The sequence below is a fragment of the Methanospirillum stamsii genome (assembly GCF_003173335.1).
GTDB classification, from domain to species: domain Archaea; phylum Halobacteriota; class Methanomicrobia; order Methanomicrobiales; family Methanospirillaceae; genus Methanospirillum; species Methanospirillum stamsii.
Genome location: NZ_QGMZ01000022.1, coordinates 1 through 45,707, shown reverse-complemented (window position 1 = coordinate 45,707; position 45,707 = coordinate 1). Strand labels below are relative to the sequence as shown.

Sequence of the window (45,707 nt, the reverse complement as noted above, 5' to 3'; positions counted from 1 at the left end):
TTAAGCGAAGACCGACCTTCATAAATTATTCGGTTTTTTTAGGGGGGGAGCGGAATGGGAAATCAATATAAATATCGAGTCTTTTTTCAGTATCTGAAAAGGAAACTTGTGTTACAGACCAAGGTTCTTTCAATCCTAGAACCAATTGAATGGCATCTTTTTCTAGAGGATATCCCGTCATAAAGTTATTTTTATCTTTATTGTAAATCTGTTTAACTTAATCTCTCGCGAAGGTGGGATGCTCGCCCATCCCACCGAGCCTATCATTGCCTGGGGGTTGGGTTCAAGGGAGGGGGGCGGAGCACCCCCACCCTTGATTTTCCCCTTATGGTTTTGTAATTACCCACTCAAAGTAGCGATGAGCCAAGACTCCCATCGAATCCTTGAAAGATGAACAGAATTCCTTGCTTCCCCTTCCTTCACTTGAGTATTCAAATGTACTGACTAAACCAGCAAAAATATCCAAATACTCGTTTGTGTCCTTTGATCGCAATTATTACTCTGTCCCTGATAGTTATCGTCAAAAACGCATTCTGCTGAAGATTTATCAGGACCGAATCGATCTTGTATCCGGTCCAGAGCTGATTGCCTCACACAAAAGATTACATGGAAAAGGACAGTATTCTCTCAATATTTGTCACTTCCTGAAGACATTTGAACGAAAACCAGGATCACTCATGCACTCCAAGGTAATTCAACAAGCTCCTGATACTCTTCAGAATCTTTATAAGTCCCATTACCTGGACAGGCCATTAGATTTTATTCAGATACTGAGCCTGACGGAAGAATGCTCTTTGGATGAGTTAATTGCTGTAATAGAGAAGTTACAGAAGATTCATGTTTCACCTGAATGTGCCACCATTCGAATGGTTTTGAATAAAGACGTCGTTCAGGCTGTTGAATCGTTAGAGGTATATGATTTGATAAATGTACAGGAACCGGATCTGACCGTATATGATTGTGTGGTGGAGTGTGTAGCATGATACATGAACTGGAAGAAATGTGCAAACAACTCCATATTGCCGGTGTTTACCAGTCGGTTCAGGAACAATGTGGATCAGATCCGGAGATAATTTCGGTTCTGATGAAAGCTTGTCAGTTTGAATTGAATATCAGGATGACCAATCGGCATATCCGAACCATCAAACAAGCGGGATTTCCTACCCAGAAAAGATTCGAAGAGTTGTCAGTACAGGATTTACCAGATGATGGGAGAATGTTTCTGCCGGATCTGAAATCGCTGGATTTTATTCAGGAAACGAAAAATGTGGTCTTTATTGGAAATTCAGGAACTGGAAAGACACACTTAGCTATTGCAACTGGGGTATGTGCCTGTGAGCATAATTTCAAAGTGAACTTTAAAACTGCTGCAGGTCTGGTAAATGAGCTACTGGAAGCAAAAAAAGCAGGAAGATTTACGTTATTGATGAGGCAGCTTAAAAGGATTGATCTTCTAATCCTCGATGAACTTGGGTACATAACCTTTGATCTGGAAGGTACTGAGTTATTATTTCAGATATTGGCTGCACGATATGAGGTACTTAGTACGGTTATTACCACCAATTTACCTTTTTCTGAATGGATTAAAGTGTTTCATGATAAAACTCTGACTGTTGCTCTTCTTGACAGGATTACTCACCAGGCAATGATAGTCAATATGAATGGTCACAGTTACCGAAGAAGGGCAAAGAATACCTGAACTGATATTTTCTCTTTGCGAAGGTGGGATGCTTGTCCATCCCACCGAGCCTATCCTAATCAGGGGTGGGTTGAAGGGAGGGGGCGAAGCCACCACCCTTCTGGCTCTTTCTTTTAAGGAAGGAATTTATACTTGAGTGATGACTTTCCACTTAGGGCTGGTCAAAATTGAAGTGGAAGTCCTGGTCAATTTTAGAGTAGCAAAAACACTCTCGAAGAGTGGGTCCGTTTTCCATCTGTGCAGTTATGTTAGATCATGACCGATGATTTCATGAGAATAATAAAGATGTAAATGTTTTCCCGTTTTCGATTTCAATGAGATGACTCCGTTCAATTAGTTTAACATCATTTATTAAAGCTAATTCCCTTGCAGGATTAGTATAACTCCGATTCGTAATTACCACCCCTTTTTTTGCATTGTATACTTTTAATGCTCCTACTATCTCCTGAACAGCCTTATTACTAACATTGGTTCCCTTTTTGTATCTTTTACACTGAATAATGAAGGTATCATTATTTTTAGAAATAATGATATCAGCCCCGTGATCTCTTGATCCTTTTGTAACGGTCACGGAAAAGCCTTCTTCATTTAATTTTTTACCCAACAACTCCTCAAATTCATGCCCTGAAGTATTATCTAAATATTTAATAAATGGTTCTTGTTTTAATAACCCTGCAGCGAATTTATCTAAATCCTCTTTTTCTTGTTTGACTTTTTCTCTTGAATTATAGTTCTGAATTAGTAAGTCAATGTTATCTCGAAAATTATGTTTATCGCCTAATATTTTTTTTAGGAATTTTTTATTCTGTGTTGTTTCCTCAAATGTTAAAAAAATTTTTAAGATGTCATCTATGGTTTTAGTTTGAGAAAAGGCATCACAAAATATATCAAAATCCGACTCTCGGATTAATGTAGCAAGTATGTCATCATCAAAATCATATCCTTTAGTTGATAATAATTTCTTTAATGTTTTAAAACATTCTTCATTACGTTTATAGGATTGATATTTCTTCTTAAAGCCCTTAATAAATTCATAGGAATCGGACTTTTTGATTTTATCTTGTAATTTTTTTTGATATTCTATATGTTGGTGATATTCAATTTCTGCAGGACTAAAAATTGGACATATCCCACACCATTGTTTATTATTATGAATTTTAATTTTAGATTTTTCCCAGCGTTTCCCACAATATTCACAAACAGTATAGCTAATTTTGGAATTATCTCGATTTTGATTATTAGTTTTTCCCTTACTCCTAATTGGAAGAATACAGTTACCACACCATTTTTCTCCAATGTGATATATTATACCATTTCGGGTGGTACTGTTACCGCAAAAATGACAATCATATGTATAGATTGTTGAATTATAATCCTGTTTTACCCGACCTTTATCCTTGATTGTATCGTAGATTTTGCCTTCGTCAGAACTCGGAGTTGTTTTTATGCAGAAGTGATTATGTCTTTCTATATGAGCATTACAAAACCATCCTTTACAATATTGACAAACATTGGCCCTATCATTTGAGACTGACTTTCCACATTGATAACAATTTTGATTAAACTGTATTTCAGAGTGATTTTTAATGTTACTTTTATTCGAAGCTTTTCTAGGAGATATAGGGTGTATTTGATTTCTAAGTTTGATGAATTCATCTTCGGTAATTTCTCTTTTTGTAAATTTAACCACTAACTCAGATAATGGATCATCAAATTGAAAAGACATAATTTATATGTTTAAAAAATATGTTTGAAATTAGATATAAATTAGTATCTCGCCCCTGCTCTAGTGCTCCTCACCCTCTCACCAGATAAACACCAAAAGGGAGGGGGAGACCCGTTAGATCAGGGATGTCTGTGGCTCGGCTTACACCCCGTAATGATGCATGGCTAAAGAAATTCGAACCATTTGGTTCCCGACATTTCAGGCAGACTCGGGGCTCAGGTTATTCCCCGATAAACTGATCTTTGAGTGCTTCAATTCCATAGAGTTTAAAAACCTCCCGGTCAATATCCATTCCGGTCAGATCTACGTAGTTGATGAACATCCGGGAGTCAATCGGTTCGCAGATCATGAGTTTTATTACTGATTCGTTCATATCCTGTAGAATCAAATGTGAAATACGGGAATATCGGGAGATATGGGTGAAAACATGCTTTTTATATCAACCCTTATGGAAAGTTGGGTTAATTGTCTAGTTACTGCTGCATGAGTCATCTGTCTTCTCCGTTCGTTGATGAAGAGCAAGGCATTATCAGTGAACTCTCCTGTTTTTCACTTTTCCACTTGATGAGATGTTTCTTTCTCATGACCAGACAGATATATCGAGGTTACATCTTTTGAATCTCACATTCACGACTATGCTGATATTATTCATTTTGAGGTGACCCCATCGCATCTCTCCGATCTCTCCAACACGAAACCCCCCCCTTCGTACATGGTCGTGAGTAAGGTTCTATCCCGGGGTGTCATGCAGACTAAGATGAGTGCCTAGATCTCGTAACCGGTGAGGAGTTCAGATGTTTTATGGGATGGAAGTTTCTTTGGTATTTTTATCGAGCGAACTTTTTTCTCAGGCATGGTGATTACTTCACTGTCAAACAGCCAAAGTACAAACTGTTTCAGAATTATGCCGAGATCTATCCAGGTGTTTCGGGAAAATGGAGTGCCACATCTCGAAGGGGCATTATTGATCCGGTCAACACTAGTATACAAAGATGGGATCGTGAGATCACAATATTGAGGGATAAAACGCCGGATCGTGACCAGGCTTGATACGATCTTTAAGGAGTGTTTGGGAGAAATGCCAGCAGATATCCGTTTCTCTGCTTCGAAAGCGGTTATAAGAAATAGATCGACTGATAAGATTCTATTTTATATGAGAGTGTTATTGATAGACCGATTTTAATACTCAGGTTTTAAACCACTGAATCGATCATTATCTGAGAGTAGTATCGCTTCTGGCATGGTCAGAAGTTTGAATTAGTCCATAAAAAGGGTACAGACAATTGGACTAATAGTTTATATGCTGATATGGGGATTCGAACCCCAGTCGTCGGCGTGAAAGGCCGACATGATTGGCCGGACTACACTATATCAGCAGGTGCCTCTAAAGGTCTACTCTATAACATAAAAAGGTTTGGATAAGTCCACCTAAACAATAGGTGTTCCTTCTTTCTGGACAACAATTTTGAACTGTTCCATACATTGACGCGTAATAGGTCCTGGTTTTCCTGTCCCAATATCACGTCCATCAATCCAGGTAATTGGAGCGATTTCAGCGGCTGTTCCTGTAACAAATACTTCATCAGCGGAATAAAGATCATAATATCCCATGTTACGTTCAAGAACAGTGATTCCCAGAGAATTGGCAATTTCTAATGCCACCATCCGGGTAATACCCCGCAGATTATTCAAAGTTGGTGGAGTAATAATAACTCCATTCTTAATTACAAAGATATTATCTCCGGACCCTTCACAAACATATCCATTGGTATCAAAGAAAATTGCTTCATCTCCGCCTTTATAATTCGCTTCTATCTTTGCCATTATATTATTCAGATAATTAAGACTTTTCACATTTGGCGGAAGAGCTTCTGCCGGATTTCTCCGGACTGATACGGTGATTGCCTTCAAACCTTTTTCATAAAGATCACCATACATAGCGCCCCATTCCGTAGCGATAATAAAAACACTGGATTTTGCACATTTCCGGGGGTCAAGTCCAAGATCGCCGACACCTCTACTGATAATTGGCCGGATATATGCATCCTTCAGATTATTTTTCTTACAGGTTTCGATGATAGCTTTAGCCATCTCGTCCTTTGTAATAGAAGCCTTAAGATCGATTGTTTTTGCAGAATCATAGAGGCGGTCAAGATGTTCATCCAACCTGAATATTCTTCCTGAATATGCCCGGATACCTTCAAAAACACCATCACCATAGAGAAAACCATGGTCAAAAACCGATACTTTTGCCTCCTCTTTGGGATAATATTTCCCATCGATATAAATCTGCATAGAAAGGTATCTGATTCCTTTTCTCAAAAGGATTATCTTTCTTATCAGGGAGTATATAAAGAAATAATTCTTTCTTTTTTATATAATACTATCATCTGCACAAGCAGATAAAAAAGAAAAAAGAAAATTTCGGGAAGGTACTGGATGAAGATGAGTATATGATCCGACAACATTGTTCATGATTAGTCCATCATGTTTGTCATCTATACCAAATCCCCTTTCCAGATCATACGCATAAGATACCCCATTATCCGGATAGACCGTAGAGTAATGAAACGCATGCCCAAGGACCGGGGATTTTTTTTCACTCCCAAACGGACAGGCAGAAGTTGTGTTTCCTTTTACATAGGTGACAATGCGTTTTTTTGGAATTGTACAGGTTGCAGGGAGCACACCAGCCATTTGAAAAGTATCTCCAGTATGAAGACCTGAAAATTCATTGAGTACTTTAATCTGACGACAAAGGTACATAAGACCCCCGCATTCTGCAAGAATTGGAATATTTCCATCACATACCCTCTTTAAATCTTCCATCATTGAAGAATTTTCAGATAATTCTTTTCCAAAATACTCGGGATAACCACCGCCCAGGATATACCCATCTGCATCTGGTAAAGAACCATTCACCGGAGAAAAAAATGAAAGAGAAAAACCTCTTGATTCAATCAGGGAGAATAAATCAGCATAATAAAAATTAAAAGCTTCATCCCGGGCAATAGCTATATTATATCCATTTTTGGTAGAAATCCCCTGAAAAAGTTCAGGAACCGATGTCGGATTAGTTATTTCAGAAGAAAGAGAAAGGAGAGTATCGAGATCCAGATAACTACAAATCATTTTTACAATGGAATCGACCCTATCCAGGAATGGTTTATCTTTCAACCCTTCTTCAAAAGGAACAAGACCAAGATGCCGCATGGTAAGATCCAGATTATCTACCCGGGGAATCGCTCCGATAACAGGAATATTACAATAATGCTGAATTGCTTCGGTTGCTTTTCTGACATGTTTTTCTCCTCTGACATTATTGAGAATAACACCGGCAATCTTTACCTCCGGATCAAATTTCATGAACCCCATCAGAAGAGCTGCAGCACTCCGGGTAATACTCCGTGCATCAATAACGACAATGACCGGGACATTCAGAAACTTGGCAATTGATGCTGTACTACCAATATCGTCAACACTTTCAGCACCCTCGAAAAGTCCCCTGACCCCTTCTATAATGGCGATATCTGCCCCGATGCATGCATGATTAAAAACAGCCATCAATTCTTCCCGGTTCATCACAAATGAGTCCAAGTTCCGGCAGGGCCGTCCGGTAACTCCGGTAAGATATGACGGATCAATATAATCCATTCCAACTTTAAAAGTCTGAACATTACGGTTTTTTGATAATGCTGCTGCTATTGCAAGTGTAATACTGGTTTTACCTGATCCCGAACGATCACCGGAAATCAGGAATGTCTTCATGTTAAACTCCTCAAGACGGCACCAAACTCTGATTCTACAATATTGCGGACACCGAGTGTCTTTGGGTGCAGATCAATTTCCACAACAACATGTTCATGACCCAGGCTCTTGAGTGGAGCTACCTGCCTGGGACCGTTCGTTATGGAAAAACATTCTATCCCATCAGTATATTCCGGAGGAATTGCATGAGGAACTCCACTAATCAAAGCAAAATCCGGATTTTGGGATTGCATCCAGGCCCCAAGTTTTTCGCCAAGGGCACCATATTCATCAAGAGCACCTTGTTTAATAAATGGAAGATTCTTTTCAGCCAGGTCTGCTGCAATTCTTTCCGAATCCCGCCGAACCTTTGGAAGACCCCGGAGTTCAAGGTTCGCTGAATAAGTGATATCTGCATCAGGTGAACTCTCAAATAATGCAAGCAGGGCATCACTGAACATATAAGCGGTTTCTTTTTTTGCATTCAAAATTGCAACACCCTTCTTTCCGTCTTCAATTAATTCCTTCAATCTTGAAGCAACCAGATGTTTTAAGTCACCTCTTGAAGGTTCAATATATTCCTTTATTGCAGCTCCTCTCAGTCTTTCTACCTGATTGGCCGCTTTTAAAAGTTCCTGTTGACGTGACAATTCATCAGTTGATATCCATCCGATCTCTGCAGCTGGCTTGAGTGCTGCAATTACTCCGTCAATATTTTCGGTAAAGCCTGCATGGATATCAACAGCAATGGTTTCAGTACTGATTCCGGAATTATCAACAGCTGCCTGCAAATCTTCTCCGATGATCATTGAAACACAAGTACCAATTATGGCCATCCGGTCAGGAGAGAATTTTTCTTCTGCATACTGGATAACCTCCTCAAGTCTTGCCTGACCTCCAAATACAAATTCATTATCTGCAAGAGAGGTCGTAAGAACTCTCATCCCATCTTCCTCCAGAAGACGGGCATGCTTAAAAGAGCATCCGGACGGTCCATGCAAAACCGCTACATCAACTTCAAGATCACGAGCAGTATATAAGGCAGCAACAATCGAACTTGGACGTGGTTGTACGTATTTCATCATTTCCACCGTTTCACAGAAAACAGGATAAGGGGATTATTCAGAGTTTTTGCATTTACATATGCTTCTTCTGGTGTTTCAAAGATTGAAAAACCAATACTCTGCTTATTACATATCATTCTGATGGTATCGCATTTAATCCGCTTGTCGCCGGGAATAAGCATAACATCATGAGGTTTAATCTCTAATATTGCGGAAATTATCTCACTTGTATCAAAATTTTCACATACGGATTGAGATTCCTGTCCAATAATAAGAGTAATTGGAACATCTCCAGCAATTTCTTTACCATAACGATAGGCATCACAGGAGGTATCATAACAGGTCCCACTATTGGAATTGTCAATAATCGTAAATCCATGATCGGATTGAGTATCCAACCTGCCAGATATAGCTGTAAAAAAGGAAAGAGCAGCAGGATCAATACCCATAAGCAGAGCCGCTCCAGCGGCCAGCATTAAGGGAGTTTTATATCCGGAGAGTAATAAAAGAGGATTCGAAAAAGTCCCCTTGATGTTCTGATATTGATATGAAGCCGTTTTTCCGTGAATTTCAACAAGATCTGATACAGAGATACATCCATCATGAAGAAGTTCTATTTCCGGAGGAACAAGAACAACAGAGAAAAGATGTGATGATTCTTTTTTGAGATCTAATGCACTTCTTTTTCCCCCGGCTACCGGATAATCATCTCCGGAAGTGAGAATTCCTAAGGATCCTATACCACAAAAACCAAGAGAAATTTCTGCAATCATCCAGCCATCTGCTGGTTTAAAAGAATACGCTGAGAGAACTGATGCGGGAGTAATAGAGAATCTATCCAATTTTTGTTTATCCGGGTAGGAATAAAGACCAGAAGAAGTCTGAAGAACTCCAGGGCCGGAGAGTAAAAATGCCAGAGCAGTAGCGGTTGTAGATTTTCCTCGTTTTCCGGTAATTTCAATAATTTGAGGAATGTTACTATGAGGGAAAACTGAGCGAACCATTTCATGATGAGAAATTACCGGAGAAGTAATATTTCTAAGGAGATGATAATCCGGGTCAAGATGAACTGGCGTAGTAACCAGATCATACTTCCGGGTAAGAGCCAGTTCTTCAGTAATTCCTTCAGCATGGCGATACACATCAACCATGTCAACATCATGTCCGGAAAGAATGAGGTGATCAGCAATCACCTTCCCTCCATGAATAGTATCAAGAACAAGAATTCGCATTAGATCGTATCAAGAGCCGCCTTCGCATTTTCCATCATAAGATCTGCGAGAAGCGGATTTGGTCCGATTGGATCTGCATAAACAAGTGGAATTTCTTTGTTTGCAAGAGAGAATATTCCTCTCTTCTGACCTTGTGAAAGACCTAATATCCCGGGAATATCTTCGTCAATGTGCACACCACGTGCGAGAAAGAGAGGAACTACTGCGATACTGTTGATATCATCATTTTTAAACATATCAAGTGATGCTTTAATTGTTGGCTCATTAAATTCCATAAATCCGCAACGAACAATATAATCCGGATGTTTTTCTGCGATAATCGCTGCGGTTTTGGTAATCAGGGATTGGTTGTACTCCTTTTTACTTCCATGTCCAACAAGAAGGATTCCAGTCTTTGACATTCTCAGTAGGTATTACTGCACGTCATAAAATAGTTATCAAATGTTATAATATTCCAATGAGTTGTATACTTTCAACCTGTAGATGACAAACACACCTCTTTCAATAGAGAACAATACCGCCCCCCTTAGAGAACCTTATACCAATAGACGATCGATGATTATGGACAAGGGATATAATGGAAACGGATTTTAAAATCAGTATCGGAGACAAATCAATAAAATCGCCTGTTGCAATAGCCTGTATGGCTGGTATTACCGATGGGGCATATATTAGAGATCGATCTGATTATATCGGTCTTGGTATTATCGGAGGATATGCAATAGATAAAAAAACCCTGAACGCTGCCAAAATCATTTCAGATCAGGGGAGAGATGAGTTTCTCCCACGCAATCTTATAGAAAACCTTAAAGAACAGATAGCGCTTATTCAGGGGACAGGAGTTGTTCCGGTAATAAACCTCAGGGCATCTGAAGCCGCATCTCTTGCATCTCTTGCACAGGAACTTGGCAACTCTGTTATCTATGAAATAGATGCACATTGCAGACAACAGCCGATGATTGAAGCAAATAGTGGTGAATATCTCCTTCATCATCCTGAAATACTCATTGCTTATGTCCAGACACTTAAGATCGCCGGGGTTATTGTATCGGTTAAAATTCGCGCAGGAATTGCCGCTGATGATATTGAATTATCACGTCTGCTCTGGAAAGCCGGAGCAGATATTTTGCATATTGATCTGATGGATTTCGGGCATCAGTATCTTAAAAAAATCAGAGATGCCACTCCGATTTTCATTATTGCAAATAACGAAATAAATTCATACGAAAAAGCCAAAGAGATGTTTGCCCACGGAGCAGATATGGTTTCACTTGCACGGAAATCCGACCCTGCAACACTTTCATCATTAGTTACTTCCATGGAGCAATATACAAAAGAACACGGTTGGTATAATGCTCCAAAACAATTATGTCGTGGAGGAGATATCAGATCACTTGCCTTTTGTTGCATGCCGGTTAAACCCTGCCCTCTGCTCCCAACTCTTGAAAAATACAAAATTTCACCCCAGGAATTTGTCAACATGAAAATGGAAGCCGTCGCCGGAACACCACTTGAACAGGGAGCAAATACCTGTTTTGGAAGTCTTGCATATTGTTGTAAGGATTCAACTCCATGTATGTTCAGGGATGCAGCACTTAAGCAGGCAGGAGTTAAAAAATCAACATATATGGATTTAAAAAGAGAAATTTCTCAGAAACTTCTGAAAAAAATTTTTAAATGAAACCAGAAATTTCTCTTACCGAATATGCCCAGATGGCGATGGCCTTTGAGGTCTGTGCCTGGGATAAACCAGGCAATGTTGACCGGTGTCATGACTTCCCTGATACCAAACTGGAACATTTTTTTACTTCGGTGATTTTTTGCAGACCAGCGCTTGAAAGAGCAGAAAAAAATGATGGGTCTGTCGGGGAACTTATTCGTCTCGCAACTATTCTGACTGGAAGACATAAAGGGGGTAATACCCATTTCGGAGCATTCATTTTACTAATTCCCTTACTGATGGGGAGAAACATTCCCGGTGCATATGAGATAGTGAGAAAGACCACTCTTGATGATGCATTAGATTTTTATGACGCCTTTGCTCATACAGCGGTTCGTGTCAGAGAGAATGATGAACTCGATATCAATGATCCGAAGGCAAAGGAAGAACTAAAAAATAGGAACATGACCTTCTTTGATGTGATGGCATATTCAGCCCCACACGACCTGGTTGCAGATGAGATAGTAAACGGATTTGTCCTGACCAGGTACACCGCAGATCTGCTAAAAATATTTTCTGATAAGAATCCCATTTCAAAAGTATTTCTCCAATTACTATCAGAGTATCCGGATACCTTTATTGCAAAAAAATACGGTCTGGATGCCTCAGTAACTGTTCAGAAAAAGGCACAACTAGTAATAAATGGGAAGATGAGTCCTCGGGAACTTGATCTATTCTGCCTTGAATGCGGGTACAATCCAGGATCTCTCGCAGATATTATGATCTCCGGACTCTATATTGCCTTAGGGGAAGGATGGGAATGGGATCGTTAAACTATCCGGAGAATGCCATTTTTTACGAAGGAATTAACGAAGTTATCGTAAATACCGAACGAAACGCCGCTCCAATGGGAATCATCCGTAAAAATGATACTTTATCCATGATTGTGTTCAGAACCAGTCACACCGCGGAGCATATTTTAAAAGATGGCTGGATTGTAATTCACATCACTCATGATCCAATTCTGTTTGTGAAAACTGCTTTTGAAGATCTCTCAGATGAATCATATATTCACGAAATATGTGATGAAATCCGAATCTGCAGATTGAAAGAATGCCTGAACTGGATTGCATGTAAAGTTCATGTGGTAAATATTACGCAGGAAAAGATCTTCGTGATGGTCTATCCCTTTCATACAGAAATAACTCCGGTTCTTCCATTCCCTGTTCATCGTGGACTTAATAATATTATTGAAGCAACAGTCCATGGTACCCGTTTCATCATGAACAGAGATCCGAAACTAGCAGATCTCATTCGATATCATGGCTCCCTTATCGTTCGCTGTGGTGGATCCAGGGAAAAAAAGGCGTTATCCCTATTGTATAATTATGTAAATGCAATAGTGCCTGGTTCTTTTGAGTAACCAGATACATCATGGATATGAGATCTTTCTGATTACTCCTGTTTCATGTGTCCGGTACCCTCCTAATTTATCCAGTAACTGCCTGAATTTTTCTGACTGAATCATCGAAATCACTTTTTGTATCCGGAAATCTGATTCAAAACTCTCTGCCTTCATAACCAGTTCATATCTTTCGGTACCTACCGGAACAAATGAGAGATTATATGCTTTGGCTGCCGAATGGACTGCCATCCCCATTTCAGCATCTCCGGATAAAATTGCAAGACATACTGCCAGATGAGTTGTCATCTCCCGGTGATATCCATCAATTAATTCCGGATTTAACCCTTTTTCTTTTAGCATATAATCAAGAAGTATACGTGTTCCGGATCCTTTTTGCCGGTTAACAAACCGGTGAGTTGTAATATCATCAAATGAAAGATCATTTTTTGATACTATCCCCTGTTCCCGTTCTGCAACACAGATGAGAACCAGTTCTTCTCCCGGAAGATATTTTTTCAGATATGCGATATTATAATCGCCATCATCCATAAGAAGATGCATGGGCGCCAGGTGACAATCACCCCGTTTTAATGCAAGAATCCCGCCCATACTTCCAACATGTACAGACGCCGGAAAGATACCACTATCACGGAGTTCATCAGAGAGATAATCTATAACCGGATCATGGCTACCAGTGATGAGAATGGTTTTTTCAGCTTCACTTATCGGTGTAGTAATAGTAACCGGAACATCTTTTCCGGCTTCAAACCCCTCAACTGATGAAGGAATGGTGATATAGCCATTAGATCTGACTAAACTCATCTGCACGCCGGAACCTCTCGATAACGGAAGTGCCACCCAGTTATCACTGATTTTTCCAATAGTTACCAGAACAAATTCATCAATGCCTATTTCTGAGTGAAGAGATCCGGCAAGTCGGGCTGTAACCTTTTGATGCTCTGAAACACAAAGACCATACCAGGAAAGAATGGGAATTACAATTTCACGGAGAATGGTGTGACAAGCGACAGGATAACCCGGCATCCCAATGATTGGTTTACCAGATATCTCACCGAGAATTACCGGTTTAGCAGGTTTAATCGCGATTCCGTGAACAAAAACTTCACCGAGGTTTTCAATGACACTGTTTGTATAATCCTTCGTTCCTTTCGAAGAACCTGCTGATATTATGACCAGATCATGATTCGATACTGCGCTCGATATTGTTTCTGCAATGGTTTCAGGATCATCAGGAATGACAGGAAATAAAGTAATTTCTACTCCACAATTACGAAGTTCTGCTGACACCATCAGCATATTACTCTCAATGAACTGTCCGGGTTTTGGAATTGTTCCAAGAGAGATTATCTCACTACCAGTAGGAATAAGAGCAATCCGGAGAGAGAGGACATCCACTTCCAGTATTCCATATGATGCCATGGCACCAATATCACCTGATCGAATAACATGACCGCCAGGAAGAACCATCTCTCCCTGAGCAATGTCTTCACCAACTGGACGAATATGTTGCCAGGGATATGCTGGACTCCTAATAAGAATACCTGCGTCATCTTCTTCAGTATCTTCAATCATAATAACCGCATCATATTCAGATGGAACCGGGTTTCCAGTATTTACCTGTTGAAAATTATGAAGAAGAACTGGCCTCTGTTCTGTTGCCTCAATAGTATCTGAAGATTTTACTGCAATACCATCCATTGCTGAAAGATGACCAAGAGGAAATGAAAGAGGAGCATGGATAGCATGAGCAGTGACTTTTCCAATTGAATCTGAAACAGGAATAGTAACTACTTTTGGAATAAAGGAGAATCTCTTTTTCAAAAGAGTTAATGCATCAGACAGGGATGTTAATTTCAGGTATCGTTTACTCATTTTTACTTCCAGCTTTGTACAAAAACCCGGGTATTTTTATCATATCCTTCAAGATCTGCCGGAATCCGAAGAAGGCCGTCACTTTTGATAAGAGTATTTGTAAGTCCCGATTTTCCAAAAACAGGAGTGACTTTATCATTTTCAAGAAAAACACGAATATAATCTTCACGACCTTTTGCTGATGGAACCGGAGATGTCAGTATACCGGACATAAGAGGAGGTGAACTTTTTTCTCCGGTCATTGCAAAAATTACATCTTTTACAAGAGCCGTTAGAACTACATATGCAGAAGCGGGATGTCCCGGAAGACCAATCACGGGTTTATTATTAATTTTACCTATTATTGTTGGTTTTCCAGGTGACAGAGCAATTCCATGTACCAGAAGTTCTCCCTTTGATGAAATAATATCCGCACACATGTCCCGTTCTCCTTTTGAACTTCCTCCGGAAATAAGAATAATATCAGACTTTTCCAATGCATCAACGAGAGCTTGTTCCAGTAGTTCTCTTTCATCAGGGATGGTCCCTATAATAATTGGAATGCCACCACATTCTGTTACAAAACCTGCACAAAGATATGTATTCACATCCCGTATCTGACCGGACCCGGGTATTTCAGAAATTTTGATCAATTCATTTCCGGTTGAGATTATTGCCACCCGAGGTTTTTGTGCAACCAGAACATCAGTAACTCCACACGCTGCCAAAACACCCATTTCCCGTGATGTTATTCGTGTTCCTGAAAAAAGAGCAGATTTTTCTACTGAGAAATCTTCTCCTCTATGAACAATATTATCTCCCACAGCAACCGGTTTTGTCACCAGAATATCATCGCCCATGGCTTCTGCATATTCGATCATAACGACAGCATCAGCCCCGGCTGGTAGATATGCCCCGGTAGGGATGTACATACAAGTACCTGATGTTACTACCTTTGATGGCTCAACGCCCATCTCTACCTTTCCGGTTAGATGTAACATCGCAGGGATGCTCTCACCTGCACCGATAGTGTCAGATGCTAAAACAGCAAAACCGTCCACTGTTGAACGGTCAAATCCGGGGATATCTATTTCGGAGGTAATATCTGTTCTGAGAATCCTCCCGCCAGATTCTAAAAGAGAAACTGTTTCATCAGTTGTCTTCTCTGCAATCTGGTTAAGAATTGTCCGGGCAGACTCTACAGAAATAACTGATAAAAACCTGCTCATTTGAAACAGCCAAGTTGACAGGCGCGGATTTTAATATCGTGAATGTTGCAATATTTTGCGATTTCCAATTTAGAAACGCCATATTTTTCTGATATCTCAAATGCTTGAGGGCAACCAATTTCAGTGGTAATGCCTTCTTTTTCTAATATCGATTTTATCTGTTCAGATTCCATATTACTTAATAAGTTATCGAAGAATAAAGATTATAGCTTTTCGTTACAATCAAACCCATATCTCATAGGATTTATCATGTCATCTACACTTCTTATCAGTTCCCGTAAGGATCCTGCAGGAACTCTTATTCATCAGGAATTATGTGACCTTATCAAAAAACAATATGACTCTCATCCGGATATCAAACACCTCTATTCAGATGAAAGATTAATTTACCTGAATGGACAGGATATTCCAAGTGATACTGATAGAATTCTCTTTCTCTCGAGGCATTCCAGTGAAAAACCACGACAGGTACTAACTGTTCACGTTACAGGAAATTTCGGATCTGCAGATTATGGAGGTGATCCCCAAACTCTTACACCAGCGGATCCCTTTCTTATGCATGCACTTATTAAAGGACTTGTCAGATATGCACCACCAGGTTATGAAGTGATGTATGAAGCTACTCATCATGGTCCGACGAATATTTTAATTCCTTCATGCTTTGTCGAAATTGGGAGTACTGAAAAGGAATGGAATGACAGAGTAGGGGCGCATGCTGTAGCACAGGCATCTCTTGAGGCAATATTTGCAGAAAAATCAACAACAATTCCTCTCGCAGGATTTGGAGGAACTCATTATACTCAGAGACAAACTGAAATTTCCAAAAAAACCAGGGGCGGTTTTGGACATATCATGCCAACCCGGGATATCAGGCACCTTGATGAAAGGATGTTTCAGGAGATAATTACGGGTTCGCAGGCAGTTGCCATTTACCTTGACAGGAAATCTCTCTCCGGAGAAGAAGAACAAAAAATATTGCAGTATGCAAAAAAAATTCAGATTCCGGTCCTGGGACAACATGATCTTTTACGATTAAAAAATTTAAATTTTCATGAATATCTGAATATTCGAAACCATGCTCATAATATCCTCGCAGATTCTACTGTTATTGTGCACAACCTGGAAACATGTCCTCATCCGACAGGGATATCTATTCCGGAAGATCTGATAGATGAAGTAATGAAAAATTCTCCAGACGAATTTTTATCCGAACTGGAAAAATATTCTGTAGTTCACTTGGCCGGTAAAGGAAAAGCCTGTCAAGCCATTTTTATTACCGAAGAAACCTGTAAGGACAAGGTAAAACAAGAAATCACACAACTATGCATTACACTCTTACAATCCAAATTTTCCTGCAGGTTAGATTCTGACTCACTTGTTATCCTCAAAACCAGATTTGATCCGGTAAAAGCGAAAAATCTAGGAATTTCTCCGGGTCCATTTTTTTCTGAACTTCTGGCTGGAAACCCGGTAAAAACAGGCGACATCATTATCTATCCGGATATGGTGATGACTGAAACGGAAAAAAGGATAAAAATAGTATGACTATAAGCGAAATATTTAACCTTCAGGTACATACAATCAAAGAATATCATTATGTTTTCTGTTTTATATGTTGATGATGAACCCGCTCTTCTTGAAGTAGGAAAATTATACCTGGAAAAAGATGGAGATATTTCTGTTTATACTGCTCCCTCGGTAGAAGAAGGAAATGCAATTCTTATTAATACCGATATCGATGTGATTATTTCCGATTATGATATGCCGGAGATAAATGGAATTGATTTTTTACGAACGATAAGAGAATCCGGAAATTCAATCCCCTTTATTATCTTTACAGGAAAAGGGCGTGAAGAAATTGTTATCCAGGCAATAGATTACGGAGCAGATTCATATATACAGAAATCCGGTGAGCCAGGCAATATTTTTTTAAAACTCAGACAAAAAATTGATAAAGTCATCCGGTATAAATTAGCAGAACAGGAAATCCGACGCAAAAGCCGAGAATGGGATGGATTATTCAACTCAACAGAACGAGTTACACTAGTACTCAATATTGATAAAAAAATTTTATCCGCGAATTATGCTTCCACAATACTATTAAAAAAACCAGAGAATGAATTAATCGGGAAAAATTTTGAACTTTTTTTTTATACGAAAAATACAAAAATTTGCCCTTTTGATGATATTCTAGCCCAAAAAAAATTTCAGTCAGATATTGTAACCTCAGATATTTTAGGAAAAACGTTTGATATTTCATATACTCCGGTACTTGATGATAAAGGAACTATTGAAAAAATCATTTTCATGGCAACAGACATTTCAAGGCGAATAAAAACTGAAGAAGAATTAAAAAAATACCGAGAGAACCTCGAAGAACTCGTTCGTGAAAGGACTATTGAACTTGCAAAAGCCAAGGAAATTGCTGAAAAATCCAATAAGGCTAAAACTACGTTTCTTTCTAATATGAGTCATGAACTTAGAACCCCCCTCAATGCAATACTAGGATATACCCAGTTATTGCAGCGATATGACAATATTACTTCGGAACAGAAAGAACAACTAAAAACCATCTATTCCAGCGGAAAACATCTTCTTTCTCTAATAAATGATCTTCTTGATTTAAGTAAAATCGAAGCACAGGCAATTCAGATTGATGAAAAATCATTCAATCTGATGTCTCTTTTTAAAGAGGTATACAATATTACCCGGATAAAAGCCGAAGAAAAAAATCTGGCATTCACATTTGAACCATTATCACCTATTCCTTCTTGTGTTCTCGGGGATGAAGGAAAATTACGACAAATTTTAATAAACTTATTGAATAACGCTATAAAATATACCGATAGTGGAGAAGTAATTTTCAGAGTCAGTTATGGCCAATCAGAAGATCAGGTTTTACAGTGCGATATTATCGATACCGGCAGAGGAATACCTACCCATAAAAAAGATGAAATTTTCCGGCCATTTACTCAAATCGGTGAACATGGTGAGATGATAGAAGGAACAGGACTTGGTCTTGCAATCACAAAGAGCCTTATTGAATTCCTGAATGGAACGTTAACCCTTAAAAGTGAACCGAACAAGGGATCACATTTTTCAATCCGGATTAAATTTCCTCCATCTTTTACATTCGTTCCTGATGATAAAGAAGCAAAAAATATAGTCGGGTACGAAGGAACCCGGAAAAAAATTCTGGTAGTTGATGATAATATCTCAAATGCTTCATTCTTGGAAGCATTTCTTCATCCATTGGGCTTTATCGTAATGAAAGCCACCAATGGTCCGGACGCCCTTCAAATTACTACCTTTAACCATCCTGACATTATACTCCTCGATTTTGTTATGAGCGGTATGACAGGACTTGATGTTATTCATGAAATCAGAAAAGATCCAAAATTTGATAACATAAAAATTATTGGTATTTCTGCATCGGTCTCAAGAAGCGAATTTAAACATGATTTTAAATCCTTATGTGATGAATTCCTGGTAAAACCCGTCGATATAAATGTTTTATTGAATATTCTTGGTAGGTACCTGGACATTACCTGGATTGAAAAACCTTCGGATGAAATTACATCAACCAGTTTTAATAAAGAATCAAAGAATGCAAAAGAGATTAAACCTCCGTCGTCAGAAACTTTAAACACCATTGAATTATTAGCAAAACAAGGAAATTTTACCCGGATTAACCAGATTCTTATTCAATTGGAAAAAGAGGATTCGATAGATCCTTCTTTCATTCAAAAAGTCCGGCATAATTGTTTGAAATTCAACGATGATGCAATAATATCTCTTATCAGGAGTCTGAAGATATGATTGATGATACTGAACCGGAAAACCGGGGAACAATTCTGGTTGTAGATGATACACCTGCTTCTGTCGGTATGATACAGGTCGCTTTGGAACAGGAAAATTATCAGGTCTTAATTGCAATCAGTGGTGAAAAAGCATTAGAAAGAATTGAATTCATCAAACCTGATCTAATCCTGCTAGACATTATGATGCCAGGTATTGATGGATATGAAACCTGTCTTCAGTTGAAATCTAATGAAAAAACTAAAGATGTTCCGATAATTTTTTTATCCGCTCTTTCTGAAACATTTGATAAAGTAAGAGCTTTTAGTATCGGAGGGGTTGACTATCTCACAAAACCTGTCGAGCCTGAAGAACTCCTTGTCCGGGTAAAAACCCATATAAGACTGAATCAATTAGAGAGAGAACTTCAAAAAGCAAATAAGGAACTCGAGACCAGGGTAGAAATTCGTAACAATGAAATAGTTCAGGTAAATACAGCATTACTGGAAAAAGAAGAACTGCTCAAAGGGATTTTTAATTTATCTCCGATAGGTATCGGAGTATTTGGAACGGATGGAAAGATACATGAATTTAATCCTGCATTAGAACAATTTTTTGGAGTAACTCATACTTCAGATTTATCCGGTTATAATTTATTTTCAGATATAAATATAAGCCCCAATTTAATTTCCCGAATAAAAAAAGGGGACGTTCTGGAATATGAGGGAATTTACGATTTTAACAGGATTAAATCTAAAAATATATATAAAACTAAAAAAAGTGGCTCTCAGTATTTTTTGATGATGGTCACTCCTTTTTTCGGATTGGATAATGAAACTATTTTAGGTCATATATTATATGCTCAGGACATCACCGACTGGAAATTAAAAGAACGGGGAGTGAAACCAAAATAACCGGATAGTCACGATATGCTCAATGTTTCTGAGATATCAATGACTCCAATTCGTAATAATTTTTTATAATCTAATTCAAGAGATTTTAATGTAATAATTACTTCTTTTTCCAGTAATTGTTCTGATTGTATTATTGTTCGAAGGGATATCATTGAATTTAACTTGAATTCTGTTCTTTTTTCATTTATTACATGATTAAGATTTTTTCCATTTTTACATACAACTTTGGAAAAAAGTTCCGGAATCATCTCTAAATTTTTTCGGTCTATGTTAAAAGTCGTCTCTGCGGTTTGATTAACATCAAAATACTGTTCATTATCGCAATCATAAATAAAGACAGACTCTAAAGAATTATCAGTAAATAAAATAAGATTATTTTTTATTTGAGAACATTCTGTTTCCAGTAATTTCTTTTCATCAATTTCCTTTTGTAACCGGCTGGTCCGTTCATCAATTATTTGTTCCAGGTGTTTTCGATAATTATATAAATCCCGTTCAATTTTCGTTCTATCGGTAATATCTCTTGCAATACAACAAAAAACCGCTTCACCCTGTTCGATAATTCGGCTCATGGTAATTTCAACCGGAATATCTTTTCCCTGAGTACTATGAATTGAACCTTTAATCGTTAAAATACCCGAATCAATCATTTCATTTGGAGTCAAAGTTAAGAGATTTTTAGAACCTAATCTGGAATCATTAATTAGAATATCCCGGATATTCAGAGTTTTACCGGATAAATTATTAAGATTTTCCCTGGCTCGGACGTTCATATATTGGATATCGCCATCAGAATTTAAAAGAAAAATTAAATCATGAGCACTGTCTATTGCAAATTTTGTCAGGGCAAGTTCACGTTCAATTCCTTCTCTCCTGAAGATCTCTTTATTTAACTCATTATTCACCTCACGAAGTTCAATCGTCCTCGTATGAATTATTGTTTCAAGGTTATTTTTTAAATGAAGAAATTCCTGCTCGGTCCTTTTAAGTTCGGTAATGTCAATACCAATCGCCAGATACTCTAAAAATTTCCCACTTTTTTTATCAAATATCCCTTTGATCTTCCATCTTTCCCATGAAAAATCTCCATTTTTATTGATACGGCGAAGATCAAGTGTCACTACCGGATCACTTTTTGAAATTGAAGACATTCGATTAATTACATTTGAAAAATTTTCTTCAGGATAGGGTGGTATAAATTGTGATCCGGTGAGAAGTTTTTCATCTATTCCGGTGTGTTCGGAGAAACATGTATTTGTAGTAATTATTTTATAATCTCTGTTAAACCTTACAATAAATTGGACCTGGTTTTCCAATAATTCCTGATATGCATTTTTTATCAGATCACATTTTTTTCTTTTTTCTTCTTCTTTGGATTTATCTTCAATAATTAACGCTGATCCGGGTCTTCCGTTATCAAACACAACTGGAATAATGGTGAGAAAATATGAATGAGGATTTTTAGAAGTTCCTGTTTCTAAATCTATGTGTGAACGCTGACCGCGAATTCCATCCTGAAGTAATGGAACTACCTCATCAGAAAGAAAAATACTGAGTAATCGATCCTGACTATCTGACATATCAGAATTTATATGTTCAAGTTCATATAATTCCAAAATTTCTTTATTTTTATCTATTGCGGTAAGATGACGATCAAAAATAAAAAATGGAAGAGTTGTAAATACCTTAAGAAATGATACCGAGACACGATGACTGAGTTGAATAAATTTTTTTGCACCGACCCGGGAAATTTCTATTTTCCCCTGAGCCTCGAGAACCTTGATATATTTTGCCAGGACATTCCGATGTATTCCGGTTAGTTCTGCAAGTTCAACAATACTCAGGCCGGTTTTCTCATTTGCAATAGTATTCAAAATCACCGCAGTGATTTCTTCCAATCGTTCCATAGGTAAAGCCAGGAGAGATAACTGTATTGTATTAGATATGTAACAGATTAATATATTGTGTAAAAATTATGATTATTGTTCCATAAAAGCATTAATATTCATTTTCAGAGGATATGTTTTTCCTCCATATGTAATAACTGCATCAGATGATTCTATAGATATCAATCCGGTTTCTGGCGATATTGAACCTTTTATGGTCCCGGGTATTGAAAAAGACCACCCATTATCCATTTCTGTTTTATATTTCACCGTTCCGGTGACATTAATATCAGGGTTTTTATCACAACTGATAAGAGTTCCATCAGAACTCATGTATATCCAATATCCTTTTCCGGGGACCAATTCGTATTGGTCCGAGTATCTTCCCTTCCATCCTTTGATAATAGGTACGTCTAATGCTCTTGTTGTAGAATTAAACGGAATCAGAAAAACCCATTTATCAGATATTGATGAAAGTGCTTCTCTTGTCGGGATTGATATCATTGATGGAAGACCAATTGCATTCCAACCTTTTCTTAACGATTTTCCCTTATAAGTATCTATTTTACCTGAATCATAAAATAAAGAAACTGATTCTTTTTGTACCGAAAAGATCCATATTCCGGTATATGGTTCAAAAATTTCTGTTTTGTAAATTTTTTTCCAGCCCAAAACCGGATCATGTCCATATATTGAATGACTGGCTGTATTGATATTATTAAAAATTTCAAACGTATTATTTCCTATACTGAGTGATTTCGGGGTTGAGAGAAAATTCCATCCGGGATTCAATTGTAATTGAAAATCACCAGGCATTTTTGATGAGGAGAATATTGGCACATTAATATTTGAAACAGAGGGGGGGCCATTAATACTTATGTTATTCCCGGTTTGAATAATTGATAAAGAATTATTTACAGAGGTACTTTGTTGATTTGTAATTGCTTTTTGGTCATGTAATAAAATAATTCCATGAGTTTTATTTTTATCAGATGAAATGTCAGGCAAATCTGATAAAGAATAGACGGTTGTATTTTGATTCAGTAATAAAACAGATGACTGACTATTGGATACACAGGTCTCGTTACCTAATTGGTCTGCTGTTACCGGTTGAAGAACCAGAGCATTAAACAGAAAAATTACTAGTAAAAATTTGATTTTTTTTAGGAGAAGAGGATTAATTTTATTCATTGTATTATTAAAATATTTATGATCATATAAATATTATTTGTTTGGACATAGAAATGATGTAAATTTAGATTTAAAATCACATTATATGTAATAATTCCGGAGATACAATCATACCTAAAATTTCTACCTACATAGCGAAACTATTAATAGATGCAAATGATACAATAGAGTATAGTAGTAAGTCAGGGGGGAGTGAAGAACGTGTCATTATTTAAAATATTTTTGATATTCCTGATTCTGGTAATTAGCATTCAGGGGATAACTGCTGATACAGGAGATGGGTCTTCTTCTGATAATATGATTGGATGGTACCAATTTAATTCAGAACCACAGGGAGAAGTGATTTTTGATGGAATTTCATTTGGGAGTACACCGGTTAGTGTGCCAGTGCAGGTATATTCAAATCCGGTCCATGATGTAACTATAAAAATTGAAGGATATGAAGAGTATAACAGGCAACTTACCGGGAATCCGGCCCCTGGTGAAACCATTCCGGTCAGCCTGAACACTAATCTTATTGCAAATATTCAAAAACTTCTCAGCGAATAACCAGATACATACCCCTTTTTTTCCCTTTTTGATAATTCAAGTAGGACTGGTTTTGTCAATTTATTTTAGTTTCACTAAAAATTTATCAAATAAGGCTCTAAAAATTTACTATTACTTGTTATTCACAAAATAAATTATCATTGGTTACTTCTAAACCACATCAAAAGGAACAATTAATTTAGATATCTATGATTATCCCAAAAAAGATTAACCATTATTCTAATGATAATAGTGTTTTTCAGATAAACGAATATAAAACCGCAGATGACTAGAAATAATGTCGCTTTCAAAAAAATTTTATTTAAAGAATAGATTCCAGGTTATTTTATTCCATAATTTAAGCTTATGTCACCGACCTTGGAGTTTTTCAACCGGAGATATACACCTTCCGTGTTCCAAGGCTGACTCTCAGCAAACTGTGTCACCGTTTTAATTTTATCGAGGTCGCGTTGTGGATTTCTTTGTACAGTTTTTACCAGAGTTTTTATCTTTTGTTCCAGGAATTCTTTCTTCTGATTAACCTGATGGAGTGTTTCTATAATATTAAGCCTTATTTTTGATTCAGGCAGAATTTTTGCATGTTCTTTATCTTCCGGGAGAAGATGAATCATGAATGGATCACTGCTTTCGGCAGATGGACTAATTCTCCCGACAAAGGAAGCAGTTTCCGGATTGATATAGAAATAGATGGTATCATCTTTGTTATAGAAGGTTATTACAGATGGATCAGCCCCATGATCTGTTTTTATACCCACCGCATAATGGTTTGTCCCCGGATAAGAAAGAAAGATTACATCATATCCGGCCTTATAAAGAAGTGAATATAAAAAGATGGCCTTGTCAAATGATCCGGCTTTCTTGTCATGAAGAACTTCAATCGGATATCTGACATCATTTTCTTTGTCCAGAGGCAATTGTTGTATGAATCCCGTAATCAGATCAAAAAATTCACTATCATTAAGAGATTTCTCTCGACGAATACTGTCAAGTTTTTCAAATGTCTGCTCAACAGATTTTTCAAAAACAGGATCCTGTATCATACCCTGTATAACAGGAAGCCAGTCCTCCGGGTTTTCATCGTTTATGTTGCGATCAACTACCGTATTTTTTTGAGCCCCAAGGTAATCTCCACGCTCCAAAATGAAATTTATCTGGTAAATATCATTTGCATTTTTTATTTCGAAATTTCTTTCAGCTTGTGAAGGATTCGGATTTTGATCAGGAATAATGTTTTGATATTGGGTTAATAAAACAGAACGTTTTTGCAAATCTAACTGGGAAAGTTGACCTGATTCTGATATTGATTCGATCTCTATATCTTCAAGGTATTTCCCTTCTGTATCATATACCGGTAATGTCGCCTTTCCAGCATCAGCAATTATAATAATAGAAATTGGACCAGGAATAACAGAAATTGACTGCGGCTGCTTTACTTTTCCTTCTTCATTTTTATCAAGTTCCCATGACCGGACGAATGTTCCGGTTGGATCAAATATATGGATTTTATTCGATATAGCATCAAGAATGAAAATTGTTCCGTTATTATCAATTGTTATATCAGTAAATTCCGTAATCGGATCAGAACCGGTGCTGTTAGGGAGTAATTCAAAATTTACTTTTCCATTCAGATCGGTCACTAGAACTTTTCCTGCGGTTTTATCGGTAATAATAAGTGAATTATCGGATCGGATAATGTCCTTTATCGCATGCATTACCAATTCATTATTTATTCTTGCTTCTTTTAGCTGAATATTCTGATCCGTTTTAACTCCAAAGATAAATGTAAAGATACTATCTAATAAACCGGGTTTTTCAGAAGGGATAACTTCCTCTGTAACATTTACCGGATGATCCGGACATTTTTCTGGAACGCAAATTGATTTGCATGAATCAAATAATTTTAATAAATTATCACGATTTTTAATCGCATCTGTAGAGTTTGGATTGAGTATTATTGCTTTATTTAATGCATCGAGCGCTTCAGTATAATTACCAGCCTGATTAAGGGCTTTTCCCTTTGCTACCCATGGATTAGCATCACTTTGATTGAGAGAAATTGCTTTATCAAACGATTGAACCGCTTTTGAATATTGTTCTAAATTTACTAGAGTATTCCCTTTAGCCGTCCATAACCATGTTTGATTAGGATCGTTGACCAACGCTTTATCATATGCTTCTGCGGCTTTTTCATAATCCTTTATCTGATTATAGACACTTGCTTTTCCGGACCAGGGTGAGGGATGAGATTCATTAATTTTTGCCGCTTCATCATACGCTGCCAATGCTTCAGAATAGCGTTTCAGGGTACTTAATGCAGCTGCTTTACTAAGCCAGGTTGAAATATAATCCGGATTTATCTTAATTGCTTCATCATAGACATCCAGAGCATTTTTATCTAATTTTAAAGAACGTAAAGCATCTCCTTTTGAGGTATAAGCAGGATAATAACTCTGGTTTATTTCAATCATTTTATCAAACATTGAAATAGCATCCAGATATCTTTTCATCTCATTATATACGCCTGCTTTACTGGAATAAGACCAAATGTTTTTTGGATCTGCTTTTATTGCCTTATCATATTCTTCAATTGCTTCATCATATTTTTTTAATTTTTGGAGAACTCCTCCTTTACTTTGATACCCTGATACATGACTACTATTGATTATTGTCATATTTTCAAAAGCCGAAATAGCTTCATCATATCGTTCCAAATTTTTTAGGGAATTTCCTTTTCCACTCCAGGCCCAGAAATTTTTTGGTTCGATAGAGATAATTTTTTCATAAGTACTAATGGCATTATCAAATTGTTTCATTTTATTGTAAGTCTCGGCTTTGCCAAATAATGAGGAAGTAGAAATATTATCTATTTTTAGCGCCTCATCATAAACTTTCAGAGCCTCTTTATAGTTCCCTTCTTTATTCAGATTACTTGCTTTTTTATTCAGGTCGGAAACAACATCGGCATATGCACTGACAAATAAAAGAAAAAAAATTAATAAAACAATACAAAATCTCGTGATTTTTGTAGAATTTTTATTATGTTTTAAAGAAGATAAAATTTTTAAATATTTTTCCATACCAATCATTAAACAGGAACTTATTTACTAATTTCCATTAATGTTATCTTTTCAGATTTGGGTTAAAAAATTTACATGATAGTAAGATAATTATATACAATGAAAAACGATTTTATATTACATAGAGGAGTGAAAATGTATAAAATTATTAGTATAATATGCGTTACGTTTTTCCTAATTCTGGTTGTAACAGGATACTGTACAGCATCTTCTAATAATCAGGTATTTTCAGTTATTAATGACAATAATAATGTTGATAATACTATAAACAATGATGAATCAACTAATGAATTGGTAACAATGGATGTAACTTCATCTTACGGAAACAAAAAGCCGGTTATCCGTTACCCAAACACGAGTCTTCCTCCGGAAATTAGAGAAGATGTTGAGTACATAGAATTTCAAAAAGATAATTCTAAAAAAGGCCAGGTATACATATTTTTTAATTTGCCCGCTAATACTGCAACGGTTAAACAATCACAAAACATAGGTAATTTTATTTTAAGCAGACCAGAATGGATTGGTGACAGAACCCCAGAATCAATCGCTGCAGAAATTTATATTCACTGGGTCGCAGATAATGCTGAACCACTATTCCAGAATAATTCTTTTGCTCAGGGCTTATGGGAGCAACTGATTATTGGAGCGAGTGATGACCGTCCAAGTCCGGTACATCCTACCCACCTGGGATACTTTTATGCAGGACTGGATAAAACCAATGCCATGGATGCATTTTTATTAACACTCTGAATCGAAGGACTCTTTTTTCTTTTTTAAGATATTATTATCAAAGAAATATATCAGGATCAAAGTTGATAGAGTAATGATATGGAGAATTGATTTTATTTGAAAATTCGCTATCTATTACTTATTTTTTTAATAATTTATTCCTTAATCGGAATTGGATTTTTATTCTTTATCGAAAAATCAAATGAAGAAGAGAGTAATTTCTTTTTTACATATGTAAAACATTTGAAAACTGATACATTTCAACCGGTTTATCTGGATAAATCTCCCTTGATTAAAAAACCAGTTTTTCGATATGAAAATACTTCACTTCCCGGATTGATTCGCAATTATATTGCATATATCGATTTTCCTACCTCGATGAAAGAGTCTTCACAAATCACGGTCCAATTTGTTCCGGAACCTGGAAAGGCAAATATTTTAATTTCACGAATGACATCCGGATTTATTATTTCCAGACCTGAATGGACTGGCAACATGAGCACAGAGTCATTAACTTCAAAAATCTATATGAACTGGCTTGAAAATGAAATAAAAGACAATCCCATCGGTCATTTTTTTTACCCATATTACCTGGAAATTTTTCTAAATAATAAATCATCCTCTCTCTATCCGGTGACCCTTCAATGTTATTATAAAGATAAAAACTATCCAATCATTCGATATCAAGGAATAAATCTGACTAAAGATATAGAGAATTATATTGAAATAATTGATTTTGATACGAGGAATGAATCAGATAGTCAGGTTTTTGTCTATTTCCACCCAGATTCGGGATTTGCGGATCTGATTTCTTCAATTAAAATTACCCGGTTCATCATGAGTAATCAAGAATGGAAAGGCGACAGAACATTTTTATCCATAGTAACAGAGATCTATCTTCATTGGATTGCAGATAATATAAAACAAATATTTACTTCAGATAATAGATTACATCCGATTTACACAAAATTCATTATTGGAGAAGAGGATAAAAGACCAAGTCCTATCTATCCGATACACCTCGGGTATTACTATAAAGGACTGAATGTAACTCCTATCATAGACCCATTATTACAAAAAATGTAATTATATTATGAATATCTGTGTAATCTGTTATGATTTTGAAGAAAAAAATTTTCGTAATCAGCCTTGGAGATATATTTGGGAAATAATTCAATATTTTTTAAAAAAAGATTATAAGGTTACGGTTATATCTAATAAAATTAATTATGATTTAGATAATTTAGAACTTCATAGAGTAAATAGATTACACAATATTTTTGGTCCAAGTAAAGAATTATCCAAAAAACTTTTAGAGATTGATCCGGATTATATTATAACTCTTGAAAACTTTGTTAGCCTTGTAAAAAATCCGATATATATAAATAAACCAATAATTGGTATTTTTTCTAATCCAATATATTCATTAAAAGAGATATTCAATGTGGGAATCAACGAATTTTATAGACATCCGGAAATACTATATAATCATTTGATTTCAGCACTCATACCACGTTTCCTGGTTAAAAATAGAATAAAAAACAAATCCTGTCTTATTGCAATGAGTAAAGATACAAGAGATAAACTAGAAAATCTAAAATTAAATATTAATATTCATTTTATACCTCCAGGAATATCCGATTTTGATCTTGAAATACCAGATTCAAAAAAAATAAAAAATATTCGACAAGAAATATGCCCAGAAAAAATTCCTCTAATAATATATTTTACATCTCCTCTGACACTCAGAGGAACAGACATATTGCTTAAATCATTTGAAAAATTTAGAGAGAAAATTCCCGCTAAATTAGTTTTTCTTTCACGAATCGATAATAATAACGTAATATTGGATCAAATACGATTAAAAAATAGTGTAAAAAAAAGCCATCTTGAAGGATCAGTAAAATTTATTTCGCAAAATTTAAGCCCAGAGGACATAAAAATCTACATATCTTCTTCAGATATTATTTGTATTCCCTTTAAACTAGTAATTTCAGACGTCCCAATTAGTATTTTAGAAGCGATGGCTATGGGAAAACCGGTGATTTCAACAAATATTGCATGTATACCTGGTTTATTAAAAGGTAAAGGAATAACAATAGATCAATGTAATCCGGGTCAATTATCATCTATACTAGAAAATTATGCTAAAAATCCTGAATTTTTTTTATCATTAGGGAAATCAGCAAGAATATTTATGGAAACTTATCCTAAGTGGGATGACATTGGATACATGTTTGAAGAATTATTTAAAGAAATAGAAATTTAAGAATTAAATAATGGTTAAACTTTCATCTAATTATTATCCTCGTGTGTAATTTATGTAAGTAGGTTAAAAAAAGTTGCAGCAACGAATAATCTCATTAAAAAAAATATTAGCCAATATGGGTTTTTTCATAATAAGGAAGGTTTTTAACAATTGATCTCCATTATCCCTTATAACAAGAATTTTACCATTTTATTTATACTAAAATTTTATGAGGAGAATTGAATTTATTGGAACAGAAGGTATCGGAAAAACCTCGCTATTTGATGATTTAATTCGCCAAAGAAAAAAATCAGAAAAGTGGTTGACATTAGATGAAGCAAGGAAAAAAGTTGCTTTAAAATATGCAATAGAAAATTGGCGAATCTCCCATAATTATTTATTAGCAACAATATTACTCAGTCTTCCATTTCAAAACACTATTACAAAAACAATTAGTGATTTAGTATTAAAAAATCCGGACCAGGAATTAGTAGAAGAAAAAATATTATATCATCCATTTTTTAGTTTTTTAATTTACTTCTCTGGTACTAATTTTTACAATCCTCAAATCAGACTTCACAGGATCTTAAACCTATACCAAAATTCCTGCAGGATAATAAATCTTGAAAATTTTCAATCTTCAGATATTTTTCTGATAGAAGAAGGAACCATTCTGGGATATGGTCTTTATATGTCTCACTGGCAGGATGATGATTATCAAAAAAAGGCTATCTCTTTTTTCCATAAAATCCCTCCTCCTGCCGGAATAATTCATTGCATTTTGGATAATGAAGAAGCAATTACGAGAATTTATAACCGAAGTAAAAATGGAATAATTACTATAGCCCATCGGGATTCTGATAATTATCATGCATTAGTTGATTTAACCGTGCTTCGAAAAATTATTCAAATGCAGAATTCTATCACGGAAATTGGAATTGAAATTCTAAAGAGAAAAAATGTAAAAATTCTGACAATCGATTTAAAAAATTCAACCATGGAAAATATTTTGAGAATAAAAAATTTTTTGGGAGAATTTGATAATAAGAATAATAAATGATATGAATTGTCATTTCATTGAAAGTTTAAACTCCCGCATGAGTTTTTTTATTTGAGAGTCGGATCGAATTATATGTGAATAATATAGAACTCCATAGATAATACTGATTATTAAAAGAAACAGGATATCAATTCCTTGAATCATTAATCCAATAAGAATAATCATTAAAGGAACACATAATTTAATATCTGCAAAGATAATTCGATTTATTTGTACCGCCTGAACACCAGATAACAACATCATTTTTACATTCAGGTACCCATATACAAAAAAACCTGATATTGAAAACAGAAGCAGGGCAATTATCGGACTTTGAAGTACTGCACCAACCATAAGAGAGAGAAAACGAGTCACAAGATTAAGCGATGTAAATTTAAGCCCGAATTCCTGTTTTTCCATTACTGCCCAAATAGAACTTAATGGAGAGGAGATGAACCATACAAATGCCCAGGGAGCCAGTATCTGGGTATATAATCCTGCAACATACCAGATTTTCCCAAATATAAGAGCAAATAATCCAGGTCCGAGAATTATTACGACTAAAACCGGAAACATACCAATCATTACCAAAACCCGAAAAACATGCTCAACCAGAATGGACAAGGTTCCATCTAAATGAGCAACAGATGCACGCTGAAAAAAGACTTTACCAATCGACCTTCCAATAAGATCCATAGGCATTTGAAAGACCATGAAACCTAAAGAGTAAAAACCTGCGATTTGGGGAGAAAAAAAAGCTGTAAGCAGAAAAATCGGAAGCTGCCAGGATATCGCATTCAATAATCTGGACCAACTATCCATAATAGGGAATTTTTTGTACCGTCTCAATGCAGAAATCATTCCATGCCATGAAATGCTCTTTTTTATTAAATTATGATCATCCCGATAAATCTGTAATCCAAGTGTAGTGGTGGAAACCAGTGTGCCTAAAAAATATGCACCAATGAGACTTCCTCCGGTTGCAAATCCAGCAAAACCTGCTCCAAGACGGGTACCGGTTGCAACAAATGACTGTGTTATCTGGGCAATAGATAGTCGTCCGAAATGTCTGGTTCTGGTATTCCAATGATTCAAAGCAATAAAAAAGCCACTAATCAACACAAATGGAGGAATAAATATCAAATAAGGTTTTAATTCAGGGGCCCCGAGGAGAAATACAATCAAATCAGATCCAAAAATAAAAACAGGAACAGTAATCATACTGATTGATATCGCAATGAGTATGCATGCTCCCAGAAGGTTCACTGCTTCTTCTTCCTGGTCCGGAAGAAGAATTGCATATTGTAGAGACAAACAGGCTATTACATCAATAATTACAGTAATTGAAGTAAAAATACTGAGAATACCAAATGCTTCCGGACCATAAAGACGGGTAATGATTGGAGAAGATAAAAATATGAGTATTTGAGCAAACATCGTTCCGGAAACGATCTTTGCAACATCAGAAACAAATGAAAATGATTGGGAATTTGGCATACAAATAACACAGTTCCTATCTGGAGATTATCAGATTATTATAATTCAGAAAATAATCAGTCAGATCTCACTTTATAATAATCAAACCCTCCGTTTGAATAGGTTAAAAGAACTCCGGGATCCATTGATAACCGATCAAACTCAAACGATGAATACCGAAGATATTCCATATCTGGCAATGTATCACGATACATACTTCTGTCAATTTCCATAATGATAAAATCAGTCCCATTTGGATAAATATCACGGAGAGTTTGTGCATCATCATAACCAAAATGATATGGCAGAATGTTTTTCTTCAAATATCGAGGCAAATTCTGTTTTTTTCGTTCTATCGGATTTAACATATAATATGCCATTCTCCCTGGTGCAACGTTGATACCAGTTAATGGAGTAAAAATGTCCCTGTAGCTAAAAGTATATTCTAAACCCTGAATCTCTGAATGAGTGGTCTGCCAACTTGTTGTAAGAATATATGGTGAAGAATATACAATGAAAAGACTCCCAATGAAAAGAAGAAAGAGAATTATAATCACAGATATTGCAGGAATATGTAAATTATGAAAAAACTTTGGCCTTAAAAAAATACTTTTAAGAAAATAGTGGAGAAAATATGCAGCAAAGATTGTACCAAATAAGGATATTGCAAAAAGTAGTCTTTGTGGAGTAAAATCAAATTGTAAAAAAAACAGAAGACCGGATAATGTAAAAATCCCAATAAAAGCTATTGCTAATGAGACTAAAAAATAACTTTCCTGATCTTTAAGTAATTTTTTTAAGAGAATGGGAAGAGATAAAAGAGATAATATACATAGGATAATCTGACTCCAGATATTTTTTATTATCTGCTCAAGAACATTGTATCCGTACATATCAGTAGCACTAATAGTGTTTTTTAGTGAATCCAACCAAACTTCATCTTTTTCAAAACTTATCATCTTGTATAATGAGAGTATTTCATGATTGAAAATGGAGAATAAGGATAGCCAAAAAAACCACCAGATTATCAAAATAAAAAAAAGAAACTTAATCGGATGAAATTTTAGGATATTAATATCATTGATAATCTTAAAATGATAATCATTCACATAAACCAGTAAAATAAGCATAAAAATGGAGATGAATACAAAAAGAATGATCAATGTGGCTACGGTGTGAAAAAGGGGCATTAAGATTAAAAAAATAACTGTTATTATCGTAAAAGGAGCATTACGTTCTTTAATTAATCTGAACAGTAGATAAAAGATCAGAGGTAATAAAAAATTTGCTAAAATATTGGGTGTCAACCGGAGATAGTAGCTGTAAACAAAACAACAAGAAATTAAAAAAACAATATCGGCTACGGACCTATCGGAAAAAATTGTTTTTGCTAATATATACATAAAAAGAATAAAAATCAGTTCAAAAATAAAAGGAACAATTTTGTGCAGAATAATGATATCCAGACCAGATACATATACCCATTCAGAGATATATATATGAACAATAGGATAAAAAAGAGACAAAGGAGTTTCGCCCGTTGTAAGAATTTCTTTAATCCATCCGAGATGACTTGCTGGATCACCTCCAATGCACCACATATAATAGCCCCTTATCATAAAAATACTTAAAACAATCGCATAAGATAAAAAAACGAGAGTGAAGCCATATTTTCGCGAAATAGATAATTCGCTGCCATTCTTAAGGATGGAATTGATAATGAGAACTGAACCGGCAATAAATGAAAAAGTGATGCTTATCCATAAAATCCAGGGAGTAGATTGATAAATTGAGGCCTCATACCCGATTGCAGGAGTATTCCATGTTTCCAATAAAGCATAGCTAATAATAAGAAAAAGAAATGTAAGAATTCCCTTTAAAAGATAATCTTTCCAGACATAATTATTTTTAAACATGGATATTTGATAAGAATACTCTATGTCTTCCAGTTCTACATCTTCTTCTTAATTAAATATTCCCTTAATACAGGAAGCATAATCAGAGATTTTCTATTCATAACCGCATTTCATGAAAGAGATATTTATTTTAAGAGATCTTCATAAGAAGGAAGTATTTTTTTTAATATTACAAATACCAGTAAAGGAGTATGTAAAGCAATTTTTAGTTTCAATAATTTTAAACGTAATTTTTTAGTTTTAATCTTTTTAGAAATATTTTTAGCTTCAGAAAAATCTCCAGCAATATAATAATAATATGACCGATTTATCTCCTTGCTTGCAATATACTCCAGAATGTTTTCTTTTTCATCATCGGGTACCTGATTATGATAGAGGACATTTTGAAGGTATGAAACCAAGGGATAGATGTCATAATAATGTGAGGGAAGATACGTCAATCGGTTGTCTGCATCAATATGATATAATGCTCCAATGTATGTAGAATACGCAATCTCATATTTTAATGCAATTTTCCCCCAAAGGAACATATCTTCTCCATAATTAATTCCTTCGGGAAACCCGCCCCCTTCATAGAATATATGTTTTGGTAAGGCGACAGCAGATGTCGCTAAGGGTTCTGATATTGCAGCTGCTAAAAAATATCCAGGAATAATTCCTTCCCTCTGCGATTTTGGAAACGTTGGACATTTACTTTTAGTAAAGATACCAGATTTTGTCTGTATTGCATACCGTGTAGCAAATATCCCAGCACCAGGATATCTGTTTTTCAGGACACGAATATTTGTTAAATATTCAGGCATCCATTCATCATCAGAATCTAAAAAAGCAATCATTTCTGATTGAGCAATAAAAACTCCTTCATTTCGGGCATTTGCAACCCCATTTCCGGTTTGTTGTTTTAAAATTATCCTGCTATCATGAATTGATGAAACAATATCCGGTCCCTGGTCAGTAGACCCCCCATCAATGATGATTATTTCAATATCTGTTATATATTGATTCACAACTGATAGAATAGCCCTTTTTATTGTGTCCCCTCGGTTATACAGAGGTATGATGATTGAAAATTCCGGTTTCACGAATAATCTATCTTATTATCAGGTCAATTAATTCTTTTGCATGTAAATTGTGCGAATATTTTTCAATAAGATAAAATATAAAAGATATAATATAATTTTCAGTTTTATAAAAACAATTCCAACAATGAGCGATAATGAACTACCAGAAAAATTCATTGGATAAGGAAATTGATTACGATGATTTGACGGATATCATGTAAGATTTACGTGTTCATTTTGAAAGAATAAGGGGAATAATTTTGTTCCATCGCTCTTGAGCATTTTCAAATGAATAATTCTTTCCTATAAAATCCCGGGCGTTTTTTGCAATGATATCCAAATCTGGTGTTTGGAGGGCTCTTTTAATATTACTAACAATGCAATCCGGAGTATTGTCTTCCATGAAAAATCCTGTCACCCCGTCTTTAATAACATCAGGAATCGCTCCAACAGGGGTGGCAAGAACAGGTGTTCCACATGCCATTGCTTCCAGCATGATATTTGGCAGGCCTTCTGTGTATGAGGGTATTATTAATAATTTCAATTTATTAAGAGGAACAGACAATTTATCATGTGGAATCCAGGTATCAATTTCTAAACAATTGGTATCTTTAAATTCATCACAACCGGCATACTTAGTATTCATATCCTGAGAACCTCCCATGTAGATTTTTATATCCGGATGAGATTTCAAAAGTATATAAGCTGCTTGAATAAAATTATCAGAGCCTTTTTCTTTGCTAAATCGTCCGATATAGCCCACAATAGTATCACGACTATTATATGGCGTTGTTATGGTCAATTCCTTAAAATCGACAAAATGATTTGTATCAATGAGGATTTTTTTTCTCCATTTCTCTAAATTCCATTCCCGGATTAAATGTTCTGAAAAAACAATAATTCTGTCAGTTAACAGATATCCAACCCATATCATTTTTCTTGAAATACCTGAAAAGGGATCAGGATTGAACTTTTGCATGAGTATTGGAGATGCAGGTAACATAATTATGGATTTTTTTTTCAAAATTCTTAAAAGAACCATTATAATTATTGAAGGATTCCAATCCATGAAAAAAATTACCAGATCGTTATCTGGAATTTTGTGCAAAAAAATCCGGATTAATCTTATCTGGAATTTCAGGAACCTGAATATTCGAAACAATAGATTATTTTGGTTATTGGCAGTATTGATAATAATCTCATGAATACTAATATCCTGATTATCTGGATATGAAAGGCCCATGTTATCATAGCATCCGATAATTACCGTGGTTTTAGTACAAATATGAGAGATAACATCAATCAGGTTTGATAAGGGAAATTTAAAGGGAAGTGACTGAGGATAAGAGATAATGCAACATTTAGGACCGATATCAGAATTTTTCATCTTAATCACATTGTGTAATGAATTATTCTACTACAATATATAAAAGAATTTATGCCTCAAATTTGTCAATCAGGGTCAGATATCTGATTCGCCATAGGAAAAATCATTCCTCATTATAAAATTTGGGTTACACATGAATTTAACTTTCACCTTTACCTGGGTTGGATTATTCGTTTTATGGTCCCGGACCAAAATCCAATAGTATACCAAATATGTTCCATAAAAAAAACCACAGGAATTGTCAGGAAATATGTTATTTTATTAATTCTCATGAGAATTGACAGAGTAAATATCATGACAACAAGAATATATAGAATAATTAAATATATTGCCAAAGCCGGAGCAAAAAAGAAGAGAGGAATTAAAAGTAATATGGAAATCGGGGGGATAACCTGCAGATCATATAATCGGTTATACCCTCTCCCATACCCGAACCAGAACATTCTTTTACAAAATTTTTTGAGATTTCTATTTTGATTATGATATACGAGGGCCTCCGGAACATAGAGCAACTTATCCATTTCCAGAAGTCTTTTATTGATATCCGTATCTTCATTCATAAAATATGTCGTATTATATCCGCCAACCCTGAGAAGATCTTCTGTTCTGTATAAACTGTTACATCCACTGATACTGTGAACATATTTTTTAGTTTTTAATACCCGGTCCTGAATAGAATTGGCACTCCCCAGAAAAGAGTCCAGTGCAAGGCCAATAGATTCTTCCCATATCCCAGTCCCGATATTTTTTATTCCGCCCCCAACTCCGATAATTCCATCCTGAAAATTAATAAATAAGATTTCCAGCCATTTGAAATCAGGAACACAATCTGAATCAGTAAAAGCAATATAGGAACCCCTTGCATGTTCAAGCCCCACCTGTCTTGCACCACCTACGGTTCCATAGTCTTCAAAAATTATTTTCACAGGAAATTTTTTTGCATAATCCAGACTTCTATCAGTTGAGTGTCCGTCAATTATGAGCACTTCAAGAGGAGACAAAGACTGGCTGAAAACTGCACTCAGGCAGTTGCCAATTCTATTTTCATCATTTTTTAAAGGGATTACAACGGAAATCCCCGATTCTTTTTCTTCCATAAGGTGATGTCCATCTCATATGCGGAAAATTAGAGTAATATTCTTTTATCCATTTATAATACCTGTCCATTCAATTCATGGTGAAAAAAAATAATCTTTTTTTCATTCCGCGATTCTATATCAAGTAATTCTTTATCAAAAGAGAAAAAATCTCTATGAAAAAAAACTGATTCAGATAAACCAATGACTCAGAAAAATCTTATTAACATACGTATTTTTTTAACAATATATTCTTATTATTTATATGAATAGTTATGCACTACATATCCGGGATTAACAGGTTCGAAAAAAGAAAAATATTAAAAATGTAAATAAATGGCATTACATTCATTGATTTTTTATCAGAATCTCCCAATATTTACCATAAAGATTCACTGACATCAGATTATCATTTCATGTGGAGGACAAAAGTATGAATGCAAGAAAAATATCAGGAATTATAATTATACTGTTATTTTTCAGTTTCATGCTAGCATTAGCATCAGCATCTCAAATTCCTTCATCGATTCCACTTCAAAAAAGTATATCCTCATCAATTCCAAAGCCTTCTCTTCCCGTTTCCTATTCACCGATAATCTCCAGTCCATCAATAGCTAAACCTGTATTATCATCAACCCCGCTCGTTGTCAGAACTCCGGTTACCAGCAGTTTCCATGAAGAAAAAACACAAATGGAAGATACAATTGTAACCCAATCTTCAGAGATTCTTACACTCGACGGAATCCAGATATTCCCTGAAGATAATATCTGGAATGTCCCGATTGATACAATGCCCGTCGATCCCCGTTCCGATGATTATATCAGATCAATGGGCGGAGATACCCAGACAGCAAAACCACAATTTTATTCCGGATTAAAAAATGGTGTTCCCTGGGGAATCCCATATAACGTTGTCCCAGGAGACCAACCTAAAGTAGATGTTACAATCTACTATGAACATGAAAGTGATTGTGGTCCGTATCCTATTCCGGAAAATCCACTCATTCAACAGGATCATGACTTTCATATGCTTATCGTGGATAAAGAAAATGGCTATCTCTATGAATTAAATAAAGCAATCCAGCAGGCTGATGGAAACTGGACTGCCGGTTCTGGAGCAGTTTACAATCTTTCCAGCAATGATTTGCGGACAATCTGTTTCACATCTGCAGATGCCGCTGGCCTTCCAATCCTACCAGGATTAGTCAGATATGAAGAAGTAGCAGCAGGGGAGATAAGACATGCCATCCGGACTACAGCCATCGATACTCAAAAAGCATTTGTCTGGCCGGCAAGACATTATGCATCAGATTTAACCAATCCGGAATATCCCCCGATGGGACAGAGATTCAGATTAAAATCATCCTTTGACACCTCCGGTTATCCGGACCAGGCACGGGTCATCATGGAAGCGATGAAAAAATATGGTGTTATTCTTGCAGATAATGCCGGAGGCTCATGGGATTTATCCGGAGTTCCGGATGAACGCTGGGACAATGAAGCCCTTAAAACACTCCGGAATATCAAAGGAACAGATTTCGAAGCAGTGAATGTAACATCACTCATGATTCACCCGGATTCAGCTCAGGCACGAACATCAGTTACACCATCCCCCCTTACTCTCACTTCAGTAATGCCAAATTCAGCCCAGAATTATGGAGCAATTCCGGCAGTTAACCTTACCGGGAGCGATTTTACCCAAGGGATAAATATTTACCTGAATCTGACCGGACAGCCTGACATTTATGCAACAAATATCGATGTACAATCGTCAGAGTTTATTACCTGTAATTTCCCGATTACGGGTAAAATACCCGGTCAATGGGATATAATTGTAACCAATCCGGATGGAAGAACAATTAAACAGGATAACGGTTTTACTATCACCACATCAGAACAAGAACCTATTCAGTCAAAATTTTATGGGATTCCAGGTACAGAGATATTCCCTCTGACAATACAATTCATTGATGCATCAACCGGTTCTCCTTCAGCATGGCAATGGAATTTTGGTGACGGCAATAATTCAACAGAACAAAACCCAATTCATACCTATAACACACCAGGGGTTTTCATCGTGCAATTAATCGTGGCGAATAATACTATTGAAATATCTGCCAGTTCAATCATGACTATTACAAATACCAATCACCTAAGTGTTCAAAACAATGGATTCTCAAAAATATCCAATCCGGAAAATATCCTGAACAAAGAAGGACAAGTAAATGGTCCATCATTAGACTCCGGTTCAATCCCCGTCACCCGGGAACCAGTATATTCAAATCCGGTTATTCAAAGTAAGGCACTCAACGTGCTCAGATAAATCTTACCACCTAATAGCGGATTAGGATTGAAGGATAACTTTTTTCCATCAAGTGAAATCATCTGAATTGACTTTTTTTATGATTAGATAAAGACATTTTATAAGATTAATAGATAATCCGGAATCCCTCTAAATTCTCCCGGATTAGGCGTTTTCAAATTATTCAGGGTTTTTTTACAGGTAACATTTACAAAATCAATCTTCAGATACTTATATATTCTTCAATAATTATTTAGTCAGTTAAGGGGTGTTGTAATCATTTCTTCCGACACTTATCCCATTGGATATCAATCCAATAATGACAATAAAAAATATGGGCAACAACAGGAAAATGTACCGGAAGGAAATAAAATAGTAGTTGACAGGATAGAGGAAACACTTATTCAAAATGATAAATCCAAAGTGAATGGAGAGATAAATAATCCACTCTTGCTTCCAAATGAAAATCCTCCTGAAATGTTACGGTTTCTCCATTGTATCAATCGGGTGCTGGAATTAAAGAAGGGTGAATATAATCATAATCTCGATGAAAATCTGGCAAAAGCAGAGATTGCCACGGTCATTCCCGCATATAATGAGGAACTGACCATCGGAATGGTGGTTCTGTTAAGTCTACAGCATTCCAGCCGGGTTATTGTTGTTGATGATGGGTCCACTGACCGTACCAATGAGATTGCGAAATTGGCAGGTGCTGAAGTAATTCAACTTGATCCAAATAAAGGAAAAGCATTTGCCTTACGTATTGGAATAAACCATGCACGTGATCTAGGGTATCACATTATTGTTACCATTGATGGTAATGGCCTTTATAATCCAAACGAGATTCCATATCTCACTACCCTGCTTCTGGAAAACGAAGCAGACATTGTTATTGGAACCCGTTTTTTACGTAATCCGGATATTGTATCTTCTTATGTATTTACCGATAAATATCCGGGATTTGTCGCATATGGAGATGGGGCTCATGATCTCCTGAAAGATTTCTTATGTCGGGCTGTTCCACAAACTAGCGTTACCCGGATTCTAACTGAAAAAGGATTAAGAGTAGCCGAGATTCCTATTACGGTTCGGAAAAAAGAGAAAAGAACGGGATCTCTGAAAAACGTTGTAATTGCATTGCCTGCATATAACGAAGAAAAACATATCGCCGATGTAGTTACCGGAGCATTACAACATGCAAATACTGTTTTGGTAGTAGATGATGGATCAACCGATAAAACCGCTGAAGTTGCTGAAGAAGCGGGAGCTATTGTCATTAAACACCCCTCCAATCAAGGTTATGGTGCCGCATTAAAAACCATTTTTTCTATCTCCCGGAAAATGGATGCTGAAGCATTGGTAACAATCGATGCAGATGGTCAGCATAACCCTTCAGATATAAAAAATTTACTTAAAAAACTAGAAAATGGGGCCGATGTTGTTATCGGTTCCCGTTTTCTGGAGATTTCAAGTATGATTCCAATTTACCGGCGATTTGGAATGAAGTTACTTGATCTGCTAACAACAGCAGCAGGAGTAAACAAAATCACCGATAGTCAGAGTGGATTTCGTGCATACAACAAAAAAGCAATTCAGGACCTGCATCTCTCTTCCAAAGGAATGTCAGCCGGATCTGAAATTCTTATTCAGATAAGTGAGAGAAATCTCAACATAAAAGAGATTCCCATTAATGTACGATATGATATTGATGATACATCAACTCATAATCCGGTAGTGCATGGAATATCAGTATTTACGGATATTTTTGGCCAGATAAATTATAAACATCCTATTGTCATTTTAGACATTCCTGCAGCTTTTATTGCAATGATTGGAGTTACAATCCTCTTTTTAACCCTATTTAGTGATGTTCAATTTATTAATTCGCAATTTTTTGTGGTTTCTCTTAGTCTGACTTTGATTGTTATAGGATCTATCATCGGAATGGAGGGTTTTATCTATAATTATTATATGAACCGGACAAAAGTTAGTAAATCTGAAAATATTATGGAATAAAAAGAATTTTTTAGAGAAACTGTATATGCAGGCAATGAACTGAGGATAGACAAAATTTCACTACGAACTAATGAGGCATTATTGGATTTCCAAATCAAAAATTTAAGAAACGACTCATAATATTTAATCATGATGCCAAAAAACGCACTTGCTGAACCCTGCGGGATTTTCCTTAATTATTCTTGAAAGGAAGTTTAAAGTAATTTTTTAGATATCTGTTAGGTTCACAGCTCATCTAAACCGATGACATATGCAGAACAATTTTTTCTTCTTTGGATTGTCATAACTCACTGGTAGGATGTTTCTCCTGGTTTATTGGGTTGATGTAAAAAATATTAATACAGAGGAAGTAAGATATGTCTTACTGATCTCAAATGGAAATTGGCATTATTCGAATGAGCTCAAAGGGCCAGATTGTTATCCCCGCATCAATGAGAAAAGGTCTTTCGGAGGGGGAAAAGATGCTTGTGATTAAAGAAGGAGAACGTTTTATTCTTAAACCTCTTTCTGATTTGGAAGAATCTATACGAGAGGACATCATTTTTGCAGAAAAAACTGAAAAAGCTTTTGCAGATTATGAAAAGGGGAATTTCATCAAAAAAAGTGATGTTGATTTTATCAATAATCTGTCATCATGGTAACCGTAGCATATAATCCATCCTTTGAAAAAAGCATACGAAAAATAAAAGATTACCAATTAAAGAAACGAATAAAAAACCAGATCTTAAGTATCATATACAATCCAGATATTGGAAAACCAATGCGATACAGTCGAAAAAATACTCGTGAGGTGTATATTCCGCCATTTCGATTATCTTACTATTATGATTGACGAAGTGAACTTCTCGTGTTTCTTTCGCTTTATCATAAGGATGAACAATAATCTTAATCCATCATTTTCTTTGAAAACGGGATTTGGTAAAGAACATCATGGATAAATAGACAAATTAAACTATATGTATTTTTACGAATATGTAATGAATTCAACATGACAAATAAAACAATACTTATTCAAGTACGGATTCCTGAAAACTTAGTAAGGATTATTGATACCTTACAGGATCAAGGAATCTATATGAATAGAACTGAAGTAATAATGGACGGGGTCAGACGGCTGGTTAAAGCATATCAAACAGAAGATCTCCTCAAACTGGCCGTTTTCCGTTCCCTTCATGGAAAAAAGGGTACTACATCCTTTAGTGATATTGCATATGAATACGATCCAATTGATGTAGAATCTGCAATTACAGAAGCATTTCACACTGATTCCATTGATGAGATTATTGATGAGGTCAGGAGATGATCCTTTTCGATTCTGACGTTCTTGCAATATGTCATTTTTTCACCCATGATTCCAGGTACATTATTACAAAACAATGTGTTGATGATCTGAAGAAGAACGGGATTGCAACTACGATATACAATCTATTCGAACTTGCAGGAATCCTTTCCTCCGGCGGAAAGGGAGAATTAGGAGAAAAAATTGTTAATACTTACCTCAATGCTAGAGATATTGAGGTTCTTTTTCCCAAAGTGGGATTTATTTCTGAAGATCATTTCTGGGAGGAATATTCCCGGGGTGTCATGGATGTGATTAAGCGAGGAATTCGATATGAAGATGCAAAGATATTCTGGGTGGCAGAAATATATGAGGTATCTTTGATTATTACCTGGAATAAACGACATTTTTTAGAGAAAACCGCTGTTCCGGTTATGAGACCTGAAGAATGTTATAACCGCCCATCAATCAAATAAATTCATCAGGAATGTGGGGGGTTTATCCATCTCCCTTATATTCTGTTTGCTGCAATTCAATTACTAAATGCAGGGCGTATTCCATTTACATCCTTTCCTCCGTACATCATATCCACTAAATACGAAGGAAAAATTTCAAAAGATTGCGATATTTCCCTATTTGAAAACCGTTAATCAATTGGGTAGACAACGCCAATAAACAGGCAGAAATGGAACTGAGAGAGAATGATGTAGGTTTTTATTGCAAAGACCGTTATCCCAGTAATATTAAAGGAGAGAAGGAAGTGATGGCTCTTCCTGGACCAGATATGTAAATTCATCGATGGCTGTAACTGTTGGTATATCTCCATGCTGCATAAGATAAACAAAAAATTCATCCCAGTCCGGAAATGGAGCATGAAACAGTTAATCGCCCTTAAAGAATGTGGATAATTCAGATGATATTCGTTTTAATTACAAGTGTCTTGATTCTTCTCGAGCGAGGAGTCGTATTCCGCCAACCGGACTAATAAACTGGTCAATAAGTTCATTTTTCTGACTCTTCTCCGGCCATATAATATCAGGAGTTCAGCCTTATTATTATGAAATCTTCGAATGAGTGCAGATAATTCTGTTTTTCTATTTATAAACAGACTTAAAATTAGTATACTTCAGAGTATATCTATTTTAAATACGAAAAGAGATTGATTTAGGGAGATAAATAAAATTTTTATAATGATACTTAAAATCAATCTACTATTTCCAATGTCATTGGATAAAATTATTCATTTCAATTGATCAATATTATCCAATCATAATGGATAGATTAATGAGTATTAAAATATATCAACTTTATACATGATTCTGAAAGATGATCTTTCACAGATTATCAGAGCTCAGAGAAAGAATATCAATAATCGCAATCAAGGTGTATTACGTCTGGATCTTAAAAAAATTCAGCCTTTGGAAAATTTTGCAATTATCATTTCTGGAATTCGAAGATGCGGAAAAAGTACACTTCTTCTGCAATCGATGAATAAAGCAGAAAAATTCAATTACCTGAACTTTGAAGATCCTCGTCTAACAGAGTTTGAGATTAGAGATTTTGAGATTCTTGAAGAAGTTTTTCTCAGAGATTTTGGAGAGAACGATCTCTATTATTTTGATGAAATCCAGAATCTCTCGAGATGGGAATTATATGTGCGATATCTTCTGGATAAACAAAAGAAAGTAGTAATCACAGGATCTAATGCATCTCTATTAAGTAGGGAACTTGGATCCAAACTTACTGGAAGAAACCTCCCCATCGAGTTGTTCCCATTTTCATATCAGGAATATCTGATATATTATAATCAAAAGCAATCTTCGAATTCTTTTCATGCTTATCTATTGTCAGGTGGTTTTCCGGAATACCTCAAAAATGGGATGGATGAAATTCTTCAAAATCTGTTACTTGATATTATTTCAAGAGACATTCTCCTTAGGAATTCTATTAAAAATCCCCGTGTAATTACCGAAATTCTGGTTTATCTGCTTGGAAACATATCCCGGGAATTTACACTTACAAACCTTAAAAAAACCTTTACTTCAATCGGATCGGTAACCACCATCGCATCTTATGTGGAATTCCTTGAAGATGCATATCTTATCTTTACTCTACCACGACATAGTTAC

Annotated in this window: 40 protein-coding genes and 1 tRNA gene; 20 read left to right on the top strand and 21 right to left on the bottom strand. The window is 35.8% G+C overall.

The genetic code is table 11. The annotated features are described in order from the left end of the window. Nucleotides 1-383 precede the first annotated feature (383 nt). The gene (locus tag DLD82_RS11505; protein WP_109941270.1) at nt 384-983 is read left to right on the top strand and encodes a Mu transposase domain-containing protein; all 600 of its coding nucleotides are present in this window, start codon (nt 384-386) and stop codon (nt 981-983) included. Further along, complete coding sequence (gene istB, locus DLD82_RS11500) at nt 980-1,699, top strand: IS21-like element helper ATPase IstB (protein WP_109941269.1); 720 nt, start codon at nt 980-982, stop codon at nt 1,697-1,699. Before DLD82_RS11505 ends, istB begins: the two co-directional genes overlap by 4 nt. A 268-nt stretch (nt 1,700-1,967) precedes the next feature. Here istB and DLD82_RS11495 read toward each other — a convergent pair whose 3' ends face one another. The 9 genes from DLD82_RS11495 to cfbA all read right to left on the bottom strand — a co-directional run bounded on the left by DLD82_RS11495 (nt 1,968) and on the right by cfbA (nt 9,869). After that, complete coding sequence (locus tag DLD82_RS11495) at nt 1,968-3,425, bottom strand: restriction endonuclease (protein WP_109941268.1); 1,458 nt, start codon at nt 3,423-3,425, stop codon at nt 1,968-1,970. A 220-nt stretch (nt 3,426-3,645) separates the two neighbouring features. Beyond that, a complete protein-coding gene (locus tag DLD82_RS18655) occupies nt 3,646-3,798 on the bottom strand; it encodes a hypothetical protein (RefSeq protein WP_181391399.1) in 153 nt (50 codons plus the stop codon). Nucleotides 3,799-4,190: 392 nt separating this feature from the next. Beyond that, nucleotides 4,191-4,415: a hypothetical protein gene (locus DLD82_RS18275; RefSeq protein ID WP_146199776.1), complete on the bottom strand. Its 225-nt coding sequence runs from the start codon at nt 4,413-4,415 to the stop codon at nt 4,191-4,193. A 311-nt stretch (nt 4,416-4,726) separates the two neighbouring features. Further along, nucleotides 4,727-4,801: transfer RNA gene (locus DLD82_RS11485), tRNA-Glu, on the bottom strand. Nucleotides 4,802-4,853: 52 nt separating this feature from the next. Next, the gene (gene ilvE / locus DLD82_RS11480) at nt 4,854-5,720 is read right to left on the bottom strand and encodes a branched-chain-amino-acid transaminase (RefSeq protein WP_109941273.1); all 867 of its coding nucleotides are present in this window, start codon (nt 5,718-5,720) and stop codon (nt 4,854-4,856) included. Nucleotides 5,721-5,798: 78 nt separating this feature from the next. Further along, the gene (gene cfbB / locus DLD82_RS11475; protein ID WP_109941266.1) at nt 5,799-7,193 is read right to left on the bottom strand and encodes a Ni-sirohydrochlorin a,c-diamide synthase; all 1,395 of its coding nucleotides are present in this window, start codon (nt 7,191-7,193) and stop codon (nt 5,799-5,801) included. Continuing rightward, nucleotides 7,190-8,254 (bottom strand): Ni-sirohydrochlorin a,c-diamide reductive cyclase catalytic subunit, encoded by a 1,065-nt coding sequence (gene cfbD / locus DLD82_RS11470; RefSeq protein ID WP_109941272.1) that lies wholly within the window; start codon nt 8,252-8,254, stop codon nt 7,190-7,192. The genes cfbB and cfbD overlap by 4 nt, the downstream gene beginning before the upstream one ends. Continuing rightward, a complete protein-coding gene (cfbE, locus tag DLD82_RS11465; protein WP_109941265.1) occupies nt 8,254-9,468 on the bottom strand; it encodes a coenzyme F430 synthase in 1,215 nt (404 codons plus the stop codon). The genes cfbD and cfbE overlap by 1 nt, the downstream gene beginning before the upstream one ends. Further along, nucleotides 9,468-9,869: a sirohydrochlorin nickelochelatase gene (cfbA, locus tag DLD82_RS11460; protein ID WP_109941264.1), complete on the bottom strand. Its 402-nt coding sequence runs from the start codon at nt 9,867-9,869 to the stop codon at nt 9,468-9,470. The genes cfbE and cfbA overlap by 1 nt, the downstream gene beginning before the upstream one ends. Nucleotides 9,870-10,045: 176 nt before the next feature. Between cfbA and DLD82_RS11455 the strand changes: the two genes are divergently transcribed. The 3 genes from DLD82_RS11455 to DLD82_RS11445 are packed head-to-tail and all read left to right on the top strand — an operon-like array spanning nt 10,046 to nt 12,551. Next, nucleotides 10,046-11,149, top strand: a complete 1,104-nt coding sequence (locus DLD82_RS11455) for a methanogenesis marker 9 domain-containing protein (protein WP_109941263.1) — start codon at nt 10,046-10,048, stop codon at nt 11,147-11,149. Continuing rightward, nucleotides 11,146-11,961 (top strand): triphosphoribosyl-dephospho-CoA synthase, encoded by an 816-nt coding sequence (locus tag DLD82_RS11450; protein ID WP_109941262.1) that lies wholly within the window; start codon nt 11,146-11,148, stop codon nt 11,959-11,961. The genes DLD82_RS11455 and DLD82_RS11450 overlap by 4 nt, the downstream gene beginning before the upstream one ends. Continuing rightward, complete coding sequence (locus DLD82_RS11445; protein ID WP_181391398.1) at nt 11,949-12,551, top strand: DUF447 domain-containing protein; 603 nt, start codon at nt 11,949-11,951, stop codon at nt 12,549-12,551. The genes DLD82_RS11450 and DLD82_RS11445 overlap by 13 nt, the downstream gene beginning before the upstream one ends. Before the next feature lie 9 nt (nt 12,552-12,560). Here the strand turns inward: DLD82_RS11445 and DLD82_RS11440 are convergent, their stop codons facing one another. Genes DLD82_RS11440 through DLD82_RS18650 form a run of 3 tightly spaced genes read right to left on the bottom strand, consistent with a single transcriptional unit; the run spans nt 12,561 to nt 15,807 of the window. Next, nucleotides 12,561-14,426 (bottom strand): molybdopterin biosynthesis protein, encoded by a 1,866-nt coding sequence (locus DLD82_RS11440; protein WP_109941260.1) that lies wholly within the window; start codon nt 14,424-14,426, stop codon nt 12,561-12,563. A 2-nt stretch (nt 14,427-14,428) separates the two neighbouring features. Next, on the bottom strand, nt 14,429-15,634 hold the full coding sequence (locus DLD82_RS11435; protein WP_109941259.1) for a molybdopterin molybdotransferase MoeA: 1,206 nt from the start codon (nt 15,632-15,634) through the stop codon (nt 14,429-14,431). Next, the gene (locus DLD82_RS18650; protein ID WP_181391397.1) at nt 15,631-15,807 is read right to left on the bottom strand and encodes a hypothetical protein; all 177 of its coding nucleotides are present in this window, start codon (nt 15,805-15,807) and stop codon (nt 15,631-15,633) included. Before DLD82_RS18650 ends, DLD82_RS11435 begins: the two co-directional genes overlap by 4 nt. Nucleotides 15,808-15,883: 76 nt before the next feature. Between DLD82_RS18650 and DLD82_RS11430 the strand changes: the two genes are divergently transcribed. Genes DLD82_RS11430 through DLD82_RS11420 form a run of 3 tightly spaced genes read left to right on the top strand, consistent with a single transcriptional unit; the run spans nt 15,884 to nt 20,346 of the window. Continuing rightward, nucleotides 15,884-17,179: a D-aminoacyl-tRNA deacylase gene (locus DLD82_RS11430; RefSeq protein WP_181391396.1), complete on the top strand. Its 1,296-nt coding sequence runs from the start codon at nt 15,884-15,886 to the stop codon at nt 17,177-17,179. Nucleotides 17,180-17,230: 51 nt separating this feature from the next. Further along, nucleotides 17,231-19,453 carry a response regulator gene (locus DLD82_RS11425; protein ID WP_109941257.1) on the top strand — a complete coding sequence of 741 codons (2,223 nt, stop codon included), beginning with the start codon at nt 17,231-17,233 and terminating at the stop codon, nt 19,451-19,453. Continuing rightward, nucleotides 19,450-20,346 (top strand): response regulator, encoded by an 897-nt coding sequence (locus DLD82_RS11420; RefSeq protein WP_109941256.1) that lies wholly within the window; start codon nt 19,450-19,452, stop codon nt 20,344-20,346. Before DLD82_RS11425 ends, DLD82_RS11420 begins: the two co-directional genes overlap by 4 nt. Before the next feature lie 8 nt (nt 20,347-20,354). Here the strand turns inward: DLD82_RS11420 and DLD82_RS11415 are convergent, their stop codons facing one another. Next, nucleotides 20,355-22,253 carry a PAS domain S-box protein gene (locus DLD82_RS11415; protein WP_109941255.1) on the bottom strand — a complete coding sequence of 633 codons (1,899 nt, stop codon included), beginning with the start codon at nt 22,251-22,253 and terminating at the stop codon, nt 20,355-20,357. Between the two features lie 72 nt (nt 22,254-22,325). After that, the gene (locus DLD82_RS11410; RefSeq protein ID WP_109941254.1) at nt 22,326-23,423 is read right to left on the bottom strand and encodes a hypothetical protein; all 1,098 of its coding nucleotides are present in this window, start codon (nt 23,421-23,423) and stop codon (nt 22,326-22,328) included. Nucleotides 23,424-23,624: 201 nt separating this feature from the next. Here DLD82_RS11410 and DLD82_RS11405 point away from each other — a divergent pair, with 201 nt between their 5' ends. Next, on the top strand, nt 23,625-23,972 hold the full coding sequence (locus tag DLD82_RS11405) for a PEGA domain-containing protein (RefSeq protein WP_109941253.1): 348 nt from the start codon (nt 23,625-23,627) through the stop codon (nt 23,970-23,972). 320 nt (nt 23,973-24,292) lie between these two features. Here the strand turns inward: DLD82_RS11405 and DLD82_RS11400 are convergent, their stop codons facing one another. Further along, nucleotides 24,293-27,049, bottom strand: a complete 2,757-nt coding sequence (locus DLD82_RS11400; protein ID WP_181391395.1) for a tetratricopeptide repeat protein — start codon at nt 27,047-27,049, stop codon at nt 24,293-24,295. Nucleotides 27,050-27,184: 135 nt separating this feature from the next. On the opposite strand from DLD82_RS11400, the gene DLD82_RS11395 reads away from it, so the two are divergent. The 4 genes from DLD82_RS11395 to DLD82_RS11380 all read left to right on the top strand — a co-directional run bounded on the left by DLD82_RS11395 (nt 27,185) and on the right by DLD82_RS11380 (nt 31,086). Continuing rightward, nucleotides 27,185-27,799: a hypothetical protein gene (locus tag DLD82_RS11395; RefSeq protein ID WP_146199774.1), complete on the top strand. Its 615-nt coding sequence runs from the start codon at nt 27,185-27,187 to the stop codon at nt 27,797-27,799. Nucleotides 27,800-28,021: 222 nt separating this feature from the next. After that, nucleotides 28,022-28,864, top strand: coding sequence for a hypothetical protein (locus DLD82_RS11390; RefSeq protein WP_181391394.1), 843 nt, complete (start codon nt 28,022-28,024; stop codon nt 28,862-28,864). A 7-nt stretch (nt 28,865-28,871) separates the two neighbouring features. After that, nucleotides 28,872-30,047, top strand: a complete 1,176-nt coding sequence (locus DLD82_RS11385) for a glycosyltransferase family 4 protein (protein WP_109941249.1) — start codon at nt 28,872-28,874, stop codon at nt 30,045-30,047. A gap of 208 nt (nt 30,048-30,255) precedes the next feature. Continuing rightward, complete coding sequence (locus tag DLD82_RS11380; RefSeq protein WP_109941248.1) at nt 30,256-31,086, top strand: hypothetical protein; 831 nt, start codon at nt 30,256-30,258, stop codon at nt 31,084-31,086. A gap of 9 nt (nt 31,087-31,095) precedes the next feature. Here the strand turns inward: DLD82_RS11380 and DLD82_RS11375 are convergent, their stop codons facing one another. The 5 genes from DLD82_RS11375 to DLD82_RS11355 all read right to left on the bottom strand — a co-directional run bounded on the left by DLD82_RS11375 (nt 31,096) and on the right by DLD82_RS11355 (nt 38,002). Further along, nucleotides 31,096-32,562, bottom strand: coding sequence for a lipopolysaccharide biosynthesis protein (locus tag DLD82_RS11375; RefSeq protein ID WP_109941247.1), 1,467 nt, complete (start codon nt 32,560-32,562; stop codon nt 31,096-31,098). A 56-nt stretch (nt 32,563-32,618) separates the two neighbouring features. Then, nucleotides 32,619-34,457 carry a hypothetical protein gene (locus tag DLD82_RS11370; protein ID WP_109941246.1) on the bottom strand — a complete coding sequence of 613 codons (1,839 nt, stop codon included), beginning with the start codon at nt 34,455-34,457 and terminating at the stop codon, nt 32,619-32,621. A gap of 125 nt (nt 34,458-34,582) precedes the next feature. Next, nucleotides 34,583-35,539: a glycosyltransferase family 2 protein gene (locus tag DLD82_RS11365; RefSeq protein WP_109941245.1), complete on the bottom strand. Its 957-nt coding sequence runs from the start codon at nt 35,537-35,539 to the stop codon at nt 34,583-34,585. A 211-nt stretch (nt 35,540-35,750) separates the two neighbouring features. Next, on the bottom strand, nt 35,751-36,905 hold the full coding sequence (locus DLD82_RS18965; RefSeq protein WP_109941244.1) for a glycosyltransferase family 4 protein: 1,155 nt from the start codon (nt 36,903-36,905) through the stop codon (nt 35,751-35,753). Between the two features lie 152 nt (nt 36,906-37,057). After that, a complete protein-coding gene (locus DLD82_RS11355) occupies nt 37,058-38,002 on the bottom strand; it encodes a glycosyltransferase (RefSeq protein ID WP_109941243.1) in 945 nt (314 codons plus the stop codon). 412 nt (nt 38,003-38,414) lie between these two features. Here DLD82_RS11355 and DLD82_RS11350 point away from each other — a divergent pair, with 412 nt between their 5' ends. The 6 genes from DLD82_RS11350 to DLD82_RS11325 all read left to right on the top strand — a co-directional run bounded on the left by DLD82_RS11350 (nt 38,415) and on the right by DLD82_RS11325 (nt 44,054). After that, a complete protein-coding gene (locus DLD82_RS11350; RefSeq protein ID WP_245920428.1) occupies nt 38,415-40,304 on the top strand; it encodes a PKD domain-containing protein in 1,890 nt (629 codons plus the stop codon). 402 nt (nt 40,305-40,706) lie between these two features. Further along, nucleotides 40,707-42,299: a glycosyltransferase family 2 protein gene (locus DLD82_RS11345; protein WP_109941242.1), complete on the top strand. Its 1,593-nt coding sequence runs from the start codon at nt 40,707-40,709 to the stop codon at nt 42,297-42,299. A 395-nt stretch (nt 42,300-42,694) separates the two neighbouring features. Continuing rightward, nucleotides 42,695-42,940: an AbrB/MazE/SpoVT family DNA-binding domain-containing protein gene (locus tag DLD82_RS11340; RefSeq protein WP_245920427.1), complete on the top strand. Its 246-nt coding sequence runs from the start codon at nt 42,695-42,697 to the stop codon at nt 42,938-42,940. Then, complete coding sequence (locus DLD82_RS11335) at nt 42,934-43,131, top strand: type II toxin-antitoxin system RelE family toxin (protein WP_109941240.1); 198 nt, start codon at nt 42,934-42,936, stop codon at nt 43,129-43,131. Before DLD82_RS11340 ends, DLD82_RS11335 begins: the two co-directional genes overlap by 7 nt. A gap of 243 nt (nt 43,132-43,374) precedes the next feature. Then, entirely contained in the window at nt 43,375-43,602 is a 228-nt protein-coding gene (locus tag DLD82_RS11330) for a hypothetical protein (RefSeq protein WP_146199771.1), read from the top strand. Continuing rightward, a complete protein-coding gene (locus tag DLD82_RS11325) occupies nt 43,599-44,054 on the top strand; it encodes a hypothetical protein (protein WP_109941238.1) in 456 nt (151 codons plus the stop codon). Before DLD82_RS11330 ends, DLD82_RS11325 begins: the two co-directional genes overlap by 4 nt. Before the next feature lie 170 nt (nt 44,055-44,224). Here the strand turns inward: DLD82_RS11325 and DLD82_RS18960 are convergent, their stop codons facing one another. Next, nucleotides 44,225-44,404 carry a hypothetical protein gene (locus tag DLD82_RS18960; protein ID WP_146199770.1) on the bottom strand — a complete coding sequence of 60 codons (180 nt, stop codon included), beginning with the start codon at nt 44,402-44,404 and terminating at the stop codon, nt 44,225-44,227. A gap of 487 nt (nt 44,405-44,891) precedes the next feature. Here DLD82_RS18960 and DLD82_RS11320 point away from each other — a divergent pair. Next, nucleotides 44,892-45,707, top strand: an 816-nt coding sequence (locus tag DLD82_RS11320) for an ATP-binding protein (protein WP_109941237.1), incomplete at its 3' end; no start/stop codon positions are given.

Excerpts from the sequence above, each read along its gene's own strand:
- istB (WP_109941269.1), top strand. The coding sequence starts at position 980 with ATGATACATGAACTGGAAGAAATGTGCAAACAACTCCATATTGCCGGT.
- DLD82_RS11495 (WP_109941268.1), bottom strand. The coding sequence starts at position 3,425 with ATGTCTTTTCAATTTGATGATCCATTATCTGAGTTAGTGGTTAAATTT.
- DLD82_RS18655 (WP_181391399.1), bottom strand. The coding sequence starts at position 3,798 with ATGAACGAATCAGTAATAAAACTCATGATCTGCGAACCGATTGACTCC.
- ilvE (WP_109941273.1), bottom strand. The coding sequence starts at position 5,720 with ATGCAGATTTATATCGATGGGAAATATTATCCCAAAGAGGAGGCAAAA.
- cfbB (WP_109941266.1), bottom strand. The coding sequence starts at position 7,193 with ATGAAGACATTCCTGATTTCCGGTGATCGTTCGGGATCAGGTAAAACC.
- cfbD (WP_109941272.1), bottom strand. The coding sequence starts at position 8,254 with ATGAAATACGTACAACCACGTCCAAGTTCGATTGTTGCTGCCTTATAT.
- cfbE (WP_109941265.1), bottom strand. The coding sequence starts at position 9,468 with ATGCGAATTCTTGTTCTTGATACTATTCATGGAGGGAAGGTGATTGCT.
- cfbA (WP_109941264.1), bottom strand. The coding sequence starts at position 9,869 with ATGTCAAAGACTGGAATCCTTCTTGTTGGACATGGAAGTAAAAAGGAG.
- DLD82_RS11455 (WP_109941263.1), top strand. The coding sequence starts at position 10,046 with ATGGAAACGGATTTTAAAATCAGTATCGGAGACAAATCAATAAAATCG.
- DLD82_RS11450 (WP_109941262.1), top strand. The coding sequence starts at position 11,146 with ATGAAACCAGAAATTTCTCTTACCGAATATGCCCAGATGGCGATGGCC.
- DLD82_RS11445 (WP_181391398.1), top strand. The coding sequence starts at position 11,949 with ATGGGATCGTTAAACTATCCGGAGAATGCCATTTTTTACGAAGGAATT.
- DLD82_RS11440 (WP_109941260.1), bottom strand. The coding sequence starts at position 14,426 with ATGAGTAAACGATACCTGAAATTAACATCCCTGTCTGATGCATTAACT.
- DLD82_RS11435 (WP_109941259.1), bottom strand. The coding sequence starts at position 15,634 with ATGAGCAGGTTTTTATCAGTTATTTCTGTAGAGTCTGCCCGGACAATT.
- DLD82_RS18650 (WP_181391397.1), bottom strand. The coding sequence starts at position 15,807 with ATGGAATCTGAACAGATAAAATCGATATTAGAAAAAGAAGGCATTACC.
- DLD82_RS11430 (WP_181391396.1), top strand. The coding sequence starts at position 15,884 with ATGTCATCTACACTTCTTATCAGTTCCCGTAAGGATCCTGCAGGAACT.
- DLD82_RS11425 (WP_109941257.1), top strand. The coding sequence starts at position 17,231 with ATGTTTTCTGTTTTATATGTTGATGATGAACCCGCTCTTCTTGAAGTA.
- DLD82_RS11420 (WP_109941256.1), top strand. The coding sequence starts at position 19,450 with ATGATTGATGATACTGAACCGGAAAACCGGGGAACAATTCTGGTTGTA.
- DLD82_RS11415 (WP_109941255.1), bottom strand. The coding sequence starts at position 22,253 with ATGGAACGATTGGAAGAAATCACTGCGGTGATTTTGAATACTATTGCA.
- DLD82_RS11410 (WP_109941254.1), bottom strand. The coding sequence starts at position 23,423 with ATGAATAAAATTAATCCTCTTCTCCTAAAAAAAATCAAATTTTTACTA.
- DLD82_RS11400 (WP_181391395.1), bottom strand. The coding sequence starts at position 27,049 with ATGGAAAAATATTTAAAAATTTTATCTTCTTTAAAACATAATAAAAAT.
- DLD82_RS11395 (WP_146199774.1), top strand. The coding sequence starts at position 27,185 with ATGTATAAAATTATTAGTATAATATGCGTTACGTTTTTCCTAATTCTG.
- DLD82_RS11385 (WP_109941249.1), top strand. The coding sequence starts at position 28,872 with ATGAATATCTGTGTAATCTGTTATGATTTTGAAGAAAAAAATTTTCGT.
- DLD82_RS11380 (WP_109941248.1), top strand. The coding sequence starts at position 30,256 with ATGAGGAGAATTGAATTTATTGGAACAGAAGGTATCGGAAAAACCTCG.
- DLD82_RS11375 (WP_109941247.1), bottom strand. The coding sequence starts at position 32,562 with ATGCCAAATTCCCAATCATTTTCATTTGTTTCTGATGTTGCAAAGATC.
- DLD82_RS11370 (WP_109941246.1), bottom strand. The coding sequence starts at position 34,457 with ATGTTTAAAAATAATTATGTCTGGAAAGATTATCTTTTAAAGGGAATT.
- DLD82_RS18965 (WP_109941244.1), bottom strand. The coding sequence starts at position 36,905 with ATGAAAAATTCTGATATCGGTCCTAAATGTTGCATTATCTCTTATCCT.
- DLD82_RS11355 (WP_109941243.1), bottom strand. The coding sequence starts at position 38,002 with ATGGAAGAAAAAGAATCGGGGATTTCCGTTGTAATCCCTTTAAAAAAT.
- DLD82_RS11350 (WP_245920428.1), top strand. The coding sequence starts at position 38,415 with ATGAATGCAAGAAAAATATCAGGAATTATAATTATACTGTTATTTTTC.
- DLD82_RS11340 (WP_245920427.1), top strand. The coding sequence starts at position 42,695 with ATGAGCTCAAAGGGCCAGATTGTTATCCCCGCATCAATGAGAAAAGGT.
- DLD82_RS11335 (WP_109941240.1), top strand. The coding sequence starts at position 42,934 with ATGGTAACCGTAGCATATAATCCATCCTTTGAAAAAAGCATACGAAAA.
- DLD82_RS11330 (WP_146199771.1), top strand. The coding sequence starts at position 43,375 with ATGAATAGAACTGAAGTAATAATGGACGGGGTCAGACGGCTGGTTAAA.
- DLD82_RS11325 (WP_109941238.1), top strand. The coding sequence starts at position 43,599 with ATGATCCTTTTCGATTCTGACGTTCTTGCAATATGTCATTTTTTCACC.
- DLD82_RS18960 (WP_146199770.1), bottom strand. The coding sequence starts at position 44,404 with ATGGAGATATACCAACAGTTACAGCCATCGATGAATTTACATATCTGG.